The sequence below is a fragment of the Rhodococcus rhodochrous genome (assembly GCF_014854695.1).
Classification (GTDB): Bacteria; Actinomycetota; Actinomycetes; order Mycobacteriales; family Mycobacteriaceae; genus Rhodococcus.
The window spans coordinates 2,861,416-2,917,904 of sequence record NZ_CP027557.1; the positions used below are offsets into that span (position 1 = coordinate 2,861,416).

Consider the following 56,489-nt stretch of genomic DNA (forward strand, 5'->3'; position numbering starts at 1 on the left):
GCCAACATCGGCGACTGGATCTCCGAACTCTTCGACGAGCCGAATCTGGCGACCGCGCCGCTGTTGGCTGTGCTGTCGGTCGTCCTGTTCGCATACGTGAGGCGGAACGGCTGGTTGCGCTACTACGGTCTTCGCGCCCCCACGAGAGACGATTTCGCGGGCACGGCATGGTACATACCGTTGGGTGTCATCGTGGTGCTGCAGTACGCCAAAGGCTTTCGCAGTGATCTCGACCCGACCGAGGTGCTGCTGATAGTTCTGTTGATGGTTAGCGTCGGATTCGTCGAGGAACTGATCTTCCGGGGCTTGCTGTTCCGGGCCGTGCTCACGAACGGCACTCTGACCCGGGCCGTGCTCATCTCGGGCATCACGTTCGGTATCGGGCACGTCGTGAATCTGGGGCGGGGATTCACGATCGCCGAGCAACTCGTTCAGATCGGTTTCGGGGTGGTCCTGGGGATCGTGCTGGCCTTGCTGTTCGCTGTGACCGGCACCATCGTTCCGCTCATCGTGTTCCATGCGCTGTTGAACATCAGTGGAAACGTGACGGCGCCCAGTTCCGACGCCGACCTGGTCCTGTTGGCTGTCACGGCTGTCCTCTGTGCTGGGTACATCGCGTATCTGGTGTCCGTGCTCCGGCGGCGAGGGGCTCGAATCGGGACCGAACCGGCACCGCGGCCGGGCCCGGTCGATCGGGACCACGGCCAGGTACGGTAACGACATTCGTCTCGAAGGGCAGGTGCTCACCCTGCAGAGCAGTGGCGGCTGCGTCGGGCCTTCGACGATCTCAATGACCCCGGCGCGAAAAGCGCCCGTTGCGGCGCACGATGTTCCTATCGTGGAGCGGTGACAGGAACCGAATCCGACAACCCCGCTACCGGTGATCTGCTCGATGTCTATCTACCGACCTACGATGTCGTGCTGACCGAACACCTGACGGTCGAAGCCGATGTGTCCGCCACCTACCGGGCCGCGCATGATCTGGATTTCCTGCGGGTCCGCACCCCATTGCTGACCGCGGCCTTCTTCGTCCGCGGACTGCCCGCCCGTCTCGCCCGCCGACCGGCGCCAACGCTGCCTGAGCTGCGCATGTTCGCCGACCCCTCGTCGGCTGGGTTACCCGGCTGGCTGGTCCTGGGGCAGGTACCCGATCGGGAGATCGCCTTCGGTGCGGTCGGTAAGTTCTGGCAGCCCGACATCGAATGGCGCGACGTCCCTCGCGAGGAGTTCGCGGCGTTCGACGACCCAGGATGGGGAAAGATCGGTTGTCACTTCCTGGTGCGACCCAACGGCGCGAACCGCAGTGTGCTCAGCTACGAATGCCGCACGAGCACGACAGATCCGCGCTCACACAAGCAGATGATGCGGTACTGGTGGCTGATTCGGCCGTTCGTCGGTCACATCATGCGTGCCACCGTGCGCACCATCGCAGCCGATGCCCGCCGAGGCACCTGATTTCCCTTGTTCCACCCGGCAGCCACACACGGGGAAGCCCACGGTGCGCGTGGCGCGGACTCTGCTCACCGAGCCCTCATCGAGGCAAGGGGGCCATGCGGTTCTGAGGCCGGCATGCCGACCCGATTGCGCGGGATCGTCTCGAATCGCAAGGCCGAGAACCATCCCGATTCCCGCCCCATAAGCGATGCCGAGGCCCACAGCGTTGTCGAGGACACTGGGCTCGATTGCCATGTACCCGGACGATACGGCAGTGGGCGAGCAGTCGGACTCCATGCTGCATCGACAGTCGGAGTCAATGGTCCACAGGCACGCGCATGATGGGACCGAAACGCGGCCGCACGAACCACCAGAGGCACCTGCGCGCCGTCCTGGACCGCAGATCGGGGGTGACCGCAGCATCCGTTGCCGACCGCACCGAAGCCGCGTCCGTAGGGACGCCTCATGAATGGGCGCCGATCTTGCCCCGATTCGCTCCGCACGTATCCCCTCGTGCTCGAGGAGCGGGGTTTGCGTATCGACCCGAAAGCTCTCCGGATCGTCCACGAGCGAGGTGCCGACATCCGGAGAGATGCGCGAGAGGCCTGATCCGGTACACCGATCCTCGGTCGTGCTCGGCAGCGTCGGGGCGGACACGGTCGCTGGTGCGGCGCATCGAGTGTGGACCAGAACGTCACAGACGCGGTGGTTCGCGGGTTGACAAATGGTCCGGGACCGACGAGGAGGCGGCCGGTCCTGGCGGTGGGGTGGTGTCGGCGCGCTCTCCCGGGTCGTGCGGGCCCTGGTCGAAGTGGAAGGGAGGATATTCGTCGCGCATGAGCGCGGCATAGGCCCACACGCGATATAGCCAGCGGTTGATGCCCATGACGAAGTCGAACAATCCCCGGGGATAAGTGCCGGTGAACAACACCGCCAGTGCCGCGAACAACACCAGCACGCCCAGCAGTGAACCGAACGCCCATGTGCCGTTGCCGGTGGCGTTGTCAGCACCGTTGCCGGTGGCGATCCCGATGCTCCAGCCGCCGAGCCATCCGCCCGCCAGCACTGCGAGGACGAGGTAGTGGGGGATGGCCAGCAGCCACCACTTGATCAACACCAGTCCGCGGGAGAGTCTCTGGGGGTAGTCGACCTCGAGATCGGCCGGGTAGTCGGTGCGGTGCAGGCTGAACGGGGGGTAGCGGTCGGTGCCCAGCGCCGAATAGGTGTAGAACGCCACCCGCCAGTTCCAGCGCAACACCCCGACGTTGAAATCGAACAGGGCACGGGGATAGCGGCCTGTGACCACGATGGCGACCCCGGCGGCTAGGGTGGCGAACACGAAGGCGACATTCAGGAAGAACAGCACGAGGTAGTGCGGGATCGCGATGATCCATTTGACCAGCCACAGCCACCGGGACAGCGGTTCGTCCAGTTCTCCGCGCAGGTGCACCGGGTACGCCCGCACCTGGTGTTGCGGTGCCGGTGTGGGCGTGGCGTCGGCGGCACCGTATGCCGGCCGGTGCGCAGGTGGGGGTCCGTGACGGCCGAGTCCGATCGCCCCGGCGAGCAGCAGGGGCAGTCCGAGGATCAGCAACACCACGGCGCCGGCCAGCGCCCCCAGCGCGAGCGGTCCGAGCAGGTCGATGTGCGCCCCTGCCTGCAGGCGGACATCGACTCCCGGTGAGCCGTCGGCATTCATGACCACGACGGTCCAGCTTCCCTCACGTACCGGCCATTGGGCCTGCTGGGTTCCCGCCCCGACGGCGGTGGCGTCCCAGAAGGGTTGCTCATTCGGTGCTGCGGCGGGCTCGTCGCCGGGGATCTCCCGGTAGTCGGCGTCGAAGGGATCGAACTGCACCTCGGTGATGACGGTGTGCGCGACGTTCGCCAGATAGGCCTCGACGTCGCGGGTGGGGCCGATTCCGACGAAGATCTCACGCTCCGGTGCGGTGGCCGTGGCGCGCACGAGGAAACGGCCGATGTCCTGGGTGCGGAAACCGGGCGGGGCCGGTTCGTCGAGGAACAGATCCACACGTTCGGAGAGCAGCGCGCTGGAGGCGGTTCGGAACGTCTCGGTGGGGGTGGTCAGATATCCCTTGTCCCGCTGGATGACGTACAGCACCCCCAGGATCAACGCGGCGGCCCCCAAGAGCATGCCGAGCAGCGAGAGGATTGTGCCGACGACGAGCAGGACGACTTTGCCGGTCTTCACGGATTGGCCCTCCAGACGACAACGACGGTCGGGGGAGTCGTCGGGTCACTGGAGGAACGACTCCGGGACTGTGCACTGGTGCGGTGGGGCACGCAGAGGTGACGGCGCGGCGCCCTCGGCGGATTTGTCGGGGGCGTTGCCGGTGGTCGGTCCCAGCGTATGTCGCACAGGTCAGTGCCGGGAAGGGAACAACGGCTCTACCGAATCGTGCCCGGCGTTCGGTGGCCACCGGGCGCGCCCATGGAAGCGACCAATGGCTCTACAGCAACGGCGGTAGACGGTCGACACTGAGGACAGAACAACACCGAGGACAGGACAACGGATGTCCCGGAGAGTGTGATGAGTCGCAAGGATCCGGTAGTGATTCGATGGTGGCGCCTGCGGCCGTGGAGCCCGAATCCGCTCATGCGCGGCAGTGACCGGATCGAGACCGTCGCAGTGATCTTCATAGTGGCCGCCATGATGCTGCTCGTGCCCATTGCCGGTGCGATCGGAACCGTCTCGTATGCGCAGCTGACCGAACGATCACATCAGGCGATCACCGGGGCCCAGCAAGTGCCGGCACTCGTGGTCGACAACGATGCGGGTGCAATGTCGGTGCGGGACCCGGTATCCGAGACTTCGACAGGACTTGCCCCTGTTCTCGCGCGTTGGGAGGCGGCGGGCACAGAGCACACCGGTCGGGTGAGACTCGAGACCCGCGCCGAGGCGGGGGAGACTGTACTCATCTGGGTCGATGAGGACGGCAACTACAGGCCGGCGCCGCGTACCGGAACGGAGAACGCGATCGCGGCGCTCGGAACAGCTTTGGCGTTTCTCGTCCTCGGAACGGCGGGATGCGCACTCGTCCTGTTCGGGCTGCACTGGGTGATGAACAGACATCGGATCGTGCGGTGGCAGCAGGAGTGGCAACAGGTGCGCCGTTCGCCGGGGTGGCACATCGGTTGAGGGCACCAAATGGCGCAATTCGGACCATGGGTGCGCTTCCCAAGTTGTCACCGGGATGCGCCAGGCGTGCTCGGCCGTTGGTAGGTCACTTCCCACGGCTGCGCTCCGTGGTCGACCGGGCGCCATCCGTCCCCTTCGATGCGGTGTTGTATTTCGGCGAGGCTGTCGTCCATCCCGGGTGCCCACTGGTCCTGTGGGGGTACCGTTCCCCATAGTCGGGGGACGGGGAAGGCGGCACCGCGATAACGTGCTCGGCCGTCGACGACGCCGACGAACCGAATGTAGGCGTTACCCGACTGGGAGGACAGGGTCGCCAGAAGCGCGGCCCACCAGTGCCGGGCCCCGACTTCTTCCAGTTGGAGTCGCAAGGTCTCGGTCTCGGGAGACATGCATCGGTCCTGTGTCTGTCGCGTCGTCGTCTGCCGCGTGACCCAAAAGACCCGCATGTGTGCCGGTCCGGTGATATCTGCTGGTTACGGTGCTGTTGGGTCTGCGGCGTCGGCGAGGTGGTGGAACTGTTCGTGCAGAGCCGTGGTGAGCTCTTCGAGGTCGGGGACGAGATCCGGATCGACCATGATCGTCACCGTCAGTGTGCCCGCATAGGACAGTGCCACGAAGGCGACAGCGATGTTTCCGGTGCTGACGATCAGCGGCACGATCGAGGTGACCGGCGCGTGGGCGATCGTCAGCGGCGTGGGTGGGCCCGGCAGGTCGGACAGGAACGAATTGACCAGCCGCTGCCGGTCGATGAACCACCGGAACATCCCGGTGGCGGCCAGGGCCCGGAACCACGGACCCATCACCGCGGCTGACCCACCGCGCACGGTCGCCTTCTGCAGTCGGGTCCTGTGGGCCACGGCCACCAGACGCTGTGTCGGTGTCCCGACCAGCGGTACCCGCACGGGCATGACCCCGACCTGATTGCCCAACTGGCCACCGGCGGCAGCGCTACGAGCGGACACCGGTACCGAGATCACCAACTCCGACGGGCGCTCCCCGCGCCTGCGCAGGACCGTGGCCAGGGCGCCGCTGACGGCCACCAGCAGCACATCGTTGACCGTCGCCGCCCCGCATCGCCCCACCCGGCGGAGGGTCTCCAACTCCATCTCGGCCGTGCTGACCGCACGGCGAGCACCGGTGGGGGCATTGAACGAACAGCGAGGTGCACGTCCACCGGTGCCGCGCCCGAGTTCGGCCCACGCTGCCGGAATACGGGCGAGGGTCCATGGAAGATGGCGCAGCATCCGCAGACGTTCGGTGAGGTTGTCGACGAACAATTCCCGATTCCGGGGCCGCTCGGAAATCGAGACAGGGTCGTCGGTGGGTGCGGTGGTGTGCGGGCCATCGACGAGGTGCGCCAGAATCGCCAGACCTCCGATCCCGTCGGCCAGCACGTGGTGCAGCACCATCACCACCGCCACCCGGCCGTGGGGATCCGCGATGTCGGTGACGACGATCGCACGCCACAACGGCCGCGTTCGAGGCAATAGCCGGGTGAGCGCGTCCACCGCCAGCGACAGGACGGCCTCCCGGTCGCCGGGAGCCGGGCACCGCACCTGCGACAGGTGGGCTTCGAGGTCGAAGTGCGCATCGTCGAACCAGTAGGGACGTCCGAGCCCGCAGCCCGGTTCGATCAAACGTTGCCGCAACCGCCCGATCCGGACGAGTCGCTCGGCGAGGACGGACCGCACCGTCGCCGGATCCGGGGTGTCGATGTCGGTCTCGGCGAGGAAAAGTACCGCACCGACGTGCAGTGGTACCGGTCCGACATCCGAGACGAGCTCGGTCAGATCACCTGGACCGATACGCTCTATCTGCTTCGATCCGATCACCTTTCGCGGACCGTGCGTGTGGTTGTCTGCGCCGGGGGTCATGGCGTCAGCCGACACGTACACCGGTCACACCGGGGACCGTCTCGGCGAGCGCGGCAACGACCCGACGTTCGGACTCCTCGGCGTCTGCGCCGGAAACGTCGACGCGGCCGTCGGTGACCGTCGCCGTCCAGCGATGTGGTCCTGCGTAGACGTCGAGACGGTGCTGAACCTCGTGCAGGATGCGGGTTTCATCCATCGTCAGCAACGACAGCAGATCGCGCCGTGTCACGATCCCGACGATCTTGCCGTTCTCGACGATCGGGATTGCGCGCAGGCCGGAGCGCAGCATCGCGGAGGCGAGAGCACTGACCTCGGTCTCTGGGGTCATCGCCACCACCGGGCTGGTCATGGCATCGGCTGCGGTGCCCTCCGTTCGAGGATGGTTGTGGAACTTCTCGCGCAGCAGATCACCTTCGGAGACGATGCCGACCAGGTGTTCGTCCTCGACGACAGGCAGGGCGGTGAAGCCGGATTCGTCGGCGATGCGCAGGCAGTCGTCGATCGACGTCGTCGGGCCGACCGTGGTGACGGGGATGCTCATGATGTGCCGCGCGTGCATGCTCGTTCCTTCCGTCGACTCCAGCGTCACCGCCCTACGCGCTCGGGGGAAGAGTCGTTGGACCCCTGTCGTCGATTGCGGACCGACGTCCTTTCACCCCGCGATTCGATCCGAAGACCGCCCCCAGCGGCCTACCGTGAAACACATCCTGCCGTGCACGAGACAAAGCGCCCCTGCACTCGGCACGGCCACACTCCGGGGAGTCAACCATGGCCGAAGACAATCTGTGGGTACGACCGATCGCGGAGGTCGGCGCCGCCGACGCGCCGACGGTCGGTGGCAAGTCCGCCAATCTGGGTGAACTCACCCGGGCGGGGTTTCCGGTACCGCCGGCGTTCGCCGTCACCACCGATGCGTATCTCGACGCGATGGACGCAGCCGGCGTCCGATCCCGGCTGGCCGCCGAGGCGGCACCTGCCGCCGACATCGACGACGCCACCCTGATACGCACCTCCGCCGAGCTCGCCGCCCTGGTGACGGATTCGACCGTGCCGGCCGGGATGCGCGCGGCGATCGTCTCCGCCTACGAGAGCCTCGGTCCCGATGTGCCGGTCGCGGTGCGGTCGTCCGCTCCCGCGGAGGACGCCGCGGATACCTCGTTCGCCGGTATCCACGAGTCGTACACGAACATCATCGGCGCCGATGCCGTGGTGCGCGCGGTGCAGCGGTGTTGGGCGTCGTTGTGGTCCGAACGCGCCCGCACCTACCGAGGGCTGCGTGGGGTGACCGACGAACCGTCCATAGCCGTGGTCGTGCAGGTGATGGTGAAGTCCGAGTCGTCCGGGGTGGCGTTCACGGCCGACCCGCGCACGGGCGAACTCGATCGGATCGTCGTCGAAGCAGCGCTCGGTCTCGGTGAGGTCGTCGTCGGCGGGCAGGTCGAACCCGACACCTATGTCGTGGCGAAGGACGGCTTCGCGGTGCTCGACGTGCACCTCGGTCATCAGGAATTCCGCATCACCTCCACCGACAGCGGGGACAGTCGCGTCGCCGTCGACCCCGCGCGCCGCACCCGGGTCCTCGACGACGAGCAACTCCTGCGCGTCGCGCGCCTGGCCGCCGGAGTCGAAGAACACTACGGGCGCCCCCAGGACCTCGAGTTCGCGTTCGCCGACGACGAGTTGTGGATCGTGCAGACCCGTCCGATCACCACCCTCGACAAGCCTGCGGCGGCGGGGAACGCGACGGCGGGACCGTCTGGAAACGGTGAGGCGCGACCGTTGCTGACCGGCCTCGGTGCCGGTCCCGGTTCGGCGACCGGACGGGTGCGGGTCCTTCATGAACTGGCGGACGGCACACGCCTGACCGACGGGGAGATCATCGTTGCCCCGATGACCCGCCCGGACTGGCTGCCGATCCTGCGGCGTGCCGGCGGCATCGTCACCGACGGTGGCGGTATCACCTGCCACGCGGCGATCGTCGGACGCGAACTGGGCAAGCCCGTGGTGGTCGGTGCCCGGACCGCCACCACCGATCTGCACGACGGGCAGCTGATCACCGTGGACGGCAACGCCGGTGTGGTGTTCGATGGGGCGGTCCACACCGCCGAGCGGCCCGTCGCGGCGGTGTCCGCGCCGGCGACATCGACTCTCTCCGCCGAGACTGTCACGGCCACAGCGGTCTACGTCAATCTCGCCACCCCCGACGCCGCGGAGGCGGTCGCCGCGACCGATGTCGACGGCGTCGGTCTGCTGCGCGCCGAGTTCATGATCACCGAAGCGCTCGCGGGGGAACATCCCTCGCACATGATCGCGCAGGGCCGTCGCAACGAATATGTGGAGAAGATGGCGGGTGGCCTCGCGCGGATCGCGGCGGCGTTCGCACCGCGTCCGGTCGTGTACCGCGCGATCGACCTGCGCAGCAACGAGTTCGCCGACCTCGAGGGCGGTGAGGTCGAACCCCACGAAGAGAACCCGATGATCGGCTACCGCGGATGCTTCCGGTACATTCGGGATCCGGAACTGTTCTCCCTGAATCTCGATGTGCTGCACCGGGTTCGGAGCACGCACCCGAACGTGCACCTGATGATCCCGTTCGTGCGCACCCGCTGGGAACTGCGGGACTGCCTCGCCCAACTCGACCGGCATCCGCTCGGCTCCGACCAGCGTATGCTGCGCTGGATCATGGCCGAGGTCCCGTCGGTCGTCTACTGGTTGCCGGAATACGCGAAGCTCGGCATCCACGGTGTGTCCATCGGAACCAACGACCTCACGCAGTTGATGCTCGGGGTCGATCGGGACTCGGAGGTGTGCAAGGACCTGTTCGACACCCTCGACCCCGCGGTGCTCGACGCGATCGATCACATCATCGAGCGCGCGTCGGCCGCGGGACTGACGACGTCGCTGTGCGGTCAGGCCGTGTCGACGAGCACCGACCTGGCGGAACATCTCGTCCGGCGCGGTATCACCTCCGTGTCGGTTACGCCCGACGCCGCGGCGCAGACGAGACGGACGGTGGCGCGAGCGGAACAACGCATCCTGCTCGACCGCGCCCGCCGCGCGCAGGCGTGAAGATCGGCGCCCTCTACCCGGTGGGCACTTCGACAGAGCGTCGATACGTCAGATCCCATGCCTCGGATCCGAGAGCGACCTGTTTCCAACCGTCGTTTTCGATCTGCCGCTGCGGGTCGGCGAGACTCGCGCTCAGTCCCGGAGTCCACTTCTCCCACAAACGCACCCCACCAATGCGAGCTCCGACCTCTTTCCGCTTCACCAGTAGGGTCTCGATGTCGTCGAGCATGTGAATGTCCTCCCCGTGCCTCGCTGACATGGTGGCACGCGAATGAATCCTTGTTCCGGTCAGTTGTCGGAGCGGGTCGCCGAAGTCCGAGACTCGGTGTCGTTGTCGGTGTCGGTGTCGTCCGGTCGAGCCGGGAAACGTGTGCGTGTCCGCGTCCATAGGGGTGCTGCGGCAGCGAGTTCCGCCGCAGTGGCGCTGCGGAACGGAGTCTCAGTGACCGGAGGGGCCTGACGTCCCCGGCCGCGGGTGACGTACAGACTCGCAGCAACGGAGACGCCGATGATCGTGGTCACCACGGCCAACGAGATCGTGGTGGGGATGTAGAACACGTCGATCTTCAGTGCCATCTTGATTCCTACCCAGACGAGTACCAGCGCCAGGCCGACCTTCAGGTAGATGAAGCGGTGGATCAGATCGGCGAGAAGGAAGTACATCGCTCGCAGGCCCAGGATGGCGAACGCGTTGGCCGTGAATACCAGGAACGGAATGTCGGTGACCGCGAAGATCGCCGGAATGGAGTCGACGGCGAAGACGATATCGGTGACCTCTACCAGTACCAGCACCGCCAGCAGGGGAGTGGCCAGCAGTGTGCCACCGATCCGAACGAAGAACTTCTGCTCGTAGAAGGCGTCGGTCATCGGTACGTAGCGGCGGAACAGGCGTAACGTGCGCGAGCGTTCCGGATCGAGGTGCTCGTCGCGGCGGCGCAGCATCCGACAGCCGGTGACGATCAGGAATGCTGCGAACAGATACAGGATGGCCCCGAAACTGGCGATCAGCACCGACCCGGCAGCGATGAACAGACCACGGAAGACCAACGCTCCCAGTACCCCGAGGAAAAGCACCCGGTGCTGCAACCGGCGAGGAACCGCGAAGTACGTGAAGATGATCGCCCACACGAAAACGTTGTCCACCGCAAGGGACTTCTCGATCAGGTACCCCGCGAAGTACTGCCGGCCGAACTCCGCGCCGGCGTTGAGCTAGATCAGAACACCGAACCCGATCCCGAAGCCGACCCAGACGGCCGACCAGACCGCCGCCTCGCGTACCCCGATCACATGGGCGCGGCGGTGGGCGAACAGGTCGATCGCAAGCATGGCCACGATGAAGCCGAGCACCGCGGCCCACGCCCAGAACGGAACAGTCATCGACACACCTCCGGTTCATGATCAACCGGAGGTCTTTCCCGCCCGCCCGAGGCGGGCCCGTTCGCCGGGACCGGATCACCGGGCCGTCGTGACGACGAGACAGTTGGGGGATACTCCCCTCCATTGGAGACCAGTGAAGCCGATCCGGCGGAGTTCTGCAAGGAATCTCGTCGACTGCGTTCACGGTCGCCCCTGTCGAGACTCCGCAGCTCGGGAGACGGAGGAGGTCTGCCGCCTGAGCAGGACCGTCATGGCCCAGCCCGTCACCGCCGCCATGGCAAATGCCATGCCGACGCCGGCGACGAGTCCGATCGTCACTGCGAGAGCAGGGGATTGGTCGGGATGCCAGAGTGGTGGGGCCACCGCAAAGAAGACAGCGAGACCGACAAGCCAGCTGAGAGCGGTGGCGGGTATCCACCATGTCGCGCCGGAAAGATGATGGCGCAGTTCGAGCCATTGAGCGAGGCCGATCGATATCAGCAGGACGACAGCACCCGCTCCGAAGAAGAGCACCTGCACGATCAGCGGCCAACTCGTCCACCACGCCGCGAGGGTGGAGGGCAACAGCCCGATCGCGTACGCCGACATCGCCGCTGCAGCTGTGAGCACCACCCATCTCCGTTTCGACAAATATGGCAATTGCCCGTGCAGTACCGTCGCCTGCGAGAGTCCCAGGATCGCTCCTTCCACGGCACCGGCGACCAGGAGCAAGGGAAATGCCGACGCGGAATCCCGCGTGAGGACACCGATGGCGGCAGGCACAGCGAAACCCACCGCTTCTCCTGCCGTCACCACCGCGATCCACCTCGCCAGCCAGCGTTTCATCGGTTGGTGCTTCATCGGCGTTGCGCTCCGTTTCGAGTCCGACGCCCCCATTTGGGGCAGCTCGTCGCATCCCCACACGATCACCGCCAGCGGGATCATCAGAGCCAGCAACCACAGCTCCGGCACCGCGGTACCGAAGACGGACTGCAACGGCGGACGAACCACGTCCTGCACCGTGTGCGGAGTATGCGTCCCAATATGCACCTGTGCAAGGACCTGTTCGACACGAGCGCGTGAATGCGGTGGACGACGATTTCCTACCGACGACATCGTTCTTCATGCGTGGCATCCCCGCCCGCCTGTCGGGCAAGGCTCAACCCCACCCTCCGGAACTGCGCTTGTTCGTTGACCCGTCGTCGGCCGGCCTGCCCGGATTGCTGGTCCTCGGGCGAATCCCGCGCACCATCGCCGTCGACGCGAAGTAACCACCAAACGGGATCTGTCGCGCGGGGACCGGCGAGGCGATGGTCATGCCCGGCAGTGAAACGGTCGTACCCCGCTACGGACGCGCGGCCGATCCGAGTTGTCGCAGCCCCGATGAACCCGGTCCTCGGAGCGAGGAGTTGGACGGCGGTGAACGGTCTCCGAGAACCGAGCCGGATCTGCCCGGACATCTCGAGTCGTGCGGCTGCGGCCCTCGGCGTGCCGCGTGGTCGATCCGGCGACGTGCAGCAGGTGGCAGGAGTGTGGTCATAGCTGGGGCGGACCGCTCAGCGGTGCCCTCGAGCTCGGACAGAGCGTGTCAGGGTGCGCCGATAGGACGGGCGACGCGAGCAATCGAGAGTGGCCGGGGCATGCGATACCTCCTCCGTATCGAGTGCCTTCTCCGTATCGAGACTCGATGCGACGATATGGCCGTTGGGGCAAAGTCTTTCACAACCGAACGGTGCCGATGACCGTCGCGCCCCGAAAGGGTGGTCGTGAACGGACGAGTATGTGGCGGGTGCGGCGAGACTGGTCAGCGCATGAGGCGAATCGTATGTCAGACTCGTGGCCATGAGCCGGGGCCGCATGTGCGGGTGGGTCCGGGAACAGGACGGTCATCGCCGAGCTTTCGGAGGGATGTATCCGATGGGGACCACTACACAGCAGTCGGTCAGGGCCGACCTGGTCATTCGGCCGTTGGGTCCGCAGGACGAGGGCGCCGTGCGAGCTTTGCACGAGCATCTCACCGAACATGACACCTATATGAGGTTCTTCACGGTGGCCCCGCGTCACGTCGACGAACTGGTGGAAATGCTGTGTCGGCAGGACGATAGGCATGTGAGCCTGGGGGCGTTCGACGATGGGACGGTCGTCGGTGTCGCGAACTACACCGTGCTCGATCCCGATCCTGGCTCCGCCTCCGATGGGGTATCGGCGGAATGCGCGGTCGCTGTCAGTCACCCCATGCAACATCACGGCATCGGAACCGCTCTGCTGCAACGTCTGGTCGGTATCGCCTGGGCACACGGGATTCGGCACCTGTCTGCATTCGTGCTCTCGGAGAACACCACGATGCTGCAGGTCCTTCGGGACATGGGCTGGTCGCGAAACGGCAGCGCGCCGGGACCAATCGTAGAAGTGAAGATCACCCTCGCCGATGCGCGCAGTGACGGAGGCTTCACAGCCTCGGTGGACCGCTCCGCTCCCTGAACCGACACCGAGAAGATTCCATCGTTCAGTCCGCGGTCCCTCATGCGCGCGTGCGCGAGTGCCCACCGGACGGTGTGCAACGAGGCGATGAGGCGCTGTGTCCCGGACACGGTGTTCTCGACTCCGGTCCAACGGTCGCACGTCCCCCAGAATCTGCCGAAGCACAGTGGTCCTCGGCAGTGGAGTGAACGACCTGTCAACGGTGGGTTCGTAACCACCAGCGGAAGGCCTCGTCGCATCCCCACACGATCACCGGCAGGGGGATCAACAGTGCCAGCAACCACAGTTGCGGCACCGCGGTACCGAAGACGGATTGCAACGGCGGAAGAACTACGACGGCTGCCGCGAACACGATTTCGAAGGCGATGCCCCACAGCAGCATCGGATTGGTGGTCAAGCCGATACGGATGAGGGAGCTGCGGCTGGTACGGGCAGCCATGGCGGTGCCGATCTGACAGGCCACGATACCGAGGAAGGTCATCGTTGTTGCCTGCTGCCAGGTGTGGTGCAGTTCACCCGTGCTGGTGTCAGCGCCGAAGGTCCATCCGCCGATGTGCAGGGTGAGCAGGAACAATGCCATCACCAGGACGGCGGAGATGCCACCGAGCAGCCCCCAGGCCCGGGCGAGCATGGGGCCGTCGATCACCGGCTGCGACCGGGGCCGAGGGGGGCGTCGCATCAGGTCCGGTTCGGCGTTCTCCCGACCGAGCGCCAACGCCGGAAGAGTCTCGGTGCCGAGATCGACCGCAAGGATCTGCATGATCGTCAGCGGCAGGGGGATCGCGCCGCTGGTGAGGGCATAGGCGAGGAACGGCACGACCTCGGGGGTGGCATGCGCGAAGATGTAGACGATGAACTTGCGGACGTTGTCGTAGACACGACGGCCCGCTTCGATGGCCCCGACGATCGAGGCGAAATTGTTGTCGACAAGGACCATCACCGCGGCTTCGCGTGCGACATCGGTGCCCGAGCGTCCCATCGCCACCCCGATATCGGCCTGCCGCAAGGCCGGCGCATCGTTGGCGCCGTCGCCGGTCATTGCGACGATATGCCCCGATTCCTGCAGAGCGTCGGTGATGCGTAGTTTCGACTCTGGGGAGCTACGGGCGAAGACGATCTCGTCGTCCCCGGCCAGGGTGGCGTCGAGTTCCCGATCGGACATCGCGTCCGCTTCGTCTCCGCCGATCACCCGCAGACCCCGGTGCCCGATGTGCACGCTCTCGGCGATCCCCCGGGCGGTGAGCGCATGATCGCCGGTGACGACGATCAAGCGGATTCCCGCCGAATGGCAGCGGTCCACGGCCTCGGGGACCTCGGGGCGGGGCGGATCGATCATCGCGGTGATCCCGAGCAACGTCGAACCCTGCTCTGCCTGATCCCGGGTCAGATCTGCCGGAACTTCGGACGGTCCGAGAGGGCGTTCGGCGATCGCCAATAGTCGCCGACCTCGTCGCGCCCAATCGGCGATGATCGCCTCGATCGTAGTGCGATCGGCGTCCGTCAACGGTCTGGTGCCGGTGGCTTCGGCGAGATGGGCGCAGCGGGCGAGGACTTCCTCCGGGGCGCCTTTGGTGTGTACGACGACGGTGTGGCCGACACGATCGATCGTCGACATCCGCCGCAGCGCGGGATCGAAGTGGAACTGCGTCAGCCTGCCGTCCTTGTCGCGGCGGGGTTCGATGTGGAGACGCGCGGCGGCTTCGAGCAGTGCGAGTTCGGTCGGATCACCGATACCGGTGTCCGTTTCGTGTTCCCCGATGCGCGTGGTGCCCACGGCTGGTGCCGGTTCCGCGTTACTGCACCACACCGCCGCCCTCAGTAACCGCTCCGCGACCGGATCCGGCACGGACAATTCAGGGAGAGAGTCGAAGTCGACGATCCCCTGACTGGTCCACACCTGCGTTACGGTCATCCGGTTCACGGTCAACGTCCCGGTCTTGTCGGTGCAGATCACACTCGTCGAACCGAGCGTCTCGACCGCCGAGATCCGCTTGACCAGTGCACCTTGCCGGGCCAACAGGCGCACGCCCACGGCCAGCGCGAGAGTGATCGTCGGAAGTAGTCCTTCGGGGACATTGGCGACGATCAATCCGATCGCGAAGGTCACCGAATCACCCAGAGACAGTCCGGCCAGCAGCGTGCCGAGTGGAATGAACGCCGCACCCATCCCGATGGCCACGACGGCGATCAGACAGGCGACCCGCTTGACCTGCCTCTCGAGGGGACTTTCCTGATGGCCGCCGCGCTGGGACAACGCGGCGATCCGGCCGAGTTCGGTGTTCATACCGGTGGCGAACACCACCGCCGTCGCCTCCCCGGTGACGCACGTCGTGCCGCTGAACACCAGATCACGGGCGTGGATCAATGGGACATGACTGTCGGCGCTGTCCGCGCTCACCCGCACCGGCGCCGATTCCCCCGTCAGTGTCGAGGCGTCGATTTCGGCGACGCCGTCGAGCAGACGTGCATCGGCGGAGACCCGGTTTCCCTCGGAGACCACGATGACATCACCGGGTACCAGCTCCCGCGCGTCGATCTCCGTTTCGATGTCGTCGCGCAGAACCCGGGCACGCTGGGGCAGATAGGCGGCGAGCGCCTCGACGGCCTGATCGGCGTGGCGTTCCTGCACGAACGCGAACGCGGCGTTGAGGGCGATCACCACCAGGATCGCCGCCCCCAAGGGAGCCGATCCGGACACCGCCGCGAGCACCGCCGCGATCCACAGCAGCAAGGCGAGCGGATGGACGAGTTGCCGGCCCAGTGCCCGCCACCAGCCTTCGCGGCGGCGGCGAACCAGCTCATTGAAGCCGGACACGCCCAGGCGCCGTTGCGCTTCGCGAGTGGACAAGCCGGTCCGGGACGAGCGGAGATCCCGCAGTAGGCGATCGAGAGATTCGAGGGGATCGACGGGCACATCGTGTCCGGCTGTGTCGGTCGTCGGGTCGCTCATCGGCTTCATCCCTGCAGGACCGCTCCTATCGCGTGGGCGTGGACAGATCTGCACCTTCCCGATCTCGTTACAGGGCCTTGGAGGAAGTGTCCTCCTGCTCCTGTGTCGGTGCCGTCGAACCGACAGAACCGAGGTACTCACCGCACAACGGAGGGGGTGAAGATCTCGGGGCCGGGCCGCGATGGGTACTCGACGTTGTCCATGGCCATGAGAAAGTCCCCACTGGTGGCCGAGTAACGGTCCCCACCGGTGGCCAGATGAAAGTCCCCGCCTCGTGTTCGTCGTGATTCCCACCGGAACACCAGGCCTGAGCGGTGAAGGTGAAGGTGCCACCCAGTCACCTGTCACCGCCCAGGGAGTTCCATTGAAGTCTGCGAAGGACCGCATGGACATCATTTCCGCCTACCGCGAGGTCGGCACCTACCGAGGCGCCGCCGAGATGTGCGGCACCACCCACAAAACCGTCCGCCGTGTCATCGAACGATTCGAAGCCGGCGACACCCCACCCCCACGACAACCCCGCCCCCGCAACTACGACACCGTCACCGAGATCGTCGCAGAACGCATCGCCTCGTCCCGCGGCAGAATCTGAAGCCAAACGCCTGCTCCCCATCGCCGCGGCCGCCGGATACACCGGCTCGGACCGCAACTTCCGCCGCCTCGTCGCCGACGAGAAAACCAAGTGGCGCAAAAACAATCACCGCGGTCGCCGCCCCGCCGTGTGGACACCGGGTGAATACCTGGTCATCGACTGGGCCACCCTCGGTGCCGGCCTGCACCTGTTCTGCGCGGTGCTGGCGTATTCACGGTGGCGGTTCGTCGCCTTCGCCACCGACGAACGCGCCGCCACCACCTTGACGCTGATCGCCGAGGCCCTCGCCGCGATCGGCGGGGTGCCCACCAAGGTCCTGGCCGACTTCGATGGCCTGCCTCAAAGGCGCAGTCGTGGCGAACGTGGTGGTCCCGACCCCGGACTACGTGCGGATGGCCACCCACTACGGGTTCCGTCCCGACTTCTGCCACGCCGCCGACCCCGAATCGAAGGGCGTCGTCGAACACCTCGTCGGCTACGCCCAACGCGACCTGGTCGTCCCGCTGCTCACCGACGCCGACCTGTCCGGCCGACCGGTGGACCTGGCCGCCGCGAACGCCGCCGCGAAGGCCTGGTGCATCGAGGTCAACACCCGGGTGCACACCGAGATCGACGCGGTCCCCGCCCAGCGCCTGCGCGAGGAACAGGCCGTGCTCGGGCCGCTGCCGTCGCTGCGACTGCAGATCGGGCCGCCACCGGTGACCCGCAAGGTCGACAAGCTCTCCTGCATCCGCTTCGGCTCGGCCCGCTATTCGGTGCCGACCCGCCTGATCGGGGCCACCGTCACCGTCACCGCCGGCGAGGGGCGACTGCTGATCGCCGACCCCGCCACAGGGGAGGTCGCTGCCGATCACGCGCTCACCGCCCCGGGCACCGCGTCGATCCTCGACGAGCACTACCCGACCCCACGACAGGCTCCCAGTCGTGGTCCGCGACCGAAAACCGAAGTCGAGAAACGATTCTGCGCACTCGGTCCGGTCGCCGAACAGTTCCTCGTCGGTGCCGCCGCGGCCGCCAACACCCGCCTGCCCGCCGAACTCGCGGTGCTCCTGGACCTGCAGGCCGCGCACGGCACCGATGCCCTGCTCGCCGCCCTGACCCGGGCGGTGGCGTTCCGGCGGTTCCGCGCCGACGACGTCCGTTCCATCCTCGACGCCGGCGCCGGGGTTCCCAACCCCGCCCCGGCGGTGAGGCGCTGGTGCTGGACCTGCCGACCGCCCCGACCCGATCTCTCGACGCCTACGCCGTCACCCGAGAGGAGACCGCACGATGAGCAGTTCGAGCACCGCCGTTCCGCCGGCGGTCGCGGCGTTGCCCGCCGACCTCGACGCCGGTCTGCGCCGACTCAAACTCGCCACCGTCCGCCGCACCGCCGCCGAGGTCCTGCAGACCGCCAAGACCCAACGCTGGACTCCGGAGGAGGTGCTGCGCACCCTGATCGAAGCGGAGTTGGCCGCCCGCGACGCCTCCAACATCGCCGCCCGACTCAAAGCGGCCGCGTTCCCCGTCGCCAAGACCCTCGACAGTTTTATCGTCGCCGAGTCCTCCATCCCACAAGCCACATTCGACTACCTGATCGGTTTGGAATGGGTTCGTTCCCACGCCAATCTGGCGTTGGTCGGCCCGCCGGGTACCGGAAAATCCCACACCCTGATCGGGTTGGGGATCGCGGCCGTGCACGCCGGGCACAAGGTCCGCTATTTCACCGCCGCCGACCTCGTCGAAGCCCTCTACCGCGGCCTGGCCGACAACACTGTCGGCAAGACCATCGACACGCTGTTGCGGGCAGATCTGATCATCGTCGACGAGGTCGGGTTCGCGCCGCTGGACGACACCGGCACCCAGTTGCTGTTCCGACTCGTCGCCGGCGCCTACGAACGCCGATCCCTGGCGGTCGCCTCGCACTGGCCGTTCGAGCAGTGGGGCCGGTTCCTGCCCGAACACACCACCGCCGCCGGCATCCTCGACCGGCTCTTGCACCACGCCACCGTCGTGCTCACCGACGGTGAGTCCTACCGGATGCGCCAGGCCCGACACGAACGAGGTGAACGCCCCTGACCCCAACCCCGAACACCCACGAGGCGGGGACTTCCACCTGGCCAAGAGCGGGGACACCACGATGGCCGTTGACAGCATGCCGCTTCCTCCTGACCCGAGTATCGGTGACACCGAACCGTAAGGGTGAGGTTCAAGCCCCCGCGTCCGGTTCTCGCTCAGTCTTTCACCTCCTGCGGGGCACATCGAGCCTCGGGATGCGGATGCCAATCCCAGATGTTGTAGGAGTGAAGGTTGGGGCAACGGAGCCGCATTTTCCGAAGACAGGTCATTTACCAGTGGTGACACTGGTGGTTCCGAATTCCGGCGGGCAGGGCTTGCAGCGGGCACTTCGGCACGCAGGGCGGCAGCGGGACCAGCCATCTTGACGATGATGGTGGGGCTGGCAGAAACGTGAGTACCTATAGGCGGCGGCCGCGCTCGTACCCCTGCCGAGTGCGGCCGCGCTGTGGTCGAATGGTGTGTCATCGGGTGTCGGTGAGTGATCGTCGGCCACCCAATGCGGGGCCATCCGGATTGGACGCAGCCATAACGGCGCACCGAGCCCATCGACGAAGGGTTCGCCGTCGAAGCTGCCTGGTTCGCGACCACCGTTCCGACCGCAGGCGTGCGGAGCAGGTCTGGTGCACGGCGCGGCGGCGGACCAGTCAACGATGCCGATCGTCTGGTGCAGCTACTCGTCACCGGCGTCCTTGCCGGACCGGGTCGACAGGACCTATCCGACAATCTCGCAATCAGAACGGATCAGCTGTGGAGCCAACGAGATCCGCCACCGAATTGATGACGCGGGTCGGACGGTAGGGGAATCGTTCGACTGATTCACGGGTGGAAATACCCGTCAGGACCAGCAGCGTCTGCAGGCCGGCTTCGAGGCCGCAGACGATGTCGGTGTCCATGCGGTCGCCGATCATCAGCGTGTGTGCGGAGTGCGCACCGATCGCGCGCAGGGCCGAGCGCATCATCAAGGCGTTCGGCTTCCCCACGAAGTAGGGTTCGCGGCCGGTCGCGCGGGTGATCAGCGCCGCAACGGCGCCGGTTGCGGGAAGCGAACCCTCCCGTGACGGGCCGGTAGGATCCGGATTGGTCGCAATGAACCGGGCGCCGCGTTCGACCAGTCGGATCGCGGTGGTGATCGCCTCGAAGGAGTAGGTGCGTGTCTCTCCGAGGACGACGTAGTCCGGGTCGCTGTCGGTGAGGACGTAACCGATGTCGTGCAGCGCGGTGGTCAATCCGGATTCGCCCACCACGTAGGCGCTGCCGCCGGGACGTTGATTCGCGAGGAATGTCGCCGTCGCCAACGCCGAGGTCCAGATCGCCTTCTCGGGAACGTCGAGGCCGGAGAGCAGCAGGCGAGCCCGTAGGTCTCGGGGTGTGCGGATGGAATTGTTGGTGAGCACCATGAACGGCGTACCGGTATCGCGGAGTTCGGTCAGAAACGCGTCGGCGCCGGGAATCAGGTGATCCTCGTGCACGAGAACACCATCCATGTCCATCAGGTAATTCCAGACCGGCGCGGATGTGGGTTCTTCGCTCATTCTTCGAGTGTGTCACCGACTGTTCCAGTCGGTGGCCGATACAAGGTGATCACCCGGCGGCCGGTGTCGGCTCCGTACTCACCCGCCGAGGTTTGCGACGGTCGAGTCGAGCACGCCCGCCTGCAGTTCGAGGTCGCTCTCGTCGAAGTCGCGATCCTGCGGCAGTTGCTTCCGGAGGTCTTCCCTCGTGACCACGAGAAACGGTCGGTTCTGATCGGTCAGCTCCTGACCTCCGACAACGCGGAACCGTCCCTCCTCCAGAACGAGTGCGGGGTCGTCGAGCGTCGAATCGAGGAGTTCTCGAAGGTCGGTGGCGGTCAACTTGGTGGGCACATGTCCTCCTGCGCTTGCTCGTCTCTCGAACCGTTGTGTCCTCTCGGAGGTACCCGGTCGAGTGCCGGCTGAACCTGGTGTTTGTCGGGCGACGTGACGGGCCGGCAATCTCCTCGGGGGAGGACATCGGCAGCGAATATTCCGTGTTGCGGTATGTGCCGCATCTAATTTCGAAATGTCAAGGGACCGGGTGCGTTCGGTCGCCTCTCGGCGAAAGGCGCAACACGGCTCCAGCCGAACGGAACTTCCGTGAAGGCAATGGGTTGAGCCCGGGGGACACGAATACGCACCCGATCCGCCCAGCACAACGCGACCCGATGGTTATCTATTCCCGGTGGGGACAAGCGTGCGGAAGCCGAACGCGTGCGTGACGGACTGTGACCGCGGACATCTTCGTTGATGCTTCAACCGGCATACGATCGAGACCACTCATGTACACAGACTTCGCCACACTCGGCGGAACTCTCATCTGGTTCGCCGCTCTCATCGCCCTTACCCACATCCTCGGCCATACCCTCTGACCTCCGACCCACGGTCGGCCACCCGATTCCTGAGGTGTCTGCCGTAGACCGCCGAGAGGACGGCACGATTTCGGCGAAGCGTTGCGCGCAGTAACCGCGGCTGCGGCTGCCACGATTGCGGGGGTCGAGTGCGCCGACATCGTCCTCATCGGCAAGGACACATTCGAATCCCACGGAGCGACCTCGTCGTTGTCCCGGGAACTCGGTCGGATCCAACGCGACGCCGGTGGCCCCTGTATCGATGCGGCCGGAGTTACGAGCGTGGTCTACAGCAGCGACCTCCGATCCGAGATGCGCTGGCCGCAGTTCACGGAAGAAGCCCTGATGGTCGGGGTCGGCAGCGTGTTGTCCTTCCAACTCCACACCCGCACCGACATTGCCGGTTCGCTGAACCTGTTCGCATCGAAACCGCAGGCCTTCGACGGTGCCGCGGTAGCGCTGGGCATCGCACTGGCGGCGCAGGCGGCCGCCGAGCGCACGGCTGCACGCGCGGAGCTGCATCTGCGCTCGGCGTTGGGCACCCGAGACACCATCGGCCAGGCCAAAGGTCTTCTGATGCAGCGCTGCGGTGTCGATGCCGCCCGCGCCTTCGTGATGCTGCGGACGCTGTCGCAGGATCTCAACGTCACCGTCGCTCGAATTGCCGAGCGAATCGTGGAGGACCACACCGCTTCTCTGTGATCGTTTGTCCGATCACGCACAGTCCGTCCGTCGGGCGGTCCACAGCGGTTCCCTCGAGATCGATGTAGGCACAAGAGGTGCATTCGACTGCCTACGAACCGTGGGGGTGTCTATCGCCCTCGAGTGCTGCGACGACGCTTCTGGCATGCGAAACCCATGCAGCGACCGTCGCGCCGGTGCTCCGAAGCGGGAGTTGAGCCAGACGCAAAGTCGAGGTGCAGCGGCCTTCCGGATCGCGTACAGGGAAGACGAGGGACCCGACATCGTAGCGACCGTCAGAATCGAGCTCCTGAACGCGATAGTCGACGTCCGACCCAGGGATCACGGTCCGGATGTCACGTTCCTCCATGGGTGTGAGCAGACCTGATTCGTAGCGTCGCGTCGCTTCGCACATCGTCTCGTAGGCGGTGCGGCCTTCTCGAGGAAGAAGCGAGAGCGCGTATCCGTGGGCGCGTACGAAACCGAGTCGCCGGCGGTAGACCCCCTTCGTGTCCTCGTCGATTCCGATGGCCCTGGACAGCCAGCGTTCCTGTTCGTCCTCGGACAGGTCGAAGACGATACTGTCGCCGATCGGAGGCACGATCGGGATACGTCGTGCGAGTCCGTTCGTCTGTTCCACGCCGGGACCGAAGGCCGACAGCACTCGGACCATCTCGTCCCGGCCGATCGTCGTATACAGCGCGATCTCGCAACCGATCGAGTGGGCGAGCGCTTCCACCTCCGGGCGGAGGGCCTCCGCCGCGCTGATCGAATCGGTGATCTCGTGCTGCAGCCGAGCGATCAGCGACGTACTCACGAAGCTGCCGTAACCGCCCTGGAAGTAGATCAGAGGCGCCACGGGGTTGGTGACCGCCAGATCGCTCACGGCGCAGAGGACGATCCAATGGTCGCCGGCATCGACCGTGTTCGTCACGCGTGCGTCGATCCAGGCGACCGATTGTTCGAGAACCGGGTTGCCGGACGGAGAGGTGGACCATTCGATGCCGTCGAGCTTGTTCTCCCAGCGCTGGGCGATCGTGGCGACAAGATCCTCCTGCTCGCCCCCGATGACATTGATGCATATCGACTCGCACCGCCGGAGTTTGTCGAAGGTCTGGGACGTCTTCATCGGCATGAACGAGACCAGGGGAGGATCGAGGGACACCGAACTGAAGGTCCCGACGACGAGGGCGAGCAGTTCGCCGTCGGCCGCGCGTCCGGTGATCACTGCAACGCCCGTGGGATAGTGGCCCATCACCTCGCGGAACAGGCCCTTGTTGATACTGGCGGTGTCGAGGGACATAAGCACTCCTTGGTCGGAACGACGATCGATCCGGCTCGGTTCAGCCTTTGCGGTGACGCGCCTGGAGGGTGCGTCCGAGGGCTTCGGGGCGGAGGAAGAGGATGCACAGCACGCCGCCGACGAGCAGGACGACACCGGTGATCGTGAAGGCTTGATGTACGCCTACGGCCATGTTGTTCGCCATCTCGGGGGTGAGGGGCGTGCCCGAGGGCGGCGAGACGTACCCCGCGCGCGTCATCAGCCATCCGACGAGGGTGGGGGAGATGATTGCGCCGATCGACGCGACACCGCCCAGCGTGGCCATCATGATCGGACGCTGCCGTGCGCCAACCGCGAATGCCAGCGCTGAGGCGGTCATCGGGTAGGCGAGGCTGCAACCTGCGGCGATGCAGAGCAACGCGACGGCGGCGACACCGGAGGCCGCCTGGACCAGGATGAAGCACACACCGGCAACGAGTGCTGCGATACCGAAGGGGATCGCGATGGACCGATGCGCGTTGTATCCCCGCTGCATCAGTCGGTGACCGAGGAATCCGAGGAAGAGAAGCACGAGCGCTCCCAGGATCCAGGGAATCGTGGTGACCGTCCCGACCTGGGACAACGAAAGTCCGACCACGGTCCCCAGGTACTGGGGTAGCCAGGTGGTCACGAACCCCTGCACCCAGAAGTTCGAACCTCCGCCGATGACCGCCGCGAGGAAAGTCAAGCTCGCGAATGCCCGCCAGAGCGAGACGGCCGGTTGTTTGTCGACATCATCCGTGGCGATTTCGTGAGCGGACTCGGCATCCGCCTCGGGGGCATCCTTGCCGGCGGAATCCTTCTTCCCGTGGCCCGCGTAGGGTCCGTCGCCGGCCAGGATCAACCAGGCGATCACCCAGACCAGACCGACGATACCGAGGACACCGAACGCCCAGCGCCATCCCCAAGCACCGATGACCCAGGCCAGGGCAGGTGCGGCGAGGACCGGACCGAGGGTCGAGCCCGCAGCGACAAGATTGGAGGGAAGCGCGCGACGTCGGGGTTCGAACCAGGAGTGGGCGGAGGTCAGTGACATCGCGGTGGCCGGGCCCTCGGCGCCGCCGAGAACGATGCGGGTGACCAGAAGAATCGCGGCGCCGCCACCGAGCAGCATGGGGAACTGCATCACGGCCCACACGACGCCCATCGTCAGGATGATCCACCGCACCGAGAACCGCGCTGCGAGAAATCCGGTAACGACCGAGACCACGGCGTAGAGGAAGAAGAACGCACTGCCGATGAAACCGAACTCGACGGCCGAGATTCCCAGGTCCGGGATCGCCTCTGACGCAACGAGTCCGAGTACGGCCTTGTCGGCAAACGCGACGATCTGAAAAAGAACGAGGAGTGCAGTGATCAACCAGGCCTTGCGGTTCATTCTGCCGAAGTCGATCTTCTTCGATGCCTTCGGATCGGAAGGATCGATGATCTTGTCCGGCGCCACGGTCGAAGCCATGAGAGGCCGCCTTTCTTGTGGGCTGGGAATGGGGCTGGAGTGAGCGGCGAGTGCTCCGTTGGTGATCGGAAGCCCAACGGTGTGGAAAACCTATGTCGCCTTGCGTCACTCGGGTAGGAGGGAAACCTTTACTGTCGGTACGTCCTTTTCCTGGGCAGAATGGGGAGGTCAGCGACTGCAGGAGGATGATGTGAACGCGCCCGTGGTTGACGTGTCCATCGAAGATCAGGTGAGGTCGGTCCGGACCGGTTCGACGACGGCGACGGAACTCGTGTCCCGAGCCAGAACGGCAATCGACGCTCAGGAACCCGTACTGCAGGCGTGGGTGCAAATGTCGAGCACTACTGCCGAGGACGTCGCGACGATCGATGCCGACCGCCGAGACCTGCCTTTGCGAGGGATTTCCGTCGGTGTGAAGGACCTGATCGACGTCGCCGGCATGCCGACCCGTGCGGGATCGCCGGTCACATCCGCCGCGGCAGCTGTCGCGGACGCGCCCTGCGTGGAACGATTGCGTTCGCTCGGCGCCGTCGTCCAAGGTAAGACCGTCACGACCGAGTTCGGTTACTTCCGTCCGGGTCCCACACGCAATCCTCATGCACCCGAGCACACGCCCGGAGGATCGTCGAGCGGGTCCGCCGCCGCGGTCGGTGCTGGCACCGTGCCGTTGGCGCTCGGTACCCAGACCGCGGGTTCCCTGACCCGACCGGCGTCCTATTGCGGCACGGCCGGACTGGTTCTCGCCCACGGCAGTACCGAGATGGCAGGAATTGTCGGCCTGAGCGACTCCCTCGATTCCCTGGGGCTGCTCACCCGCACCGTCGCCGATCTGCGTTACGTCCACGATGCGTTCCTCGGCTCAGCCGCCGCTGTTCAGTCCGGTCTTCCGGAATGTGCGTTCGTCTGGGGCGGAAGCTATCTCGGATATCTCGACCCTCCGATGATCGCTCTGCTGGGCCGTCTTCCGTCTGTTCTGGCCGGACTGGGCCTGCATTCGGAAATGCTCGACTGGGACGACCACGTGCAGACTCTCGCCGAGGACCACGCGACGATCATGGCCTTCGAGGCCGCACGCACCCGAGCTCGTGAGTTCGAACGGCAGCGGGACGATCTGAGCCCGCAGATCCGAGATCTGCTGCAGCAGGGACAGACAATCTCGGTCTCCGACCACACGGCTGCGTTGATCCGACGGGATCGCTCGCGGGAGTTGTTGGGCGAGATACTCGACGGATCATCCCTCATCGTCGGTCCTGCCGCGACCGGACCTGCACCGAAGGGATTGTCGGCGACCGGTTCGCCGATCCTCAGCCGCCCGTGGCAGTTGCTGGGCCTACCCGTGGTGATTGTGCCCGGAGCGCGCACCACTGCGGGACTGCCGCTCGGAATACAGCTCGTCGGCCTGCCAGGTAGGGAGGATGACCTGTTCGAGGTCGGGGAGAGACTCGAAGCAATTCTCCGCGAAAGTCCCCCGCTGGACGAGTGATTCGAAGACCATGCCCCTGATGACGACTGGAGAATTCTCGATGCTGAAACCGCGCCCGGTCAATCACCATCGGATGTTCCTCACCTGCTACGAGGACACCTTCAACTACGGATGGCATCACGTCGACCTGTTCGTCCACGACGAGTACGGACGCGAGGTCAACTGGGTGCATTGGACCGTGGAGGCGGATGGACCGGAAGCGGCCGACGTATCGATCCGTCGTGAAGAACCCCTGCTCCGCCGCACCACCGACTGGGAGCCGAAGACAAGCGCAGTCGGGGCTCCGTACTGGACTGCCGAAGCAGCGTGGGATGCGGACAGCTGACATGGCCGAGCATGTGACCGGCAACGATGCGCCGGCGTCCGAGGCCACCGTGTACGTCGTCGACGACGATCCAGCGTTGTGCGATTCCGTCGACTGGATTCTGGAGAGCATCGGCATCCGACCGGTCATCTGCCACAGTGCCGATGTCTTCCTCGATGTCTACGACGGCACGCATCCCGCTTGCATCGTGCTCGATGTGCGCATGCCGGGCATGAGCGGCACGAGGTTGCACGAGCGGATCAACGAGTTCGCGCCGCATGTGGTGATCATCTTCGTCTCGGCGCACGGCGACATCAGGATGTCCGTCTCGACGCTACAGAAGGGCGCCATGGATTTCCTGGAGAAGCCGTACGATCCGCAACGGCTGCTCGACGCGGTTCAGTCCGGCGTCGAGCGCGCTCGGACGCGTTTCGCGGAGCATGCTGCACGCGTAGCGCTGCGGGAGAAACTCCAGGGGCTGACGCCGCGTGAGCGGCAGATCCTGGCCTTGGTCGTCGAAGGCCTGCCGAGCCAGAATATCGCCCGCAAGCTGGGGATGAGCGTGAAGACCGTCGATGTCCATCGGGCTCGGATCAAGAGCAAGACCGACTCCGACAGCATCGGCACCTTCGTTCGGGACCTCCTCCGCTACGGCGTAGAGGTCCCGAACGAAGCCTGACCACGGTCGATCAGTAGTAGTCGAGGACGAGTCGCTGCCCTCTCGTGCGCGACACGCACACTGCCATGACTTCCCCGGATTCCTTCTCGGCACGGGTGAGCACGTTGTCGCGGTGTTCGGGCGAACCCTCCAGGACCTGCATGATGCACGTTCCGCAGATGCCTTCCTGGCAGGAGGTGTCGACGTCGCAACCGTTGTCCTGGAGGACCTCGACGATGCTCTTATCGGCCGGAATCCGATAGGTCTCTCCGTCCAGCTCGACTTCGAATGCGGCGTTCGCCGACGCGTCGGGTTGCTCCGAGGCGTGGAAGTTCTCGATGTGGATGGCGTCGGGGGAGACGTGCTCACGCGCGACGGCAACGACCTTGTCCATGAACCCCGCCGGTCCGCACGTATAGATGTGAGTGTGTGGAGGCAATTCGGCGAATTCGTCCTTCAGGACATGCTCCTGGGCCTCGCGCGTCACTCCGAGATGCTGATGCAGCTTGTCCGGGCAGCGGTCGTTCAGCAGCGGCAGGAATGCCGCTTCGGATTCGGTGCGGGCGAAGTAGTGCAGTTCGAAGCTGATGCCGTGAACGTCCATGTAGCGGGCCATACTCAGCATCGGAGTGATGCCGATGCCGGCGGCGACGAGCACGTGGTGCTGTGCCTCTTCGGCGATGGCGAGCAGGTTCCGAGGTGTGCTGATGCGGAGGGTGTCGCCGACAGAGAGTTCGTGCAGGGCAGCGGATCCACCGCGTGAGTTCGCCTCCTTCTTGACGGCGAAGACGAACGAGTCCGGTGCGTCCGGGGTGCTGCACAGCGAGTACTGACGTGTGATCGCTGTCGGGCCCTCGACGTCGATGTGTGCGCCCGGCAGGTACGGACCCAGCGGTGACCCGTCCGCCTTCACGAGCGTGATCGACTTGACGGTCGGTGTTTCCTGGGTGATGTCGGAGACGATGACGTCGATGAGTGTCATGTCAGGTTCTCCTCGTGTAGCGACGGGTGCGGGCCGATAGGGATGGAACGCTCAGCGCAGGTACAGGCCGCCGTTGATGTCCCAGCAGGCACCGGTGACGAAGAAAGCGTCGTCGGAGATCAACAGCGCGACGGTGTCAGCGACGAACGATGCACTGCCGAGTCGCCCGACCGGAATGCCGGCAACGATGCCGTCGAGTTTGTCGGCCGGAACCGTCTTGCGGACGACCGGCAGATCGTGTGGGCCCGGGGAGATCGCGTTGACCGTCACGCCTCGCGCGGCGAGTTCTCGCGCGAAGATCTTGGTGGCGGTCAGGATCGCGCCCTTCGACGCCGCGTAGTGCCCGCCGGTGGCGGTGCCGCCGTTCTGGCCCGCGAGCGAAGCCATGTTGACGATGCGACCGAATCCCTTGTCGGCCATCGCCGCTCCGAACACCTGACAGCCGAAGAAGACGCTGTTGACGTTCGTGGTGAGCACGTCCGTGAACTCGTCTTCACCGAGTGTCATCAGGTCGGCCGCGCGGGTGACCGCTGCGTTGTTGACGACGATGGTGGGCGTGCCCCACAGGTCTTCACAGACTGCGAGGCCTTCCTCGAAGGCCGCCTTGCGGCCGACGTCCAACTTGATGCCGCGGGCTGTGGACCCGTCGGGGGACAGTTCCGCCGCGAGGGCGTCGACCGCGGCGGTGTCGAGGTCGGCGAGGAGCACCCGCCGGCCGTCGGTATGCAGTTTACGGGCGATGGCGGTGCCCATTCCGCCGGCGGCTCCGGTGACGACCGCGATACGCGGGGCATGAGGATTCATGGTGGCCTCTCAGAGCAGATAACCGGACGCACTGACCGCGTCCTCACTGTCGATCAGACGGACCACCTTGAGCGCGATCCTGTCGTCGCCCTCGTCGTCGAACACGATCGTGTGCGTCAGATCCGCGCCGAGGGTCAAGAACGCGTTGCGTTTGAAGGCATTGACGATCTGCGCCGAGCGGAGGGTGACCGAGGTATCCGTGCGTTCCTGCACGGTGAAGCGGGAGATCACGCGGACGGTGCGTGCTGCGGCGACCGCGGACGGCGAGTAACCCTGGAGCATGCGTTGGACGCGCAGTCGGCGCATCCGTGCATCGTCGTAGACCATGTTGAGCGAGGACGCGAAGTCATCCGTGTCCGGGTCGATGGGGATCACGTAGATGCCATCATCGGTGTACATCTGCTCCCAGGACTTGTAGTCCTTCGCGTCGAGGGCTTCGGCCTCCTTCCACACCAGTTCTATGGCACGCAACACGCGGGGATCGGTCAGGCCCAGGTCAGTCATCGCTCATCAGCTTCTTCCACATTGCGTAGGCCTCGCGCATTCCTGTCTCGTCGGTGACATGTGAAGTGGGCCAACCTTCTTCGGTGATGTATTCGCGCCCCTCGCCGCGGTTGACGAGAATGGGCATGTCGGGATTGCCGCCGGCACCGATCTGAACCCGGGTCCAGCCCTCCGCATCGTCGGGGCTGCCGAAGCCGAACGGACCCTGGAAGTGCTCGTGAATACGCAGACGCTCCCGGTTGACGGATTCAGGGCCGCCGTCCATGCCGATGGCCATGTGCCAGATCTCGGTCTCGTCGACGGAGATGGGAATCAAGACCCGGAAGAACGACGAGGACATCGCCACATTCGGAAAAGTGTTGAGGTTGAACCCGCAGCCGTGCATCGAGCGCATGTAGCGACGGATCCGCTCCGGACTCTCCCCGGCCTCGGTGAGTTCGTCGACGAGATGCTGGAAGCGTGGCTGGATCTCCTCGGTGCCGTCGTCAATATCGAGGTCGACGTGGGCAGCGGCCATGATCGCGACGCTGTGTCCGTTGCCGAGCGAATGTGTCTCGGCGGCCGGATCGTCCATGAACGACATCATGTCGGCGGTTTCCGCGTCGACGGAGGCCATCCATGACTTGTGCACCATCGGGAAGTGGTAGCCGTCCGTGGTGTTCTCCAGTTGGATCTTCCAGTTGCCCTTGAAGCGGAACTTGTGGACGCCGAGCACCTTGGTCGGCAGTCCGTTGCTCTGCTTGAAGAAGCGCTCCATCCAGAGCTTGGCGTCACCGAGGAAATCCTCGAGGGGTTCGGCGTCCTGGTTGAAGGTTGTCCAGATCATGCCCAGGTAGCTCTCGGTGCGCAGCGTCTGGAGGGGGAAGTCCTTCTTGTCGATGACTCCCTCGTAGCCGTCCGGATAGGGGATACCGCGCAATCGACCGTCGAGAGCGTAGGACCAGTTGTGGTACGGGCACGTGAAGCCGTTGGCCTTGCCGCTGCGCTGGTCGCAGACGGTCGCGCCGCGGTGCCGGCAGCGGTTCAGGAGGGTGTTGAAGTTTCCCTTGCGGTCACGAGTGACGATCACCGGCTGATTCCCGACCTGAGTGGTCTTGAACGAACCGGGCTCAGGGATCTCGCTCTCGTGCGCGACCCACACCCACGTGCGGTAGAAGATCTTCTCCATCTCGACACGGAAGATCTCCGGGTCCGTGTAGAGCCGTCCGGCGACCCGATCGGTGCCGACGAGATCCCCGTAATTGTTCTGGATCGAATGTTCGATCGTCGTCATGTGTTTGCTTCCTTCGAACTCGTCACGTGCGGGTGTCCGCATCAGTGCAGATGACTCATCGCGTCGATGGGTAGGGGTGCCGCGAACATGCGCTGGGTGCGGAATCGGTGTATGCGGGCCGTGATGTCCGCCGAGCGGGTGATCTCGAAATCGATCTCGAGTCGGGCACACAGCAGTTCGGCCGTGCCGTCCGTGTACAGCGACAGTTGTTGCATGATCCATCGACCGTGAGCACTGTCGCGCTCGACCCGGATCCGTTCGCTGCCGAGCAGATGCGTGTTGCGAACGAAATGTTCGGCTGGTGGAAGATATCGAGAGACCAGAGCGACGATGTCCTCGCGCCCGTGAGCGATCCCGAACTTGCCTGTGTACTCCGATCCGATGCCTTCCCAAGTCGCATTGCCGGTGAACAGCGCGCCGATCTGTTCGGGATGCTCCAGGGAACCGGGGACGTCGCACAGGTCCATGTAGCGCATCAGGCATAGCCGGGCAGCGTCCTTGACTTCGAGCGCGGACAGTCGGTCCGACATGTCGGTCACGTCTACACGTCCACGTCGTCCCGAATGGTCAGCTCACGACCCATACGAGCTTCGATCTTGAAATACCTCCACAATGCAAACTCACCGATCATGGTGGTGCGCAACAGGTTGCACGCGTTCTTCACTGTCTCCTGGTCTTTGACGTCGGCGAGGACGTAGCACGTCCACGGCCACCCATCGGACGGTCCGACCATGTGGGCGTCGTCGTCGAAGGTGCCGATGATGTCGACGCCGTCCATGCGCTTGAGATCGGAGAGCATAGTGGAGATGCCGACCCAGACCGGGCCGATCTCCGCCTTGGGGAGATCGAAGAAGTTCTGGTTGTTGCCGATGCAGAACAAGGTGCGCAATGGTTCGGGCACGACAGGTGTCCTTTCGGTCGGGTGAGCCTTGCGGGCTCGCACGGTCGGAGAGGCGATCAGGGGAAGCTGGGGATATCGGCGTCGAGACCGAGCAGAATCGAACCGGCGGCCTCGAACGTGTTGGTCTGCAACATGGCGTGCTGGGCAGGAACGAGCGCATCCTGCAGATATCGCTGGAGAGGATGACTGTCGTAGATCGCGCCGGTGCCGGCGAGATCGAAGGCCGACAGCACCACGGTGCGACCGACATGCGCGGCATGTGTCGCTGCCAAGCGGAGCATCGCCCTGTGTTCGTCGGCGATCGGATCGCCCGCAAGCGCAAGACTCCACACTTCGTCGGTGACCTCGTAGAAGAATGCACGTGCCGACCGCAGATCGGCCTCGGCCCTGGCCAGACCGATCTTGTAGGCGGGACGGTTGCCCTTGGCGGCACCGCCGGTGATGCTGGAGCGCGCTGCACCGACCTCCTGCACGTAGTCGAGGGCACCGCGCGCTGCTCCGAGCGTGACCACCGCGAGCACCTGCGCTGCGTAGGGAAGCATCGGGTAGCGGGTGATCGGTTCGTCGACTTTCGGTGCGCCGCCGCGGACGAAGGTCATCTCCTCGGGCACGAAGAGTTGGTCAGCGCGTATCGAGTGCGAGCCGGTGGCTGCCATGCCCGCCACGTCCCAGTTCTCGACGATCTCGACGTCCGCTGGATTCACCAGCGCGGTGAGAGGCATGCCGTTGGTGTCCGGGCCGCCGGCGAGACCGATCCCGAGGATGTCGGCGCCTCGGCAGCCGCTCGCGAACTGCCACAGCCCGCTGCACAGATAGCCACCGTCGACCTTCTCGGCTTCCTGCATGGGGAACAAGCCGCCGGCGTAGGCGATGTCGGGGCCGTCAGCGTAAATCTTCGCCTGGGTCGCGACCGGGAGAGCGGAGAAGTACACCAGCGACGATCCGAAGCTGGCGACCCAGCCCGTGGCTGGATCGATCGCAGAGATCCGTTCGACGAGGTGCATGAAGGACGACGGCGCCATCGGTTCGCCACCGAACTGTGCCGGCGTGGATGCCCGGTACAGTCCGGCCTGTTTGAGCAATGCGATGTAGTCGGGGGGTACGAAGCGTTGCTGGTCGAACTCGTCGCGCCGGTCGCGGAGCACTTCGAGCGCGTGCTCGAACGCGCGATCCCGCGCCGGACCCGCCGGCGCTGCCTCGATCCGTTCGGTCGTGCTGGGGATGGTCATGCCGTCTCCGTTTCGGTACGTGTTCGCGCTGATGAACACGCTATGGACGAGCCGGTTACGGCGGTATCGGGACTTTCTCCCGAGGCCATAAAGTAATTCCTAATGGCGGTGACGACGTCGCTCGTCGGACGATGGACCGTCCTGCTCCCGGAGGTGTTGATCGATGTTCCCTACCCGACGTGACTTCCAGGCGATGGCGGAGCGAACGCAGACCGGCATCCTGATCCACGAGGCTGCGTCGAAGAACATCCTGTGGGCCAATCCCGCTGCGTGCCGGATGTTCGGTTTCACGCTCGAGGAGTTGCGGCCGCTCAAAGCGCACCACATGAGCAGTCAGGAACGTCAGTATCGCCGGGCCCTGGGAGTGGCGTGGCTGCAGTCCGCGGTCGTACATGGATCGAGTCGGCGGCAGTGGAAATATCGAACCAAGGACGGGGTGGACTTCCTCACCGACGCCAACGCGTCCCTGGTGCAGTTCCAGGACGGTCCGGTGGTGATGGTCGAGTTCCGCAACATTTCCGAGGAGGTGGAGATCCAGCAGGAACTCAGCTGGGTGTCGCAGTCGTTGCAGCGGATCATGACGCACACCTCGGCCGGCATCCTGGTGCTCGACGACGGCAACTGCATCGACGACATCTCACCACTCGCGGCGCGGTTGTTCGGCTCGACCACCGACCAGTTGATGGGGGCCCACCTCGAGGGCCTGGGGCGATGCGATCCCTCGCTGGATTCCGAGCAGGTGGTGTCGAAGCTGGCGTCGGGCACCGGATCGGTGAAGATCCGGCAGAAGATCGAGAGGCCGGACGGCCGCGTCACCTGGCTCGCCGGTGAGCTCGAGGACGTGGTGCACGACGGCATGGTCTCGCGGGTGCTCGTGATCCGGGACGTGACCGACCGCGTCGAGTTGGAGCAGCGCCACGAATACCAGGTAGCGAACCTGCAGTATCTGAGCCGCTACAACGCGATGGGTGACATGGCGATGATCCTGGCCCATGAACTCGGGCAACCATTGGCGGCGTCGTCGAACTACCTGCGTGGTCTCCAAACGCGCGTTGCCGGTGGCACTCTCGACCGCGATCAACTCTCCTACGGTCTGGACATGGCGGAGAAGCAGTTGAGCCGTGCTGCGGAGATCGTGGCGTCGGTCAAACGGTATGTGCGGCGCATCGAATCGACGTCGTCGGCCATCGATCTCAACGACGTGATGGAGGAGAGCCTGTATTTCGTTCGGTTGCGCGCGGCTGAACGGGGCGTGCGGGTGGTGGTCGATCGGACCGTCGAGAGCTTGCCTGTGCAGGGGGAGAGCGTGTTGATCGGTCAGGTCATCATCAATCTGTGCTTCAACGCGATCGACGAGATCGTCCTGCCCACAACGGAGGCGAAGGAATTGAGGGTCACGACCTGCCGTGATGGTGACTGGGCATGCATCCGGGTGGCCGACGAAGGCCGAGGCATGGAACGAGCCCCGCGAAATCAACTCGTCTCAGGGGCGTTCTCCGCGAAGCAGGACGGCTCCGGGCTCGGCTTGATCGTGTCGGAGCACATCGTCGAGCGTCACGGCGGCGACATCGAGTTCTCTCCGAACGAGCCGCGGGGAACCGAGGTTCGTCTGCGGCTTCCGATCGCCGGTGGCACGCCATCGGTAGGTGTGTAGCGCCGTTCCTCGATCGCGACACCACCGGTTGCCGCGCGTCCTTCAGTCCAGACAGAACTCGTTGCCTTCGATGTCCTGCATGACGATGCAGGACTCGTCGACGCCGTCGGCATGCAGAACCTTCACCTGCGCAGCGCCGAGCGCGACCAGCCGGTCGGATTCGGCTTGCAGAGCAGACAGGCGTTCGTCACCCTCCAAGCCTGTCCCGACGCGGACGTCGAGATGCACCCGGTTCTTCACTACCTTTTCTTCGGGTACTCGCTGGAAGTGCAGCCGTGGCCCGGCACCGGTCGGGTCGGCGCACACGAACGCGCGTCCTTGCGACTCTGCGGGCAGGCTTGCGTCGTAGTCGGTCCGTGTCGCGAACCCGTCGGGCGGCGTGGGCACCTCGTAGCCGAGAACAGCGCACCAGAAGTGCGCGAGTCGCTCGGGTTCGGTGGAATCGAACGTGACCTGTACCTGCCTGATCGATGCCATGCGGGCCACCCTAGGGAGCAGTGCCGGAACGAGCAACCGCATTTTCGGACGCGATATCGCACTCGGTCGTCGAACCGAATGTCGGTGGTGGGCATCGATTCTCGTTACCACGGACGTGGACACCGACAGCTGTCGGTCGTATCCGCAGTCTCAGCGCTCGTTCACGGGGTAGGCGAGGGTCTCACGAGTCAGATGGAACAAGCCAGGTATCAGCAGCGCAACGACGATCACCACGACCACCTTGTCCATGGTCGGTAGGAGCGCGATCGCCAGGCTCGGAGCTCCGACGACCAGTCCGACAACCGCAACATTTCGCCCTTTCTTCACCCGGGTACGCCCCGCGTCCGATAGCGGACCCTCGGATCGGCGCACGACGCTTCGATGAGCCCGGTACACCACCGATGTGCCCCATCCGAACACAGCCACGGCCACGATCGCTACCGCCCACAGCAGCGCAGTCACTTCGAATCCTCCATGTGTCGTCGGTTGGTAGAAGACCGCCCGCAGGCTACATAACCGCGCGTTCCATTACGGGCTCGCAACAGAGTTGCAACAGTCTTCTCCGATACTCGAGAAACGAACAGACACCCTGTTCGCCCGGGAGGATGCTGGATCATCCGAGTTACACGGCTGCACTCCATCTCGTTGCGCGACTTCCACGACCAGGGGGTAGCCCATGAACGCCGGCCGCTGCTCGCGCGACGTTCCACCACCTCGGCGGCGTGACGCCGCCGTACGAACCGATCGCCTCAGGGAGACGGAATGTCAGTCGTAGAACCATCGAAGAGTTCGGGAACCCGTAAGCACCACGACGGCGCCGACTTCCACGCCGAGAAGAGCGAATACCTCGAAAAACGTTCACTGCGTAAAGGAACCGCAGGGTGGGTGCTCCTTGCAGGACTCGGTGTCAGTTATGTCATCTCCGGTGACTACGCCGGATGGAACAACGGACTCGCCGAAGGTGGATTCGGCGGCCTGCTCATCGCCAGCGTGGTCATCGCGGGCATGTATTTCGCGATGGTGCTCGGGATGGCGGAATTGTCGTCGGCCCTTCCGGCCGCAGGGGGCGGATACACCTTCGCTCGTCGCGCGCTCGGCCCCTGGGGTGGATTCGCCACCGGCACGGCCATTCTCATCGAGTACGCGATCGCCCCTGCGGCCATCGCGACGTTCATCGGCAGTTATGTCGAATCGTTGAACATCTTCGGGATCACCGACGGATGGTGGATCTACCTCGCTGTCTATGCCATTTTCATCGGCATCCACCTCACCGGTGCGGGCGAAGCGCTCAAGGCGATGTTCGTCATCACCGCCATCGCACTCGTCGGACTCGTGATCTTCGCGATCTCCGCGGTGGGACTGTTCGAGTCCGACAATCTCACGGACATTACGCCGACCGATGCCGTCGGTGCCTCGGGCTTCCTGCCGTTCGGCTACTTCGGTATCTGGGCCGCAGTTCCGTTCGCGATCTGGTTCTTCCTGGCGATCGAGGGCGTTCCTCTCGCTGCGGAGGAAGCGCGCGAGCCGGAGAAGAACGTGCCCCGCGGCATCATCTCCAGCATGCTGGTGCTCCTGGTGACAGGAGCGACGGTGCTGTTCCTCGCGACCGGTGCGTTGGGTGCCGAGGGGTTGTCGACCTCGGGCAACCCGCTCGTCGAGGCGCTGGGTGACGGGACAGCGGCGAAGGTCGTCAACTACATCGGGCTCGCCGGGCTGATCGCCAGCTTCTTCTCCATCATGTACGCGTACTCGCGGCAGACCTTCGCGTTGTCCCGCGCCGGCTACCTGCCGACGAGCCTGTCGGTGACGAATTCGCGCAAGGCCCCCATACTCGCGTTGATCGTGCCCGGCGTGATCGGCTTCGTCCTGTCGCTGACCGGTGAGGGCGCGATGCTCCTCAACATGGCGGTCTTCGGTGCCGCCGTGAGCTACGTGCTCATGATGGTCAGCCACATCGTGCTGCGCGTGCGCGAGCCCGGGATGCCGCGTCCGTACCGCACGCCCGGTGGTGTCGTTACGATCTCGTTCGCGCTGGTGATCGCCGCGGCCGCTGTGGTGGCCACCTTCCTCGTCGATCCCGTCGCGGCTCTGTGGACGTTCGCCGCGTTCGCGGCATTCATGGCCTACTTCGGTCTCTACAGCCGTCACCACCTCGTCGCGAACTCCCCGGACGAGGAGTTCGCGGCCCTCGCGAAGGCAGAGGAAGAGCTGGGGTGACGACCTGAAGCCGTCCGCGCGGCCGTGTGCTCACAGCGTGCGGACCGAGGTGGGTTCGTAGACCATGACCGAAGCCGTCGGCGCTCCACGGCAGGTCAATCGGCACGGGGGAGTGCGATGGGCCCGCAGTTCGACGTCGACACGCTCCGGGTGCGGTGCACGACCGGCGAGCCGGATCCGCCAGAGATCACCCTCGCGGGCACTCTCTGCGACTGTGTAATCACTGCGCCCGGCCGGACCGAAGCGTCGGAGCGTGGCAGCGAGCGCGGCCTGCTGAGGCGGCGACATATCGGTGTAGCCGCGTAGATGACGGTGGTGGATCCGGTCGAAGAAGTGTTCTTCGATCGTGAGGACGGACGACTCGGCGTCGAGACCGCCGTAGTAGACACCGTCGGGTACGACGACGACATTGGCGGCGAACCGGTCTCCGCCTACGTGCGAGCATTCCCAGACCTGGTCGGGCCAGCGCTCGGCCAAGGCGCGCGCGACCGGCCGTCCACGCACGGCGCAGCACGGGTCGTGGTGACCGTGAGCGCAGACCAGGAGGACGGAGGGGCCACCGAGGTCGCCGGGAGTCTCGAGGGCGGTGACGATCTGTGTCAGATCCTCCTCGCGATCCCACGTTCCCCATTGCTGACGCACCGCGCCCGAGGTCTCGCGGCGGAGCACCGCCCAATGGTCGTGTCCGCCGCGGCGGCGACGGCCCGGGCGCTTGACCAGCAGTATGCGTGCGCGGGCCGCCTGCGCGGCGGAGAACACGGCCGTCTTGGTCGCGGCGTCGAGCTCGAGCCCCTCGAACCCGTTCACCGGCCATCTGCCCCGGTATTCGACGAGGACCCAGGCGAATCCGCGCGGGGCCGTGCCGGCCATCGGATCACCCCGCAGGCGGGCATTGTCTGCGCAGAAGAAGCGTTCGGCTGAGACCACAGTGCACCGTCACTGTTCCGCGGGGACGAGGATCCCTGCGCGCAACAGCCGTTCGACCAGGTCGGTCCCGAGGGTTTTCGCCGGGTGGGATCCGCCGTCGAGCAGGCGCGTGACAGACGGCAGTTCCTCGTCCGCCACAGAGACACGGCCGACACGCGTGACCAGGTGTGAACCTTCCAGGCGCGCATACAGTGCGCTGCGGAGTTTCACCGTGGTGTCGGGGCCGAGATCGTGGACGGCGGCGAATTGGGCGAGCGGCCCCAGCGGTGCCGGACGGGCCTGCTCCCGCCGGGCACGACGGAACAGGGAGGTGACGTCCGCCTCGCCCAGTACGGCGATGAGATGCTCACGAACAGCAGCGATCTCGGCTTCCGGGTCATCGATCCCCATGGGCAGCGCGTCGCGCATCTCGGGATCGTCGCCGAGCGCAGCGAGTGCTGCCCGGGTCAGATGCTCCGCAAGTGCGTGGCGCGTCCACGTGTGGATGCCGACGGTGAGGTGGATGGAGATCTCCCCTCGCGCCTCGGCGGCATGGATCCAGCCACGCGGTAGATAGAGGCAATCGCCGGGTTCGAGCACGGTGTCGATGCACGCAGGCTCTGTCGCGGCTCGGGCGACAGCGGCGCGGTGATCGGTCCAGGGTTGATTGCGCAGCGGCGCCGGGTGGACGGGCTCGTGGATCACCCATCTCTTGGTTCCCTCGATCTGCACGACGAAGACGTCGTGGACGTCGTAGTGGTGGCTGAACCCCTGGTTCCGAGGTGGAGTGATGTACGCGTTGACCTGGACGGGGTGTCCGAGTTCGTCGCTCAGAGCGGTGCCGAACTGCGAGATCGGTTCCCACGTGCGGTGCAGTGCCTGCAGGACGAGGGTGGCACCGTCGGCAAGGTTGCGCCAGAGCATCGTGTCGTCGAGTTGGTCGGAGATGGTCGCTCCGACACCGGCGGGGGAGGTGAACGACGAGTCCGGCAGTGTCGTCCCGTCCTTGGCGACGCGAAGAAAGGGCGTGCGGAGTCCGCGACGCGAGATGAGTTCGTCGACCGCCTCGGCGGAGAACAGGTCGGTGAATGTCCCGGCGCTACGCGTCAGCAGTGGTGCTCGCCCCCAGATCTCGGACGCGAACTTCTTTCGACCGATGTCGATCAGGCGGGTTTCCAGGACTCCGGCGTCCGTTTCGACGCCGGAGTCCTGGGTGCGGTGCGAGGAGTCCTCACACTCAGCTGCCGCCGTCGGCTCCGCCATCGGCTCCTCCGTCAGCCCCACCGTCGGCTCCACCATCGGCTCCGCCGTCGCCACCGCTGTCGGCTCCACCATCGGCCCCGCCGTCCGCACCGCCGTCGCCACCGCTGTCGGCGCCCCCGTCGGCTCCGCCGTCAGCGCCACCGTCGTGAACGCCCGGGCCGCCGACTGCGCCGCCGTCCGCCGGGCCTTCCTGGCCTTCGTCCTTGTTCGGATCCTGCTGTGGGTCGGTCATGATTCCTCCCGAGGTCAAAAGGCTTGGGAACAGCGGCGTTACCGGCTCCCGGAGCCTGCAGCGGTGTATCGTTCGGCCGTTCTCAGCTTATCCGGGCGCATCGGTGGCCACGTTCGATTCCGAGATCATCGAACCGTTGTGCCACGCGTTGTACCCGCGCACTCGCCGGCGCGGCGTCGCGTAGAAGAAAGCCGAGGCGTTGCTCGCCGATAATCGGGTACAGGAGAGTATGGCTGACGAGAATCCCGACGCGTCCGAGTTCGACCCGCAGAACCCCGATCCCGCGAACACTCCTGGTCTCGAACCCGGGGGCGGGGTGGCGCCCGGAGATACTCCGCCCGCCGAGACCTCTGTGGGCGGTCCGCAGCACGAACCGCCACAGCGCCGCAGTGCCGGCGCCCTCGTCGCCATCGTGATCGCAGTGGTCGTGGCCTTGATGGTGGCCGGCGGTCTGCTCGTTCGAGCAATCGGGTTGTTCTGAACAGTCGACCGAACGAGGGTCAGAGAGGTGCCGGAAGAACGAATTGCCTTGCGGTAGTTGAAGAGGTCGGGGCGGGTCGCATCACGACGACGTCACGCCGCCGTATCGGTCGATTCGATGCGACGGCGGGTTCGGCGCGCCCCACGTTCCGAGCCAGATCGTCTTCACATTGACCAGCATCCGTCTCGACTCGGCTTCGGAGGGCCTGAGCGATCGGTCCTTGAAGAACGCCATGACGATCATGTCGGTCAGCGTCGTGACGAGACCCTCGTGGTCGTCCGACAGCGGAGTGATCTCCCCGGCGTCGGCGTCCCTGCTCATCTGCGCTGCCAGTTGGTCGTTGAGATCGGTGACCAGCGACGTCCACCGAGCTCTGAGCTTGTCGTCGTAGTTGACGGCCTGAAGGCCCGCGACCATCACGCGGTCGCGCTCGACCCAGGCGCGATAGGACGTGCCGAAGAGTCGGTCGAAATAGTCGGCGTGGGACTCGCCGGCGCGGCGGTGATAACCACCGATGCTGTCGGACCAGTCGTCCCATGCCCTTCCGACCAGTTCGCCGAGTACCTCGTCCTTGGACTCGAAATAGAAGTAGAAGTTCGGTCGCTTGATTCCCGCAGCTTCGGTGATGTCCTTGACCGAGATGTCCACGGCCGACATCTCGCGCAGGCACCGCTCGAACGCGTCGAGAATGGATTGCCGCTGGACCTCGCCGCGCGGAATCCGCCGACGTCGCCCGACATCCTGGTCGGGTAGCCGTGCTCCGGCATCCCCGCCGCTCACCGCTGACGGGGATTTGGTCGACTCCATGGCTCGCATCCTAGTGTCGCGTTGCGGTCGGATCGGGGCAGGCAGGACCGGCCCCGGGGGTAGCGTCGGGCACGTCGCGTTCCGAGGAGGGTTCCATGGGCAAGGTGGTCATGTACGCCTCGGTTTCGGTGGACGGCTTCATCGCGGACGAGAACGATCAGCCCGGACCGTTGTTCGACTGGTTGACCAGTGGCGACGTTCCGTTGGACGACAGTGGCTTCGTGAAGGTGTCCCGAACCTCCTACGACTACATCCGGCCGTACTGGGACGAGATCGGGGTGACGATCGCCGGTCGGCACGTCTTCGACATGACCGACGGCTGGGACGGAGAACTGCCGGCCGGGGTCGACCACGTGGTCGTCGTTTCGCGTCGCCCGAGGCCCGAGGGATGGCACCCCGAGGCGCCGTTCCACTTCGTCGACGGCATCGAGGCGGCCGTGGCCACGGCGCAGGAACTCGCGGGCGACCGCACCGTCGAAGTCGCCGCCGGCGACGTCGGAGGCCAAGTGCTCGCCGCGGGCCTGGTCGACGAGGTGCGCATGGAGGTCGTGCCCGTCGTATTCGGAACCGGGAAGCGCTACTTCGGATCGGTCCACGCGCAGCACCTGCTGGACGATCCCGACGTGGTGATCCAGGGCGACAGAGTTCTCCACCTGCGCTATCCGGTGCGCCGACGGTAGCGCGTGTGGCCACTGCCCGGTCGACGACCGAACAGTGGCCACACGGCACAGCGCTTCACGACCCGAAGGAGACGGGATCAGGCCTGGACCTCGACGGGGACCGCCGAACGAGACGGCTCGAACGTCAGACCCTCGAACTCCCGGGCCTCCCACCAGCCCTCGATCATGTTCCAGAAATCGATTTCGCTCGAGTTGTAGACCTCGTTGAACACGGCCTTCGACACGTCGCCCTGACCGTTGTAGTAGCCGGGCGTGCACGCCGCCCAGTACGCCACGCGCGGTTCGTTCGATGCGCGGACCTTCGCGACCCACGAGGACTCGGCCTCGACGGTCGGTTCGAACGCGCCGATCCCGTTGTCCAGCACGTGTCGGATCAGCCGCGCAGCGTGCCGGGCCTTCCGGTCGAGCATGTACACGAAATTGACGTAGTAGGCGGTCTGGCTCATGCCCAGTTCGACGAAGTTCGGGAAGCCGTGCGTGAAGAAACCGTGCATGGTCTTCGCGCCGTCGGAGAAGTACTCCTGCATCGACCGGCCATCGCGTCCGAGGACGTCGTAGCCGTAGATCCCCGCGGGGCCGGAGCCGGTTTCGAATCCGGTCGCGAACACGATGCAGTCGACCTCGTAGTGCTTGCCACCGACGACGATGCCGTCGACCGTGATGCCGTCGATGCCCGTCGGCGCGGCCGCGAGCGTCACGTTCTCCCGGTTGAAGGCGTCGAGGTATTCGTCGTTGAAACAGGGCCGCTTGCACATGTATCCGAACCACGGCTTCAACCCGTCGGCGACGGCGGGGTCGGTGACGATCGAATCGATCCGACGGTGTGCGCTCATGAGCAGCTGCATGTCGGCGATCTCGGCGACAACGGCCTGATCGGCCGCCGACAACTCCGCCATGGGCGTCTCGAGCAGATGCTGCCCCTTCAGGGCGGGGAACAGGTGCGTCCAGCCGTCGTCGACATGGTTGCCCTCGACGTCGTGGCCGGAGATGATCCCGTTGAAATTGTCGTGCCGCTCGTACTGCCAGCCCGGCTTCAGCGACGCCGCCCAAGCAGGGTCGGTCTTCCGGTTGTTGCGAGGCTGTACGACGCTCGGCGTCCGCTGGACCACGACGAGTTCCTTCGCGTCCGCAGCGAGGTAGGGGACGACCTGGACGCCGGTGGCGCCGGTGCCGACGACGGCGACGCGCTTGTCGCGCAGGTTCTCGAGGTTTCCGGCGGGCGACCCGCCGGTGTAGTCGTAGTCCCAGCGGCTGGTGTGGAAGATCTTGCCCGTGAAGTCGCCGATGCCGGGGACCTTGGGGAGCTGCGGCTTGGTCAGTGCGCCGTTCGAACGCAGGAGGAACCTGGTGAGGAAACGGTCGCCGCGATCGGTGGTCACCTCCCAGCGCTGCTCGGCCTCGTCCCAGGTGGCCTGCGTGGCGCGGGTCTGGAAGTAGGTCCGCTCGTAGAGGCCGTAGTGGCGTCCGATGCGCTGGGCGTGTTCGAAGATCTCGGAGCCGTCGGCGTAGCGCTGGGTGGGGACGTATCCCGTTTCCTCGAGGAGCGGCATGTAGATGTGCGATTCGATGTCGCACTGCACACCGGGGTACCGGTTCCAGTACCAGGTGCCGCCGAAGTCGCCGCCGTATTCGACGATGCGGAAGTTCGTGATGTCGTTCTGCGTGAGGTAGGCGCCGGCGGTGAGTCCGCCGAAGCCGCCGCCGAGAACGAGGGCGTCGAGTTCCTCGGTGACGGGTTCACGATTGATCGGCTCGACGAAGGGGTCGCGATCGTCGACCTCGAGCACGTCGGAGAGTCCCTGGAACTGGGCGAGGGTGTCGGGCCGGATCCGCTTCTTCTTGTCCACCTCGAAGCGCTCGCGCAGGTGGTGCGGATCGAAGTCGAGGTCGAGGGGGAGCTTCGAGTCGGGGAGGGTGAACGCCATGGGGGGAGTCCTTTGTGTGCGTGCGTCCTGAGCCGAGTCGGGGCTGCAAATCGTGGGGAAACGCGGCTGGACGACCAGTCGAGATTACTTGACGATGTGTCAAGTTGTGACCGAGGTTACGTCGAGTATGTGATGGGTGCAACATCCGGAACGAAAACGGCTGCGCCTCCGGCCAGGTTCTGTCGGCGAGGGGCGCAGCCGTTCGCTCCGGATTCGGAGGAGTCGAAGACAGCGTCAGAAGATGGCGGTCGGATTCACCGGCGTCCCTGCTCCACCGGTGATGTTCAACGGCGATGCGGTGAGGAAGAATTCGTAGCGGCCTTCACGGGCGCACTCCGCGGCCAGTTCTTCGAGCCACCAGATCTCGCCGAGGGTGAGTCCGAGATCGCGGATCAGGCGTGCGTGCAGCGGGTAGACGCCGCCCTCCTCGGCCGGTTCCACCTCGACCGCGACGTTGTCCACGGCCAGTGCGGCGATCTCCTTCTCGTGGATCCACGCGACCGTGTCCGCGCCCAGGCCCGGTGCGCCGGCACCCCAGAACTCGCTCTTGTCGGTGAGCGAGTAGAACCACGGCACGTGCCCGGTGCGGATGGTGAGGATGTCCCCGGTGCGCACCTCCACGCCCTGGGCCTGCGCGCAACCGTCCAGTTGTGCGGCGGTGATCGGAACCCCCGGCTCGCAGCGCTCCACTCCGAGATACTTCGGTAGATCGAGCAGGACGCCACGGCTGGTCAGCGAGTCCTTGAGATTGCTGATCGCGCACTTCTTCGCCCCGGCCACGCCTTCGACGTTGCCCATCCAGAACCCGTTGTACATGGCGTCGGAGCTGAAGATATGGGCCAGACCGTCCCATTGGGTGCTGCCCTGCAACGGCATGAAGATGTAGTCGTCGGCGCCCTGGAAACCGGGAGCGACGCGGCCGAGTTCGGTTCCGACCGTCCAGTCGGCGCCGCTGTAGCCGAAGAAGTGCACCACATTGGGGCGCGTCGGGTGCACGGGGCCGGTGGAGTCGAGGGGCACGGCGAGGCTGATGGACTTGCCGGATCGGATCAGTCCCGCCGCAGCGCTGACGACGTCGGGGGTGATGAAGTTCGCGGTGCCACGTTGGTCCTGGTCACCCCAGCGACCCCAGTTGTTCGGGACGTTGTCGTTCGTCAGCCCGATGACCTTGCCGTTCTCGTCGACACTGAACACCGGCGGTGCCCAGGTCTGGTCGGTGAATGTGCCTTCGGCGGTTCTACCCATGAGATCGTGTCTCCGTTCGTGAAGCGGGATCAGTTCGCGGACAGGGATTCGCGCAAGCGGAACTTCTGGACCTTCCCGGTCGCGGTGCGAGGCAAGGAGTCGGTGACGACCACCGAGGTCGGCTTCTTGTAGGAGGCCATCCGGCTGCGGCAGAACTCGATGACGTCCTCCTCCGAGGGAGGATCGTTCGGATCGGTGGGCACGACGATGGCGACCGGGGTCTCCACCCACTTCGGGTGCGGCGCCCCGACGACGGCCACCTCGGCGACACCTGGGTGCTGATCGATGACCGCCTCGACCTCGGCGCAGTAGATGTTCTCGCCGCCGGAGATGATCATGTCCTTCGCGCGGTCGACGACGAAGAGGAAGCCGTCCTCGTCCTGCCGCACGAGGTCACCCGAGTGGAACCAGCCATCCCGGAACGCTTCCTCCGTCGCGTCGGGTCTGTTCCAGTAGCCCTGCATCACGGTCGGTCCGCGATAGACGATCTCGCCGACGTTGCCCTGCTGCACGTCGTCGCCGTTGCCGTCGACGACGCGGGCCTCGACGTTGACGATGGGTGTGCCGACCGACCCCATCTTGGGGATGGCGTCCTCACCGCGGAGGATGCAGGTCACCGAACTCATCTCGGTCTGCCCGAACACGTTGAGCGTGGGGATGTTCGGGAACGTCTCGGCCATCGCCGAGAGCACCGACGGCGGGGCCACGGACGCTCCCCACATGATGCGGCGCAGACTCAGCTTCCGATCGCGCACCCCGGGAACGGCACACAGTTCCTTCCACTGCGTGGGAACGAAATAGCAGGACGTGACCTCTTCTTGCTCGAGGGTCTCGATCGTCGAGACGGGATCGAAGTTCCCCGAGGGGGCGATGATCGAGCGTCCCCCGGCCATGAGATAGATCAGGATGCCGTTGAGCCCACCGATGTGGAACAGCGGCAGACCCGAGTACCACACCTCGCCTTCGGTCCGAACCTGGTGCTCGATCATCGAATTGACCGTGTTCATCGCAAGATTCAGGTGGCTGAGTACCGCGCCCTTCGGGCGACCCGTGGTCCCGGAGGTGTACATGATGAAGGCCGGATCGTGGTCGTCGACGACGATGTCCAACGAGGAGTCGTCCGGATCGAGCACCGACTCGTAGTCCAGCGCGGTATCGGACACCCGGCTCGCATCACCGCCGGTCACCAGCACGGTCCGCACGAGCCGGGGTGCGAGTTGCGCAGCGAGCGATGTCATCGGCTCGTCGACGACGAGCACTTCGGCGCCACTGTCGGAGAGGATGTACTCGACCTCGGCGGCGACGAGACGGAAGTTGACCGGCACCACGATCGCCCCGAGTCGCAGGACGGCCAGATAGGATTCGACGACCTCGAGCCGGTTGTGCATCAGGACAGCGACACGGTCACCTTTCGACACACCACGAGCCTGCAGTGCCCGGGCCAGACGGTTGACCCGTTCGTCGAGTTGCCGATAGGTGAGGTCACTGTCGCCGAAGCTCAGGGCGATCGTCTCCGGCCGCTGTCGTGCCTGACGGGCGAGCTGTTCACCGTGGGCGAGCGTGCGGTGCGCCGCGAGGGAATCGATCATGTCACTTCTTCTTTCCGGTGAATCCGAACAGGTGACCGGCCACCTTGCGGATCTGGATCTCCTCGGCACCCTCGGTGATCCGATAGCGGCGATGGTGGCGGTAGATGTGCTCGAACGGCAGGTGACGGCTGTATCCCATGCCGCCGTGGACCTGCATGGCCCGGTCGGCGGCATCGCACACGAGCCGGTTGGCGCGGTAGTTGCACATCGAGACGCGATCGGAGACCTCCATGTGCGAGCGTGTGTCCAGGTCACGGGCGGTGACGCGGATCAGCTCGCGCAACATCGCGCCGTCGGTGTGCAGTTCCACCAACGGCCACTGGATGGCCTGGCGGGCCGCGAGAGGCTGGCCGAAGGTCACGCGATCGCGGGCAAAGGAGACCGCTTCGTCGATGCAGTACTGGGCGGCACCGAGACTCGAGGCGGCCTGGCGGATCCTGTTCTCGTGCACGAAGTTCTGCGCGATCTCCAGTCCGCGACCTTCCTCGCCGAGGATCGCCGAGTCGGGCACCCGGACGTCGCGCAAGGACACGTCGGCGTGGTCGGTGGGCATGTTGAGCGTCCACCGGAACAGGTCGACGGATAACCCGGGCGTGTCGACGGGGACGAGGAAGGCGGTGATGCCGCGGGCCTGTCCCGGTTCGCCGCTGGTGCGCGCGAAGACCAGATCATGAGTGGCGATGTGCATCCCGGTGTTCCACCGCTTGGCGCCGTTGATGATCCAATCGCCACCGGAGCGGACGGCAGTCGTCTCCATCCACGTCGCGTCCGATCCGTGGTCGGGTTCGGTGAGGCCGAACCCGAGGAAACGCTCGCCGGTGATCAGGGCTTCGGCGAACTCGCTGCGCTGGTCGCCGGTGCCGAACTTCCAGACCAGGTGGAAGCTGGGAAAGTTCCCGATGATCGACGATTCGTCCTGCAGGTCGTTGTGCAGCCCCAGGCCGCGGTGCGCGAGGTGCTCGCGTACGACCGCCATCTCGAAGTTGCTCGCGTCGGTGCCACCGACCTCGGTGGGCAGGTCGCGGCGGAGGAAACCGGCCTTGTCGGCGCGACGTCGCATCTCCGAGAGCAGTTCGTGCCATTCGGGGCGGGGGAGGCCGCCGGCTTCGAAGTCGGTGCGCGCCCATTCGCGTCGATGGTCGAAGAAGCGTTCGTTGTCGTTCTCCGCCTGCAGGGGTGCGATCTCGGTGTCGATGAAGTGGTCGATGTCGTCGAGCAGTTGCTGCATGTCGTTCGGAAGATCGGATCTCATGCGTGGTCCTCGAATACGAAGTCGAATGAACGAATGTTCAGAGTGACCGTAGCCACATCCGGAGTGATTTTCAACGACTTTGCCGCAGATGAGCTTTGCGAAGATTGCCGATTCCGATTGACAGTCCAGCGACCGTGAGCGATCGTTCATAGTGGAGTAACCAGGAGGAACATGCCCCGCTCAACCGAGAAGAACCCACCGCGTGCGATGTCCTTCGCCGTGCGCGGGACCGACGACAAGGTCGCCGCCACGCTGATCACCGCCGCGGTGGCGACGATGGCCGCCAAGGGCTACCACGGCACCTCGGTGCGCGATATCGCCTCTGAGGCCGGGGTGGCGGTGGGTTCGCTGTACAACTACTTCGGCTCGAAGCAGGAGCTGCTCGCGCTCATCCTCAACCGAGGGCTCGACGCCCTCGTGGAGGAGACCGAGGAAGCGCTGCTCGCCGCGGGCAGTGATCCCGTGGACCGGCTGCGCGCAATCGTCGGCGTGCATGTAGGGCAGCACACGAAGGCTCCCCGGGAAAGCCTGCTCGGGAACAGTGAGTTGCGCAGCCTCGAACCGCAGCACTACGCCGTGGTGGTGACCAAGCGTGACGTGCAGCGACGCATGTTCGACCGCGTCGTCGTCGACGGCGTGGACCGTGGGGTGTTCACGACGAAGACCCCGGTGGACACCGCGCGCTTCATCGTCAGTGCCTGTACCGCTGTCGCCGGGTGGTTCCATCCCGACGGACCGCTCACCGCGCAGGAGGTCACCGCCCGCTACCAGGACATCGCCCTCGACGCCGTCGGGTACCGAAAGGATCCGTGATGAGCATCGACGACCTGCGCGCGGCGCTGACCAGGCACCTCTCCGGACTCGACGGGGTTCGTGGGACGCTCACGGACCTGGCTCGTCTGACCGGCGGCGCGAGTCGCGAGACCTGGCTCCTCACCGTCACCGACGATGCCGGCGCCGAACGTGAACTGATCCTGCGACGCGACCCTCCCGAAGCCGAGGATCCGGCTCGAATGTCCCGCGAAGCGACTGTTCTCCGCGAGGCCCACACTGCGGGTGTTCCCGTCCCCGAACTGCTCGATCACAGCGACGGCGACCGGGTCGAGGGCCTCGGCGCGGCGTATCTCCTCATGGAGAAGGTCCCCGGCGAAGCGCTCCCGCAGCGCCTGCTCCGCGACGACCGGTACAGCGCGGTGCGCAAGAACCTCTCCTACGCATTGGGTCGTGCGCTCGCCCGCATCCACCGGATACCGATCGACGCACTGCCCGACTTCCCGGCCGGAGATCAACTCGACGAGCTCTTCGCCCGTTATGTCGAGACGGGACCACCGCTGCCGAGCCTCGAACTCGCGTTCCGCTGGTTGCACGAGCATCGGTCACCGTCCACGCGCACCACCGTCGTCCACGGCGACTTCCGCAACGGCAACGTGCTCATCGACGAGTCGGGCATCCGCGCCGTCCTGGACTGGGAGCTGACGCACCTCGGGGATCCGATGGAGGATCTCGGCTGGTTGTGCGTGAAGACCTGGAGGTTCGGTGCCGTCGAACCCGTCGGAGGTTTCGGATCCCGCGACGAACTGTTCCGCGGCTATGAAGACGAAAGCGGAATTGCGCCGGATCCCGAGGCGGTGCGGTGGTGGGAGCTCTACGGCACCCTGCGGTGGGCGGTAATGTGCCGGATCCAGGCCAACCGCGCTCTCGTCCACGGCGAGGGAAACGCCCTCGAACTCCTGGCCATCGGCCGGCGCATCGCCGAATGCGAGCACGATCTCCTGCAGTTGCTGGAACCCGCCGGCGATTTCGACCCGGCCACCATCACTTCGGACGAGGAGTCCCGGCAGGATCTGTTCGGCATGCCCTCGGCCGCGGAATTGTCGCGGGCGGTCAAGGCTTTCGTCGTCGACCATCCGGCGACCGACGCACCGTCTCGCTACCAGGCGCGAGTGGCATCGAAGGTTCTCGACATCGTCGCCCGGGAAGCCGAACACGGTGCGCATCTGCGGGCGCAGCATCGGGCCGCGCTCGACGCAGTGGGCGTGGCCGACGAAACCGAGTTGGCGCTGGCGCTGCGGGACGGGAAGCGGACGATGGGGGAAGCCTCCGTCGAGAAGGCGGTGCGGCAAACGGTCGCGGCTCGTCTCATGGTCGCGAACCCCGGGTACGCCGCGTGAACCACTCGTAGTGCTCTCGTCTCGGTGAGACCGGACTCGGTCGGGCTCAGTCCGGATGTGTTTCGTCATCGATGGGCGCCGGCGGTGCGGACGAGCGAGGATGCGACTCGGCGTCGTACTCGATCACCACACAACACCGATCCGGCCGCGGGTGCAGTTCGGCATGCGCGTCGAGGTGGTCGCTGCCGGCGATCACGCCCTCGATCAGGCGTAAGTTCAATCCGCACACCACATCCAGATGATCTTGGGCGACGAGGTGGAAGGGACAGTTGCGTAGGTGGACGTGGCCGTCGCCCTCGGCTCGGGGCAGGTATCCGCAGCCGCGCAGCGCCTCCAGGAGGTCGCCTCCCGAGTCGGCGACCGCTCGTCGTCCGGCGTCGCGTGCGGCTTCGTTCACCGCCGCTCGTACCGTTCCGTCGGTGTCCTGTTCGACCGCGGAGACGAGCAGCCTGGCGAGCAGTTCGTAGTCGCGCGGCGGCACACTGACGGTCATTTCCGTCGTCGTCCTCGTGTAGACCTTCGCCGGGCGTCCCGCGCCGGGGCCGCCGCGCCCGGCAGGTCGCTGGTAGTCGACCGTGACCAGGCCGGCGTCGGCGAGCTTGTCGAGGTGATAGGCCGCGAGGGTCCGGCCGATATCGAGAGCAGCCGCCACCTCCTCGCGCGAGACCGGTTCCTCGCTCTCGGCCACGTACTCGAACAACCGGCGCCGCAACGGATCGTCCAGATTGCTCAATGCCGCCAGCGCCGTCGGTGCGGCAGACCGGGGAGTGGACATGTCCCGACTCTAACACCAAAAAGTATTGACAAATAGGGTCAGTGGAGAGACTCTAAAAACATAAACTATTGTTTTTACAAAGGGGGTCCGTGATGACCACTCCCGCAGCTCACTCGTCTTCCACAGCGCCCGGTGCACCTGCACATGGCGACGTGATGCACCGCGCTCGCAGTGATCCCGCCTACGGGGCATTCGTGTTGCTACGCATCGGGTTCACCGCGCTCCCGATCGTCATGGGCATCGACAAGTTCACCAACGTGCTCACCTCCTGGCAGGGCTATCTGGCGCCGTGGATCGTCGATCTCAGTCCCCTCGGCGCGCAGCAGGTGATGCTGGTGGTCGGGGTGATCGAGATCGTCGCCGGTATCGCCGTCGCGATCAAACCGCGATACGCGGCGTATATCGTCGCCGCTTGGCTCGGAGGAATCGTGATCAACCTGTTGAGCTATCCCGGCTTCTACGATGTCGCCCTGCGAGACGTCGGACTGCTGCTTGCGGCTCTGACCCTGGCGCGGTTGGCGTCCGTGTACGACCCGCCCTGGCGATGACCACCGCCTTCGTCCTCGGTGGTGGCGCCGGTCTCGGTGCCGTGGAGGTGGGGATGCTCTATGCGCTCACCGAACGAGGCATCCGTCCCGATCTGCTGATCGGGACGTCGGCCGGTGCGCTCAACGCCGCCTACGTCGCCGGTCGCGGTACCGGCCTCCCGGCTCTGGACGAACTGGCGGCGATCTGGCGGAATCTGCGCCGACAGGACGTCTTCCCCCTCGATCCGGTACGTCAGCTACTGGCCGTGACCGGACTCCGTTCCTCGCTGTGTTCCGACCGGAACCTGCGGCAGCTCATCGAATCACACCTGCCCTACCGTGATCTCGAGGACGCGTCGATCCCCGTGCACCTCGTGGCCACCGACCTGCTCACCGGCCGCGAGGTGCTGCTCTCTACGGGTGAGGCCGTCAGTGCCGTGCTCGCCAGTGCCGCCGTCCCCGGTGTTCTGCCCGCCCTGCAACGCGAGGGTCTGAGTCTCGTCGACGGGGGTATCGCCGACGATGCGGCTCTGTCCCAAGCAGTGGCCCTCGGCGCGGACGACGTATGGGTGCTGCCCGCCGGCTACGCATGTGCCCTGCCACGTCCTCCGACCACCGCGCTGGCCACCGCGGTGCAGGCTCTGACGCTGCTCACTCACCAGCGCCTGCTGCTCGAGGTCGCCGACTTCTCCGAACGGGTCGAACTGCACGTACTACCCCCACTGTGTCCGGTGTCCGTGTCGCCGATCGACTTCAGCCATGCCGGCGAGTTGATCGAGCGGGCCCATCGGGCGACGCAGGCCTGGATTGCCGCCGGGGGAGATCGACGGCCCCACCCCGAACGTATTCTGTCCCTGCACAATCACCGGCCCCGGCTCGGGGAGCCGGACGCGTCGAGCGGTCGCATTCCCGGCCGCGGTTCCGATCCGACACGGCCGGAAGACGGATACACGACAGTTGCGGCATGGGGTCGGGTGTGGCCTTCTCAGGGAAGGGGTACGCGATCGCCATGAGCACAATCACGGAAGCCATCGATGTCGATGTACCGATCCGCGTCGCATACAACCAGTGGACACAATTCGAATCGTTTCCTCATTTCATGGAAGGGGTTCGAGAGATCCGGCAACTCGACGACACGCATGTTCATTGGGTGATCGATATCGCAGGTCAGGTCCGCGAGTTCGATGCCACCATCACCGAGCAACATCCGGACGAGCGGGTGGCGTGGACGTCGGATTCGGGACCCAACCACGCGGGAGTGATCACGTTCCATCGTCTCGATGACGAGAAGACCCGAGTGACAGCCCAAATGGACATCGACCCGGAAGGATTCGTCGAGAATGTAGCCGACAAACTCGGTGTTCTCGGCAACCGGGTCAAGAACGACATGAGGAAGTTCAAGGAGTTCATCGAGCAGCGCGGACACGAGACCGGTGGGTGGCGCGGGGACGTGGACCGACCCACCCCCTGAGGCCCTTCCATCATCGACGTCACCAGTTCCTGCAACGGTACCGGTTCCTCTCACCGTGGAGCTACGACGAAGGACCGGCCCGAAATGCTCGGGCCGGTCCTCTCATGTGGACGTCGCCGTCCGATTCGTCGATCGTCCCTGCACGGCAGGGGGTACCACTGTCAGACGCGTGTCAGACGCGTTTGACCGCCTCGCGGTGGTCGACGGAGTCGTCCGATGCCTGCAGCCGCGGCGGTTCCTTGGTGAAGAACAGCATCGCGACAGCACCGATCAGACACAGGGCGGTCATGACCAGGAATCCGCCGTCGTAGGTGCCGGTACGAGCGACACTGAAGCCCATGACCGACGGAGCGACGATGCCGGACAGTGCGAAGCAGGCATCGGCGAAACCGGCGGCCGTGCCGGGCTGGCTCGGAGCGGCATCGATCGACGCGACCCACCAGATGCCGCCGGTGATGAAGCCGAAGCCCACACCCGCGGAGATGCAGATCAGTGCGACGACGATGTTGCCGCGGAAGAACAGGATCGGTGCGATCGACGCGCCCGCCAGCAGCAGCGCGACACCGATGATGATGAATCGCGAGCGGATGCTCTGCGTGCGCTTGTACACGCGGTCGACGAGGATTCCGCCGAGCAGTGCGCCCACCACACCGGCTGCCCACGGCGCCACGGAGAATGCACCGACCTCCTTGATGGACAGACCGAATTCGTGCTCGAGGTACTGCGGGAGCCAGTACATGAAGGCCCAGAACATGAAGCCCCACGAGAAGTATCCGAGACCGACGAGCCAGAGATTGCGGTTGCGGAGGATCTCGCCCCAGTCGGTGCTCGACTCGTGACCGGTCTCCTCACCGTCCAGCTGGCCGGCGCGGATGTAGTCCAGTTCTTCCTTCGACACGAACTTGGCCTCGCTCGGCGAGTTCTTCAGCGTCGGATAGGCGATCACGACCCACACGACTCCGACGATCGCCAGAATCCAGAACATCGCCTTCCAGCCGGTGAGGGCGATCAGCTGGGTGAGGATCGGTCCGCCGACGAGCAGGCTGCCGGAGACCGCCACACCGCCGATCAGGGCCAGCGCCTTGCCTCGTTCCTGCGCCGGCAGCCAACGGCTGACGAGGCGGGTCGCTGCGGGGAAGCATGGCGCTTCACCGGCTCCGAGGAGGATGCGTAGCAGGATCAGGCCGATGAACCCGCCGGCGAACGGGGTCAGTGCCGTGGCTGCGGCCCAGATGAACATGCCCACGATGAGCACGCGCCGGGAACCGTAACGGTCGACCAGCGGTCCCGACAGGAGAGCGAAGAGCATGTAGCCGATCGAGAATGCGGAACTGATGATGCCGTACTCACCGGGAGTGATCCCGAACTCGGAGCGCAGATCGGATGCTGCGAACGAGATGGCACTGCGATCGATGTAGTTGACGATTACCAGGCCCAGAATGATGGCGATGGTCCACCAACGCGATTTCATAGCGAACTCCTCGGATGACGCAGTCGCAGGGTCAGATGACGCCCCGGGCCCGCAGTTCGTCGATGTCCTCGGGGCTGCGCCCGAGGTGGGAGAGAACCCTGTCGGTATCGGCACCGGCAGGGCGACCGGTGTGGCGGATCGCACCGGGGGATCGGCCCATGCGCCACATGACGTTCTGCATGCGCACGGGGCCGAGTTCGTCGTCGTCGACGGTGGTGACTATGTCGGTCGCGACGACTTGCGGATCTGTCAGCAGGTCACTGGGTCGGTAGACCGGTGCCACGGCGGCGCCGGCCTCCTCGAAGGCGACGACCACCTCGTCGCGAGTACGGTCGGCGATCCAGTCGCCGACGTACTTGTCGAGCAGGTCCGCGTGCTCGGCGCGGGTGCGACCGGTGGCGAACCAGTCTTCGTCGATGACCTCGGGATGCCCCACCAGGCGCAGTACCCGTTCGGCGATCGCTTGTGCGCTCGTGGACACGGCTACCCAGTGGTCGTCCTTGGTGCGGTAGAGATTTCGCGGGGCATTGTTCTGCGATCGGTTGCCGGTGCGCTGTTGGTCGACGCCCAGCTGATCGGCGTAGATCACGCCGGGGCCGACGGCGGTCATGATCGGTGTGAGGAGATCGAGGTCGATCTCCTGACCGGTACCGCCGTTGCGTTCACGCTCGAACAACGCCATCGACACCGCCGAGGACCCGGCGACTCCGGCGATGGAGTCGGCAAGGCCGAATGCCGGCAGGGTGGGAGGGCCGTCGGGGTGGCCGGTGAGATGGGCGAAGCCGCTCATCGATTCCACCAGCGTGCCGAACGCGGGACGTGTCGCATACGGTCCCTGTTGTCCGAAACCGGTGACCCGCAACATGATCAGTGCGGGATTCCGCTCGGCGAGTTCGGCATAGGACAGGCCCCAACGCTCGAACGTACCGGGTCGGAAGTTCTCGACCACCACGTCGGCTTCGGCGGCGAGATCGCGGAAGATCTCCTGGCCTTCCGGTGTGCTCAGGTTCAGGGTGACGGTCTGCTTGTTGCGGCTGACCATCTTCCACCAGAGCGGGACACCGTTCTTGTCCAGGCCGTGCCCGCGCATCCCGTCCGGCTTCGCCGGATGTTCGATCTTGATGACCTCCGCGCCGAAGTCACCCAGGATCTGCGCGGCGAGCGGCCCGGCAAGGATGGTGGACGCGTCGAGGACCTTGATCCCCCGCAGGGGACCGGCAGGGAGCTTGTCGTCGGTCAACGGGTGTCTCCTCAGTACGGGCGGGCGAGGTAACGGCCGGCGGGCGTGCCGGTGACCGCTCCGTCGGCCAGGACCCGGTTACCGCGCACGAAGGTGTCGGTCACCGCAGCGGTGAGCTCGAATCCCTCGAAAGGCGTGTATTCCTGGGTGGATTCGGAATCAGCCGCGTGCACGGTCCAGGTGCGATTGGGGTCGACGATCGCGATGTCGGCGTCGGCGCCCTCGGCGAGTCGTCCCTTGCCGGGCAGACCGTAACGGTCGGCCGGGTTGGAGGAGAGCAACTGCGCGATGCGGCGCAGGGACAGTCCACGCTTGCGGCCTTCGCTGATCAGGCCGGGCAGGAGGTATTCGGTTCCGCCGAAGCCGGACTTGGCGGCGAACACGTCGTCGCGGTCCTCACCGAACTTGACCTCGTCCTTGCAGCAGGCGTGGTCGGAGACGACCCAGTCGATGTTGCCGGCGAGCAGGTGCTCCCACAGCGCCTCGACGTCCTCGCGCGGACGGATCGGCGGGTTGACCTTGGCACCGAGTCCGTTGGCGTTGTCGATGTCGGTGAGCAGGTGGCCGATGGTGACCTCGCGACGGAAGTTCACGTGCGGGAAGGCCTCGGCCATCTTCATCGCGGCCTTCAGTGCCTTCGCCGAGCTCAGGTGCAGCAGGTTGATGTTCGGCAGGCCGGTCTCGTCGGCGAGGAAGGACGCGATGGTCACGGCCAGGCCCTCGGAGTGCTGAGGCCGGGAGGCGCTGTAGGCGGCGAGGCCGCTGAGCTTGCCCTCCTGCTCGACGATCTTGGTGTAGGCGCTCATGATCTCGGCGGTCTCGCAGTGCAGCGACAGCGAGATGTGCGGAGCGAGCTCGGGGAACTGCTCGCGAGCCTTCTGGACGCCCCGCATGACGAACTCGAAGTGCGCGATGTCGTAGCGCTCGTCCTCGGGGATCATCAGGAAGTCGCTCTGCGAGGTGGAGCGCCCGTGCAGGCCGTGGCTGCCGTAGAACATGAAGATCTTGAAGGACGTGACACCCTGTTCCGACGCGAGCGCGGGGATCTCACCGATGTGCTGCTTGGACATCGGGGCGAGATGGAACGCGTAGTCGATGTAGCTGCGCCCGGCGGAGGCCTCGAGGACCTCGGGGAAGAAATCGGCGTAGGCGCCACCCTTGTTCAGGTAGT

Annotated in this window: 52 protein-coding genes and 2 pseudogenes (2 of these 54 only partly in view); 21 read left to right on the forward strand and 33 right to left on the reverse strand. The window is 65.6% G+C overall.

All coding sequences use genetic code 11. From position 1 onward, the window contains the following. Positions 1 to 717 carry the 3' portion of a CPBP family intramembrane glutamic endopeptidase gene (locus C6Y44_RS13390; RefSeq protein WP_157788937.1) on the forward strand. The gene continues 183 nt to the left of window position 1, outside the view, so the window shows 717 of its 900 coding nt (coding positions 184–900); the start codon falls outside the window, past its left edge; it ends in the stop codon at positions 715 to 717. A gap of 129 nt (positions 718 to 846) precedes the next feature. Next, entirely contained in the window at positions 847 to 1,455 is a 609-nt protein-coding gene (locus C6Y44_RS13395) for a hypothetical protein (RefSeq protein ID WP_159418248.1), read from the forward strand. Positions 1,456 to 2,128: 673 nt separating this feature from the next. On the opposite strand, the gene C6Y44_RS13400 is transcribed toward C6Y44_RS13395, so the two are convergent. Continuing rightward, positions 2,129 to 3,646 (reverse strand): DUF4389 domain-containing protein, encoded by a 1,518-nt coding sequence (locus C6Y44_RS13400; RefSeq protein ID WP_145692025.1) that lies wholly within the window; start codon positions 3,644 to 3,646, stop codon positions 2,129 to 2,131. Between the two features lie 339 nt (positions 3,647 to 3,985). On the opposite strand from C6Y44_RS13400, the gene C6Y44_RS13405 reads away from it, so the two are divergent. Then, positions 3,986 to 4,594 carry an Rv1733c family protein gene (locus C6Y44_RS13405; protein ID WP_225623561.1) on the forward strand — a complete coding sequence of 203 codons (609 nt, stop codon included), beginning with the start codon at positions 3,986 to 3,988 and terminating at the stop codon, positions 4,592 to 4,594. A gap of 47 nt (positions 4,595 to 4,641) precedes the next feature. On the opposite strand, the gene C6Y44_RS13410 is transcribed toward C6Y44_RS13405, so the two are convergent. From C6Y44_RS13410 to C6Y44_RS13420, 3 genes are all read right to left on the reverse strand, one after another. Then, positions 4,642 to 4,983, reverse strand: a complete 342-nt coding sequence (locus C6Y44_RS13410; RefSeq protein ID WP_192378459.1) for a hypothetical protein — start codon at positions 4,981 to 4,983, stop codon at positions 4,642 to 4,644. Positions 4,984 to 5,067: 84 nt separating this feature from the next. Beyond that, positions 5,068 to 6,468: a wax ester/triacylglycerol synthase domain-containing protein gene (locus C6Y44_RS13415; RefSeq protein ID WP_159418247.1), complete on the reverse strand. Its 1,401-nt coding sequence runs from the start codon at positions 6,466 to 6,468 to the stop codon at positions 5,068 to 5,070. A 4-nt stretch (positions 6,469 to 6,472) separates the two neighbouring features. Beyond that, complete coding sequence (locus C6Y44_RS13420) at positions 6,473 to 7,027, reverse strand: CBS domain-containing protein (RefSeq protein WP_159418246.1); 555 nt, start codon at positions 7,025 to 7,027, stop codon at positions 6,473 to 6,475. A gap of 209 nt (positions 7,028 to 7,236) precedes the next feature. On the opposite strand from C6Y44_RS13420, the gene ppsA reads away from it, so the two are divergent. After that, entirely contained in the window at positions 7,237 to 9,537 is a 2,301-nt protein-coding gene (ppsA, locus tag C6Y44_RS13425) for a phosphoenolpyruvate synthase (RefSeq protein ID WP_159418245.1), read from the forward strand. A gap of 13 nt (positions 9,538 to 9,550) precedes the next feature. Here ppsA and C6Y44_RS13430 read toward each other — a convergent pair whose 3' ends face one another. From C6Y44_RS13430 to C6Y44_RS13440, 3 genes and pseudogenes are all read right to left on the reverse strand, one after another. After that, positions 9,551 to 9,766 carry a hypothetical protein gene (locus C6Y44_RS13430; protein ID WP_159418244.1) on the reverse strand — a complete coding sequence of 72 codons (216 nt, stop codon included), beginning with the start codon at positions 9,764 to 9,766 and terminating at the stop codon, positions 9,551 to 9,553. 59 nt (positions 9,767 to 9,825) lie between these two features. Then, positions 9,826 to 10,914: pseudogene (locus C6Y44_RS13435) on the reverse strand (TerC family protein). A 180-nt stretch (positions 10,915 to 11,094) separates the two neighbouring features. Continuing rightward, positions 11,095 to 11,904: a hypothetical protein gene (locus C6Y44_RS13440; protein WP_225623562.1), complete on the reverse strand. Its 810-nt coding sequence runs from the start codon at positions 11,902 to 11,904 to the stop codon at positions 11,095 to 11,097. 77 nt (positions 11,905 to 11,981) lie between these two features. Here C6Y44_RS13440 and C6Y44_RS13445 point away from each other — a divergent pair, with 77 nt between their 5' ends. Together C6Y44_RS13445 and C6Y44_RS13450 are read left to right on the forward strand one after the other, a co-directional pair. Further along, positions 11,982 to 12,164, forward strand: coding sequence for a hypothetical protein (locus C6Y44_RS13445; protein ID WP_159418241.1), 183 nt, complete (start codon positions 11,982 to 11,984; stop codon positions 12,162 to 12,164). A gap of 637 nt (positions 12,165 to 12,801) precedes the next feature. Further along, the gene (locus C6Y44_RS13450; protein ID WP_145692042.1) at positions 12,802 to 13,374 is read left to right on the forward strand and encodes a GNAT family N-acetyltransferase; all 573 of its coding nucleotides are present in this window, start codon (positions 12,802 to 12,804) and stop codon (positions 13,372 to 13,374) included. Between the two features lie 196 nt (positions 13,375 to 13,570). Here C6Y44_RS13450 and C6Y44_RS13455 read toward each other — a convergent pair whose 3' ends face one another. Further along, on the reverse strand, positions 13,571 to 16,324 hold the full coding sequence (locus C6Y44_RS13455; RefSeq protein WP_318653637.1) for a cation-translocating P-type ATPase: 2,754 nt from the start codon (positions 16,322 to 16,324) through the stop codon (positions 13,571 to 13,573). A gap of 364 nt (positions 16,325 to 16,688) precedes the next feature. Here C6Y44_RS13455 and istA point away from each other — a divergent pair. After that, a pseudogene (gene istA, locus C6Y44_RS13460) lies at positions 16,689 to 18,189 on the forward strand (IS21 family transposase). Continuing rightward, positions 18,186 to 18,974 (forward strand): IS21-like element helper ATPase IstB, encoded by a 789-nt coding sequence (gene istB / locus C6Y44_RS13465; protein ID WP_024101627.1) that lies wholly within the window; start codon positions 18,186 to 18,188, stop codon positions 18,972 to 18,974. The pseudogene istA and the gene istB overlap by 4 nt, the downstream one beginning before the upstream one ends. Before the next feature lie 731 nt (positions 18,975 to 19,705). Here istB and C6Y44_RS13470 read toward each other — a convergent pair. Further along, the gene (locus tag C6Y44_RS13470) at positions 19,706 to 20,506 is read right to left on the reverse strand and encodes an HAD-IIA family hydrolase (RefSeq protein WP_016690736.1); all 801 of its coding nucleotides are present in this window, start codon (positions 20,504 to 20,506) and stop codon (positions 19,706 to 19,708) included. 78 nt (positions 20,507 to 20,584) lie between these two features. After that, entirely contained in the window at positions 20,585 to 20,839 is a 255-nt protein-coding gene (locus C6Y44_RS13475; protein WP_016690737.1) for a hypothetical protein, read from the reverse strand. 602 nt (positions 20,840 to 21,441) lie between these two features. Here C6Y44_RS13475 and C6Y44_RS13480 point away from each other — a divergent pair. Then, on the forward strand, positions 21,442 to 22,041 hold the full coding sequence (locus C6Y44_RS13480) for an ANTAR domain-containing protein (RefSeq protein ID WP_016690739.1): 600 nt from the start codon (positions 21,442 to 21,444) through the stop codon (positions 22,039 to 22,041). Positions 22,042 to 22,132: 91 nt separating this feature from the next. On the opposite strand, the gene C6Y44_RS13485 is transcribed toward C6Y44_RS13480, so the two are convergent. Both C6Y44_RS13485 and C6Y44_RS13490 read right to left on the reverse strand, forming a co-directional pair. Further along, on the reverse strand, positions 22,133 to 23,323 hold the full coding sequence (locus tag C6Y44_RS13485; protein WP_192378460.1) for a flavin reductase family protein: 1,191 nt from the start codon (positions 23,321 to 23,323) through the stop codon (positions 22,133 to 22,135). A 40-nt stretch (positions 23,324 to 23,363) separates the two neighbouring features. Further along, the gene (locus C6Y44_RS13490; protein WP_120282741.1) at positions 23,364 to 24,797 is read right to left on the reverse strand and encodes an MFS transporter; all 1,434 of its coding nucleotides are present in this window, start codon (positions 24,795 to 24,797) and stop codon (positions 23,364 to 23,366) included. A 190-nt stretch (positions 24,798 to 24,987) separates the two neighbouring features. Between C6Y44_RS13490 and C6Y44_RS13495 the strand changes: the two genes are divergently transcribed. Genes C6Y44_RS13495 through C6Y44_RS13505 form a run of 3 tightly spaced genes read left to right on the forward strand, consistent with a single transcriptional unit; the run spans position 24,988 to position 27,263 of the window. Continuing rightward, on the forward strand, positions 24,988 to 26,280 hold the full coding sequence (locus C6Y44_RS13495) for an amidase (RefSeq protein WP_145708906.1): 1,293 nt from the start codon (positions 24,988 to 24,990) through the stop codon (positions 26,278 to 26,280). 40 nt (positions 26,281 to 26,320) lie between these two features. Then, positions 26,321 to 26,605 (forward strand): hypothetical protein, encoded by a 285-nt coding sequence (locus tag C6Y44_RS13500; RefSeq protein ID WP_026060857.1) that lies wholly within the window; start codon positions 26,321 to 26,323, stop codon positions 26,603 to 26,605. A 1-nt stretch (position 26,606) separates the two neighbouring features. Further along, a complete protein-coding gene (locus tag C6Y44_RS13505; protein ID WP_192378461.1) occupies positions 26,607 to 27,263 on the forward strand; it encodes a response regulator transcription factor in 657 nt (218 codons plus the stop codon). 10 nt (positions 27,264 to 27,273) lie between these two features. Here C6Y44_RS13505 and C6Y44_RS13510 read toward each other — a convergent pair whose 3' ends face one another. The 7 genes from C6Y44_RS13510 to C6Y44_RS13540 are packed head-to-tail and all read right to left on the reverse strand — an operon-like array spanning position 27,274 to position 32,935. Further along, complete coding sequence (locus tag C6Y44_RS13510; RefSeq protein ID WP_016690745.1) at positions 27,274 to 28,224, reverse strand: PDR/VanB family oxidoreductase; 951 nt, start codon at positions 28,222 to 28,224, stop codon at positions 27,274 to 27,276. Positions 28,225 to 28,275: 51 nt separating this feature from the next. Then, complete coding sequence (locus C6Y44_RS13515) at positions 28,276 to 29,028, reverse strand: SDR family NAD(P)-dependent oxidoreductase (protein WP_145708904.1); 753 nt, start codon at positions 29,026 to 29,028, stop codon at positions 28,276 to 28,278. Between the two features lie 9 nt (positions 29,029 to 29,037). Next, positions 29,038 to 29,532 (reverse strand): aromatic-ring-hydroxylating dioxygenase subunit beta, encoded by a 495-nt coding sequence (locus tag C6Y44_RS13520; RefSeq protein WP_026060858.1) that lies wholly within the window; start codon positions 29,530 to 29,532, stop codon positions 29,038 to 29,040. Beyond that, the gene (locus tag C6Y44_RS13525; protein ID WP_026060859.1) at positions 29,525 to 30,805 is read right to left on the reverse strand and encodes an aromatic ring-hydroxylating oxygenase subunit alpha; all 1,281 of its coding nucleotides are present in this window, start codon (positions 30,803 to 30,805) and stop codon (positions 29,525 to 29,527) included. The genes C6Y44_RS13520 and C6Y44_RS13525 overlap by 8 nt, the downstream gene beginning before the upstream one ends. Positions 30,806 to 30,846: 41 nt before the next feature. Next, positions 30,847 to 31,344: a nuclear transport factor 2 family protein gene (locus C6Y44_RS13530; protein WP_016690749.1), complete on the reverse strand. Its 498-nt coding sequence runs from the start codon at positions 31,342 to 31,344 to the stop codon at positions 30,847 to 30,849. Positions 31,345 to 31,346: 2 nt separating this feature from the next. Next, a complete protein-coding gene (locus C6Y44_RS13535; protein ID WP_006552110.1) occupies positions 31,347 to 31,706 on the reverse strand; it encodes a hypothetical protein in 360 nt (119 codons plus the stop codon). Positions 31,707 to 31,762: 56 nt separating this feature from the next. Beyond that, positions 31,763 to 32,935: an acyl-CoA dehydrogenase family protein gene (locus tag C6Y44_RS13540; protein ID WP_026060860.1), complete on the reverse strand. Its 1,173-nt coding sequence runs from the start codon at positions 32,933 to 32,935 to the stop codon at positions 31,763 to 31,765. Positions 32,936 to 33,098: 163 nt separating this feature from the next. On the opposite strand from C6Y44_RS13540, the gene C6Y44_RS13545 reads away from it, so the two are divergent. Continuing rightward, positions 33,099 to 34,589, forward strand: a complete 1,491-nt coding sequence (locus C6Y44_RS13545; RefSeq protein WP_174247035.1) for a PAS domain S-box protein — start codon at positions 33,099 to 33,101, stop codon at positions 34,587 to 34,589. A gap of 42 nt (positions 34,590 to 34,631) precedes the next feature. Here the strand turns inward: C6Y44_RS13545 and C6Y44_RS13550 are convergent, their stop codons facing one another. Both C6Y44_RS13550 and C6Y44_RS13555 read right to left on the reverse strand, forming a co-directional pair. After that, the gene (locus C6Y44_RS13550; RefSeq protein ID WP_026060862.1) at positions 34,632 to 35,066 is read right to left on the reverse strand and encodes a VOC family protein; all 435 of its coding nucleotides are present in this window, start codon (positions 35,064 to 35,066) and stop codon (positions 34,632 to 34,634) included. Between the two features lie 150 nt (positions 35,067 to 35,216). Then, complete coding sequence (locus C6Y44_RS13555) at positions 35,217 to 35,528, reverse strand: hypothetical protein (RefSeq protein WP_106199647.1); 312 nt, start codon at positions 35,526 to 35,528, stop codon at positions 35,217 to 35,219. 300 nt (positions 35,529 to 35,828) lie between these two features. On the opposite strand from C6Y44_RS13555, the gene eat reads away from it, so the two are divergent. Continuing rightward, positions 35,829 to 37,283: an ethanolamine permease gene (gene eat / locus C6Y44_RS13560; RefSeq protein ID WP_106199645.1), complete on the forward strand. Its 1,455-nt coding sequence runs from the start codon at positions 35,829 to 35,831 to the stop codon at positions 37,281 to 37,283. 30 nt (positions 37,284 to 37,313) lie between these two features. Here the strand turns inward: eat and C6Y44_RS13565 are convergent, their stop codons facing one another. From C6Y44_RS13565 to C6Y44_RS13575, 3 genes are all read right to left on the reverse strand, one after another. After that, positions 37,314 to 38,153, reverse strand: coding sequence for a sucrase ferredoxin (locus C6Y44_RS13565; RefSeq protein WP_225623563.1), 840 nt, complete (start codon positions 38,151 to 38,153; stop codon positions 37,314 to 37,316). Between the two features lie 66 nt (positions 38,154 to 38,219). Next, entirely contained in the window at positions 38,220 to 39,452 is a 1,233-nt protein-coding gene (locus tag C6Y44_RS13570) for a cupin domain-containing protein (RefSeq protein ID WP_174247034.1), read from the reverse strand. Then, the gene (locus C6Y44_RS13575) at positions 39,427 to 39,684 is read right to left on the reverse strand and encodes a BatC protein (RefSeq protein ID WP_159418238.1); all 258 of its coding nucleotides are present in this window, start codon (positions 39,682 to 39,684) and stop codon (positions 39,427 to 39,429) included. The genes C6Y44_RS13570 and C6Y44_RS13575 overlap by 26 nt, the downstream gene beginning before the upstream one ends. 229 nt (positions 39,685 to 39,913) lie before the next feature. Here C6Y44_RS13575 and C6Y44_RS13580 point away from each other — a divergent pair, with 229 nt between their 5' ends. After that, positions 39,914 to 40,165: a DUF6480 family protein gene (locus tag C6Y44_RS13580; RefSeq protein ID WP_120282760.1), complete on the forward strand. Its 252-nt coding sequence runs from the start codon at positions 39,914 to 39,916 to the stop codon at positions 40,163 to 40,165. Between the two features lie 81 nt (positions 40,166 to 40,246). Here C6Y44_RS13580 and C6Y44_RS13585 read toward each other — a convergent pair whose 3' ends face one another. Continuing rightward, positions 40,247 to 40,972: a TetR/AcrR family transcriptional regulator gene (locus C6Y44_RS13585; RefSeq protein WP_159418237.1), complete on the reverse strand. Its 726-nt coding sequence runs from the start codon at positions 40,970 to 40,972 to the stop codon at positions 40,247 to 40,249. A 95-nt stretch (positions 40,973 to 41,067) separates the two neighbouring features. Between C6Y44_RS13585 and C6Y44_RS13590 the strand changes: the two genes are divergently transcribed. Further along, a complete protein-coding gene (locus C6Y44_RS13590; RefSeq protein WP_120282764.1) occupies positions 41,068 to 41,652 on the forward strand; it encodes a dihydrofolate reductase family protein in 585 nt (194 codons plus the stop codon). A 77-nt stretch (positions 41,653 to 41,729) separates the two neighbouring features. Here the strand turns inward: C6Y44_RS13590 and C6Y44_RS13595 are convergent, their stop codons facing one another. From C6Y44_RS13595 to C6Y44_RS13610, 4 genes are all read right to left on the reverse strand, one after another. After that, on the reverse strand, positions 41,730 to 43,577 hold the full coding sequence (locus C6Y44_RS13595) for a flavin-containing monooxygenase (RefSeq protein ID WP_159418236.1): 1,848 nt from the start codon (positions 43,575 to 43,577) through the stop codon (positions 41,730 to 41,732). Between the two features lie 234 nt (positions 43,578 to 43,811). Then, complete coding sequence (locus C6Y44_RS13600) at positions 43,812 to 44,822, reverse strand: cyclase family protein (protein WP_159418235.1); 1,011 nt, start codon at positions 44,820 to 44,822, stop codon at positions 43,812 to 43,814. A gap of 29 nt (positions 44,823 to 44,851) precedes the next feature. Next, on the reverse strand, positions 44,852 to 46,411 hold the full coding sequence (locus C6Y44_RS13605) for a long-chain-fatty-acid--CoA ligase (RefSeq protein WP_159418234.1): 1,560 nt from the start codon (positions 46,409 to 46,411) through the stop codon (positions 44,852 to 44,854). A gap of 1 nt (position 46,412) precedes the next feature. Further along, positions 46,413 to 47,663, reverse strand: coding sequence for an acyl-CoA dehydrogenase family protein (locus C6Y44_RS13610; RefSeq protein ID WP_159418233.1), 1,251 nt, complete (start codon positions 47,661 to 47,663; stop codon positions 46,413 to 46,415). Positions 47,664 to 47,834: 171 nt separating this feature from the next. Between C6Y44_RS13610 and C6Y44_RS13615 the strand changes: the two genes are divergently transcribed. Continuing rightward, positions 47,835 to 48,476, forward strand: a complete 642-nt coding sequence (locus C6Y44_RS13615; protein WP_159418232.1) for a TetR/AcrR family transcriptional regulator — start codon at positions 47,835 to 47,837, stop codon at positions 48,474 to 48,476. Beyond that, the gene (locus C6Y44_RS13620; RefSeq protein ID WP_159418231.1) at positions 48,476 to 49,834 is read left to right on the forward strand and encodes a phosphotransferase family protein; all 1,359 of its coding nucleotides are present in this window, start codon (positions 48,476 to 48,478) and stop codon (positions 49,832 to 49,834) included. The genes C6Y44_RS13615 and C6Y44_RS13620 overlap by 1 nt, the downstream gene beginning before the upstream one ends. 46 nt (positions 49,835 to 49,880) lie before the next feature. Here C6Y44_RS13620 and C6Y44_RS13625 read toward each other — a convergent pair whose 3' ends face one another. Next, positions 49,881 to 50,609, reverse strand: coding sequence for a helix-turn-helix transcriptional regulator (locus C6Y44_RS13625; RefSeq protein ID WP_159418230.1), 729 nt, complete (start codon positions 50,607 to 50,609; stop codon positions 49,881 to 49,883). 92 nt (positions 50,610 to 50,701) lie between these two features. On the opposite strand from C6Y44_RS13625, the gene C6Y44_RS13630 reads away from it, so the two are divergent. From C6Y44_RS13630 to C6Y44_RS13640, 3 genes are read left to right on the forward strand one after another with little or no spacing between them, the layout of a single operon-like run. After that, positions 50,702 to 51,157, forward strand: a complete 456-nt coding sequence (locus C6Y44_RS13630) for a membrane protein (protein ID WP_026060865.1) — start codon at positions 50,702 to 50,704, stop codon at positions 51,155 to 51,157. Next, complete coding sequence (locus C6Y44_RS13635) at positions 51,154 to 52,149, forward strand: patatin-like phospholipase family protein (RefSeq protein WP_159418229.1); 996 nt, start codon at positions 51,154 to 51,156, stop codon at positions 52,147 to 52,149. The genes C6Y44_RS13630 and C6Y44_RS13635 overlap by 4 nt, the downstream gene beginning before the upstream one ends. After that, entirely contained in the window at positions 52,146 to 52,607 is a 462-nt protein-coding gene (locus C6Y44_RS13640; RefSeq protein WP_060653105.1) for an SRPBCC family protein, read from the forward strand. Before C6Y44_RS13635 ends, C6Y44_RS13640 begins: the two co-directional genes overlap by 4 nt. A gap of 172 nt (positions 52,608 to 52,779) precedes the next feature. Here C6Y44_RS13640 and C6Y44_RS13645 read toward each other — a convergent pair whose 3' ends face one another. The 3 genes in view from C6Y44_RS13645 to C6Y44_RS13655 are tightly spaced (at most 31 nt apart) and all read right to left on the reverse strand, a layout consistent with a single transcriptional unit that may run on beyond the window. Beyond that, complete coding sequence (locus C6Y44_RS13645) at positions 52,780 to 54,078, reverse strand: MFS transporter (RefSeq protein ID WP_016690774.1); 1,299 nt, start codon at positions 54,076 to 54,078, stop codon at positions 52,780 to 52,782. Positions 54,079 to 54,109: 31 nt separating this feature from the next. Next, complete coding sequence (locus tag C6Y44_RS13650) at positions 54,110 to 55,318, reverse strand: CaiB/BaiF CoA transferase family protein (protein ID WP_016690775.1); 1,209 nt, start codon at positions 55,316 to 55,318, stop codon at positions 54,110 to 54,112. Positions 55,319 to 55,329: 11 nt separating this feature from the next. Continuing rightward, positions 55,330 to 56,489, reverse strand: the 3' portion of a protein-coding gene (locus C6Y44_RS13655; RefSeq protein ID WP_016690776.1) for a dihydroorotase. It continues 301 nt past the right edge of the window; only the last 1,160 of its 1,461 coding nucleotides appear in the window; the start codon falls outside the window, past its right edge; the stop codon is at positions 55,330 to 55,332.

What these genes read in the sequence shown, in the direction of transcription:
- C6Y44_RS13405 (WP_225623561.1), top strand. Translation starts at nt 3,986, where the DNA reads ATGAGTCGCAAGGATCCGGTAGTGATTCGATGGTGGCGCCTGCGGCCG.
- C6Y44_RS13410 (WP_192378459.1), bottom strand. Translation starts at nt 4,983, where the DNA reads ATGTCTCCCGAGACCGAGACCTTGCGACTCCAACTGGAAGAAGTCGGG.
- C6Y44_RS13415 (WP_159418247.1), bottom strand. Translation starts at nt 6,468, where the DNA reads ATGACCCCCGGCGCAGACAACCACACGCACGGTCCGCGAAAGGTGATC.
- C6Y44_RS13420 (WP_159418246.1), bottom strand. Translation starts at nt 7,027, where the DNA reads ATGCACGCGCGGCACATCATGAGCATCCCCGTCACCACGGTCGGCCCG.
- ppsA (WP_159418245.1), top strand. Translation starts at nt 7,237, where the DNA reads ATGGCCGAAGACAATCTGTGGGTACGACCGATCGCGGAGGTCGGCGCC.
- C6Y44_RS13430 (WP_159418244.1), bottom strand. Translation starts at nt 9,766, where the DNA reads ATGCTCGACGACATCGAGACCCTACTGGTGAAGCGGAAAGAGGTCGGA.
- C6Y44_RS13450 (WP_145692042.1), top strand. Translation starts at nt 12,802, where the DNA reads ATGTATCCGATGGGGACCACTACACAGCAGTCGGTCAGGGCCGACCTG.
- C6Y44_RS13455 (WP_318653637.1), bottom strand. Translation starts at nt 16,324, where the DNA reads ATGAGCGACCCGACGACCGACACAGCCGGACACGATGTGCCCGTCGAT.
- istB (WP_024101627.1), top strand. Translation starts at nt 18,186, where the DNA reads ATGAGCAGTTCGAGCACCGCCGTTCCGCCGGCGGTCGCGGCGTTGCCC.
- C6Y44_RS13470 (WP_016690736.1), bottom strand. Translation starts at nt 20,506, where the DNA reads ATGAGCGAAGAACCCACATCCGCGCCGGTCTGGAATTACCTGATGGAC.
- C6Y44_RS13485 (WP_192378460.1), bottom strand. Translation starts at nt 23,323, where the DNA reads ATGTCCCTCGACACCGCCAGTATCAACAAGGGCCTGTTCCGCGAGGTG.
- C6Y44_RS13490 (WP_120282741.1), bottom strand. Translation starts at nt 24,797, where the DNA reads ATGGCTTCGACCGTGGCGCCGGACAAGATCATCGATCCTTCCGATCCG.
- C6Y44_RS13500 (WP_026060857.1), top strand. Translation starts at nt 26,321, where the DNA reads ATGCTGAAACCGCGCCCGGTCAATCACCATCGGATGTTCCTCACCTGC.
- C6Y44_RS13505 (WP_192378461.1), top strand. Translation starts at nt 26,607, where the DNA reads ATGGCCGAGCATGTGACCGGCAACGATGCGCCGGCGTCCGAGGCCACC.
- C6Y44_RS13510 (WP_016690745.1), bottom strand. Translation starts at nt 28,224, where the DNA reads ATGACACTCATCGACGTCATCGTCTCCGACATCACCCAGGAAACACCG.
- C6Y44_RS13515 (WP_145708904.1), bottom strand. Translation starts at nt 29,028, where the DNA reads ATGAATCCTCATGCCCCGCGTATCGCGGTCGTCACCGGAGCCGCCGGC.
- C6Y44_RS13520 (WP_026060858.1), bottom strand. Translation starts at nt 29,532, where the DNA reads ATGACTGACCTGGGCCTGACCGATCCCCGCGTGTTGCGTGCCATAGAA.
- C6Y44_RS13525 (WP_026060859.1), bottom strand. Translation starts at nt 30,805, where the DNA reads ATGACGACGATCGAACATTCGATCCAGAACAATTACGGGGATCTCGTC.
- C6Y44_RS13540 (WP_026060860.1), bottom strand. Translation starts at nt 32,935, where the DNA reads ATGACCATCCCCAGCACGACCGAACGGATCGAGGCAGCGCCGGCGGGT.
- C6Y44_RS13545 (WP_174247035.1), top strand. Translation starts at nt 33,099, where the DNA reads ATGTTCCCTACCCGACGTGACTTCCAGGCGATGGCGGAGCGAACGCAG.
- C6Y44_RS13550 (WP_026060862.1), bottom strand. Translation starts at nt 35,066, where the DNA reads ATGGCATCGATCAGGCAGGTACAGGTCACGTTCGATTCCACCGAACCC.
- eat (WP_106199645.1), top strand. Translation starts at nt 35,829, where the DNA reads ATGTCAGTCGTAGAACCATCGAAGAGTTCGGGAACCCGTAAGCACCAC.
- C6Y44_RS13565 (WP_225623563.1), bottom strand. Translation starts at nt 38,153, where the DNA reads ATGGCCGGCACGGCCCCGCGCGGATTCGCCTGGGTCCTCGTCGAATAC.
- C6Y44_RS13570 (WP_174247034.1), bottom strand. Translation starts at nt 39,452, where the DNA reads ATGGCGGAGCCGACGGCGGCAGCTGAGTGTGAGGACTCCTCGCACCGC.
- C6Y44_RS13575 (WP_159418238.1), bottom strand. Translation starts at nt 39,684, where the DNA reads ATGACCGACCCACAGCAGGATCCGAACAAGGACGAAGGCCAGGAAGGC.
- C6Y44_RS13580 (WP_120282760.1), top strand. Translation starts at nt 39,914, where the DNA reads ATGGCTGACGAGAATCCCGACGCGTCCGAGTTCGACCCGCAGAACCCC.
- C6Y44_RS13585 (WP_159418237.1), bottom strand. Translation starts at nt 40,972, where the DNA reads ATGGAGTCGACCAAATCCCCGTCAGCGGTGAGCGGCGGGGATGCCGGA.
- C6Y44_RS13590 (WP_120282764.1), top strand. Translation starts at nt 41,068, where the DNA reads ATGGGCAAGGTGGTCATGTACGCCTCGGTTTCGGTGGACGGCTTCATC.
- C6Y44_RS13595 (WP_159418236.1), bottom strand. Translation starts at nt 43,577, where the DNA reads ATGGCGTTCACCCTCCCCGACTCGAAGCTCCCCCTCGACCTCGACTTC.
- C6Y44_RS13600 (WP_159418235.1), bottom strand. Translation starts at nt 44,822, where the DNA reads ATGGGTAGAACCGCCGAAGGCACATTCACCGACCAGACCTGGGCACCG.
- C6Y44_RS13605 (WP_159418234.1), bottom strand. Translation starts at nt 46,411, where the DNA reads ATGATCGATTCCCTCGCGGCGCACCGCACGCTCGCCCACGGTGAACAG.
- C6Y44_RS13610 (WP_159418233.1), bottom strand. Translation starts at nt 47,663, where the DNA reads ATGAGATCCGATCTTCCGAACGACATGCAGCAACTGCTCGACGACATC.
- C6Y44_RS13615 (WP_159418232.1), top strand. Translation starts at nt 47,835, where the DNA reads ATGCCCCGCTCAACCGAGAAGAACCCACCGCGTGCGATGTCCTTCGCC.
- C6Y44_RS13620 (WP_159418231.1), top strand. Translation starts at nt 48,476, where the DNA reads ATGAGCATCGACGACCTGCGCGCGGCGCTGACCAGGCACCTCTCCGGA.
- C6Y44_RS13625 (WP_159418230.1), bottom strand. Translation starts at nt 50,609, where the DNA reads ATGTCCACTCCCCGGTCTGCCGCACCGACGGCGCTGGCGGCATTGAGC.
- C6Y44_RS13630 (WP_026060865.1), top strand. Translation starts at nt 50,702, where the DNA reads ATGACCACTCCCGCAGCTCACTCGTCTTCCACAGCGCCCGGTGCACCT.
- C6Y44_RS13635 (WP_159418229.1), top strand. Translation starts at nt 51,154, where the DNA reads ATGACCACCGCCTTCGTCCTCGGTGGTGGCGCCGGTCTCGGTGCCGTG.
- C6Y44_RS13640 (WP_060653105.1), top strand. Translation starts at nt 52,146, where the DNA reads ATGAGCACAATCACGGAAGCCATCGATGTCGATGTACCGATCCGCGTC.
- C6Y44_RS13645 (WP_016690774.1), bottom strand. Translation starts at nt 54,078, where the DNA reads ATGAAATCGCGTTGGTGGACCATCGCCATCATTCTGGGCCTGGTAATC.